General features: G+C 73.1%; 60 protein-coding genes and 4 tRNA genes (1 of these 64 only partly in view). 20 read left to right on the forward strand and 44 right to left on the reverse strand.

What is annotated here, in order from left to right; genetic code table 11:
- Positions 1-854: 854 nt before the first annotated feature.
- The 5 genes from ettA to NOCJ54_RS0114220 all read right to left on the reverse strand — a co-directional run bounded on the left by ettA (position 855) and on the right by NOCJ54_RS0114220 (position 7,601).
- The gene (ettA, locus tag NOCJ54_RS0114200; protein ID WP_028656023.1) at positions 855-2,537 is read right to left on the reverse strand and encodes an energy-dependent translational throttle protein EttA; all 1,683 of its coding nucleotides are present in this window, start codon (positions 2,535-2,537) and stop codon (positions 855-857) included.
- A gap of 9 nt (positions 2,538-2,546) precedes the next feature.
- Complete coding sequence (locus tag NOCJ54_RS25910; RefSeq protein ID WP_051485864.1) at positions 2,547-2,963, reverse strand: single-stranded DNA-binding protein; 417 nt, start codon at positions 2,961-2,963, stop codon at positions 2,547-2,549.
- 176 nt (positions 2,964-3,139) lie between these two features.
- Positions 3,140-4,735, reverse strand: coding sequence for a GTPase (locus tag NOCJ54_RS0114210; protein ID WP_051485865.1), 1,596 nt, complete (start codon positions 4,733-4,735; stop codon positions 3,140-3,142).
- Positions 4,732-6,483 (reverse strand): ABC transporter, encoded by a 1,752-nt coding sequence (locus NOCJ54_RS25915; RefSeq protein WP_232221793.1) that lies wholly within the window; start codon positions 6,481-6,483, stop codon positions 4,732-4,734. The genes NOCJ54_RS0114210 and NOCJ54_RS25915 overlap by 4 nt, the downstream gene beginning before the upstream one ends.
- Entirely contained in the window at positions 6,480-7,601 is a 1,122-nt protein-coding gene (locus NOCJ54_RS0114220; protein ID WP_145725147.1) for a PrsW family intramembrane metalloprotease, read from the reverse strand. Before NOCJ54_RS0114220 ends, NOCJ54_RS25915 begins: the two co-directional genes overlap by 4 nt.
- Before the next feature lie 73 nt (positions 7,602-7,674).
- Here NOCJ54_RS0114220 and NOCJ54_RS0114225 point away from each other — a divergent pair, with 73 nt between their 5' ends.
- Together NOCJ54_RS0114225 and NOCJ54_RS0114230 are read left to right on the forward strand one after the other, a co-directional pair.
- Entirely contained in the window at positions 7,675-9,114 is a 1,440-nt protein-coding gene (locus tag NOCJ54_RS0114225; RefSeq protein ID WP_028656026.1) for an aminopeptidase P family protein, read from the forward strand.
- A gap of 369 nt (positions 9,115-9,483) precedes the next feature.
- Positions 9,484-10,830: an NAD-dependent malic enzyme gene (locus NOCJ54_RS0114230; RefSeq protein ID WP_051485866.1), complete on the forward strand. Its 1,347-nt coding sequence runs from the start codon at positions 9,484-9,486 to the stop codon at positions 10,828-10,830.
- Positions 10,831-10,860: 30 nt separating this feature from the next.
- On the opposite strand, the gene NOCJ54_RS29505 is transcribed toward NOCJ54_RS0114230, so the two are convergent.
- A complete protein-coding gene (locus NOCJ54_RS29505) occupies positions 10,861-10,998 on the reverse strand; it encodes a hypothetical protein (protein WP_157514910.1) in 138 nt (45 codons plus the stop codon).
- Complete coding sequence (locus tag NOCJ54_RS0114240; RefSeq protein ID WP_198020229.1) at positions 10,995-11,495, reverse strand: DUF4396 domain-containing protein; 501 nt, start codon at positions 11,493-11,495, stop codon at positions 10,995-10,997. Before NOCJ54_RS0114240 ends, NOCJ54_RS29505 begins: the two co-directional genes overlap by 4 nt.
- A 77-nt stretch (positions 11,496-11,572) precedes the next feature.
- Between NOCJ54_RS0114240 and NOCJ54_RS0114245 the strand changes: the two genes are divergently transcribed.
- Positions 11,573-11,646 (forward strand) — tRNA-Arg (locus NOCJ54_RS0114245).
- A 65-nt stretch (positions 11,647-11,711) separates the two neighbouring features.
- Here NOCJ54_RS0114245 and NOCJ54_RS0114250 read toward each other — a convergent pair.
- On the reverse strand, positions 11,712-12,560 hold the full coding sequence (locus tag NOCJ54_RS0114250) for a hypothetical protein (protein ID WP_028656029.1): 849 nt from the start codon (positions 12,558-12,560) through the stop codon (positions 11,712-11,714).
- A 69-nt stretch (positions 12,561-12,629) separates the two neighbouring features.
- Here NOCJ54_RS0114250 and NOCJ54_RS25920 point away from each other — a divergent pair, with 69 nt between their 5' ends.
- Positions 12,630-13,289, forward strand: a complete 660-nt coding sequence (locus tag NOCJ54_RS25920; protein ID WP_051485867.1) for a hypothetical protein — start codon at positions 12,630-12,632, stop codon at positions 13,287-13,289.
- 233 nt (positions 13,290-13,522) lie between these two features.
- Here the strand turns inward: NOCJ54_RS25920 and NOCJ54_RS0114260 are convergent, their stop codons facing one another.
- From NOCJ54_RS0114260 to NOCJ54_RS0114280, 5 genes are all read right to left on the reverse strand, one after another.
- Entirely contained in the window at positions 13,523-14,614 is a 1,092-nt protein-coding gene (locus tag NOCJ54_RS0114260) for a hypothetical protein (RefSeq protein ID WP_028656030.1), read from the reverse strand.
- 259 nt (positions 14,615-14,873) lie between these two features.
- Positions 14,874-16,037: an acyl-CoA dehydrogenase family protein gene (locus NOCJ54_RS0114265; RefSeq protein WP_028656031.1), complete on the reverse strand. Its 1,164-nt coding sequence runs from the start codon at positions 16,035-16,037 to the stop codon at positions 14,874-14,876.
- Positions 16,038-16,039: 2 nt separating this feature from the next.
- On the reverse strand, positions 16,040-17,107 hold the full coding sequence (locus NOCJ54_RS0114270; protein WP_084255225.1) for an adenosine deaminase: 1,068 nt from the start codon (positions 17,105-17,107) through the stop codon (positions 16,040-16,042).
- A gap of 4 nt (positions 17,108-17,111) precedes the next feature.
- The gene (locus tag NOCJ54_RS25925; protein WP_036518084.1) at positions 17,112-17,858 is read right to left on the reverse strand and encodes a DsbA family protein; all 747 of its coding nucleotides are present in this window, start codon (positions 17,856-17,858) and stop codon (positions 17,112-17,114) included.
- Entirely contained in the window at positions 17,858-18,355 is a 498-nt protein-coding gene (locus NOCJ54_RS0114280; RefSeq protein WP_028656033.1) for a MauE/DoxX family redox-associated membrane protein, read from the reverse strand. The genes NOCJ54_RS25925 and NOCJ54_RS0114280 overlap by 1 nt, the downstream gene beginning before the upstream one ends.
- 84 nt (positions 18,356-18,439) lie before the next feature.
- Between NOCJ54_RS0114280 and orn the strand changes: the two genes are divergently transcribed.
- Both orn and NOCJ54_RS0114290 read left to right on the forward strand, forming a co-directional pair.
- Positions 18,440-19,123 carry an oligoribonuclease gene (gene orn, locus NOCJ54_RS25930; protein WP_036518087.1) on the forward strand — a complete coding sequence of 228 codons (684 nt, stop codon included), beginning with the start codon at positions 18,440-18,442 and terminating at the stop codon, positions 19,121-19,123.
- Positions 19,124-19,171: 48 nt separating this feature from the next.
- A tRNA-His gene (locus tag NOCJ54_RS0114290) sits at positions 19,172-19,247 on the forward strand.
- On the opposite strand, the gene NOCJ54_RS29025 is transcribed toward NOCJ54_RS0114290, so the two are convergent.
- On the reverse strand, positions 19,240-19,470 hold the full coding sequence (locus NOCJ54_RS29025; protein ID WP_028656034.1) for a hypothetical protein: 231 nt from the start codon (positions 19,468-19,470) through the stop codon (positions 19,240-19,242). The two genes, NOCJ54_RS0114290 and NOCJ54_RS29025, sit on opposite strands and share 8 nt — an antisense overlap.
- A gap of 102 nt (positions 19,471-19,572) precedes the next feature.
- Between NOCJ54_RS29025 and NOCJ54_RS0114300 the strand changes: the two genes are divergently transcribed.
- Together NOCJ54_RS0114300 and NOCJ54_RS0114305 are read left to right on the forward strand one after the other, a co-directional pair.
- Positions 19,573-19,776, forward strand: coding sequence for a hypothetical protein (locus NOCJ54_RS0114300; protein WP_028656035.1), 204 nt, complete (start codon positions 19,573-19,575; stop codon positions 19,774-19,776).
- Positions 19,777-19,833: 57 nt separating this feature from the next.
- On the forward strand, positions 19,834-20,709 hold the full coding sequence (locus NOCJ54_RS0114305; RefSeq protein ID WP_028656036.1) for a bifunctional helix-turn-helix transcriptional regulator/GNAT family N-acetyltransferase: 876 nt from the start codon (positions 19,834-19,836) through the stop codon (positions 20,707-20,709).
- On the opposite strand, the gene NOCJ54_RS0114310 is transcribed toward NOCJ54_RS0114305, so the two are convergent.
- Positions 20,664-22,601, reverse strand: a complete 1,938-nt coding sequence (locus NOCJ54_RS0114310) for a penicillin acylase family protein (protein ID WP_028656037.1) — start codon at positions 22,599-22,601, stop codon at positions 20,664-20,666. The two genes, NOCJ54_RS0114305 and NOCJ54_RS0114310, sit on opposite strands and share 46 nt — an antisense overlap.
- Positions 22,602-22,643: 42 nt before the next feature.
- Complete coding sequence (locus NOCJ54_RS0114315) at positions 22,644-23,597, reverse strand: pirin family protein (protein ID WP_028656038.1); 954 nt, start codon at positions 23,595-23,597, stop codon at positions 22,644-22,646.
- 80 nt (positions 23,598-23,677) lie between these two features.
- Here NOCJ54_RS0114315 and NOCJ54_RS0114320 point away from each other — a divergent pair, with 80 nt between their 5' ends.
- The 3 genes from NOCJ54_RS0114320 to NOCJ54_RS29980 all read left to right on the forward strand — a co-directional run bounded on the left by NOCJ54_RS0114320 (position 23,678) and on the right by NOCJ54_RS29980 (position 26,283).
- Positions 23,678-25,246 (forward strand): phytoene desaturase family protein, encoded by a 1,569-nt coding sequence (locus tag NOCJ54_RS0114320; protein WP_028656039.1) that lies wholly within the window; start codon positions 23,678-23,680, stop codon positions 25,244-25,246.
- Between the two features lie 62 nt (positions 25,247-25,308).
- Positions 25,309-25,381 (forward strand) — tRNA-Lys (locus NOCJ54_RS0114325).
- Positions 25,382-25,524: 143 nt separating this feature from the next.
- Positions 25,525-26,283: a GAF and ANTAR domain-containing protein gene (locus tag NOCJ54_RS29980; RefSeq protein ID WP_051485868.1), complete on the forward strand. Its 759-nt coding sequence runs from the start codon at positions 25,525-25,527 to the stop codon at positions 26,281-26,283.
- On the opposite strand, the gene NOCJ54_RS29515 is transcribed toward NOCJ54_RS29980, so the two are convergent.
- The 12 genes from NOCJ54_RS29515 to NOCJ54_RS29990 form a co-directional block, all read right to left on the reverse strand.
- Complete coding sequence (locus tag NOCJ54_RS29515; RefSeq protein ID WP_157514912.1) at positions 26,280-26,444, reverse strand: hypothetical protein; 165 nt, start codon at positions 26,442-26,444, stop codon at positions 26,280-26,282. The two genes, NOCJ54_RS29980 and NOCJ54_RS29515, sit on opposite strands and share 4 nt — an antisense overlap.
- A gap of 305 nt (positions 26,445-26,749) precedes the next feature.
- Positions 26,750-27,148 (reverse strand): DoxX family protein, encoded by a 399-nt coding sequence (locus NOCJ54_RS0114340; protein ID WP_028656040.1) that lies wholly within the window; start codon positions 27,146-27,148, stop codon positions 26,750-26,752.
- Positions 27,149-27,315: 167 nt separating this feature from the next.
- Positions 27,316-28,323: a WYL domain-containing protein gene (locus NOCJ54_RS0114345; RefSeq protein ID WP_028656041.1), complete on the reverse strand. Its 1,008-nt coding sequence runs from the start codon at positions 28,321-28,323 to the stop codon at positions 27,316-27,318.
- Positions 28,320-29,225: a WYL domain-containing protein gene (locus NOCJ54_RS0114350; protein WP_157514913.1), complete on the reverse strand. Its 906-nt coding sequence runs from the start codon at positions 29,223-29,225 to the stop codon at positions 28,320-28,322. The genes NOCJ54_RS0114345 and NOCJ54_RS0114350 overlap by 4 nt, the downstream gene beginning before the upstream one ends.
- Before the next feature lie 79 nt (positions 29,226-29,304).
- On the reverse strand, positions 29,305-30,081 hold the full coding sequence (locus NOCJ54_RS0114355) for a crotonase/enoyl-CoA hydratase family protein (protein WP_028656043.1): 777 nt from the start codon (positions 30,079-30,081) through the stop codon (positions 29,305-29,307).
- Positions 30,082-30,104: 23 nt separating this feature from the next.
- The gene (locus NOCJ54_RS0114360) at positions 30,105-32,531 is read right to left on the reverse strand and encodes a penicillin acylase family protein (RefSeq protein WP_028656044.1); all 2,427 of its coding nucleotides are present in this window, start codon (positions 32,529-32,531) and stop codon (positions 30,105-30,107) included.
- 100 nt (positions 32,532-32,631) lie between these two features.
- Entirely contained in the window at positions 32,632-32,955 is a 324-nt protein-coding gene (locus NOCJ54_RS0114365; RefSeq protein WP_028656045.1) for a GroES family chaperonin, read from the reverse strand.
- A gap of 1 nt (position 32,956) precedes the next feature.
- On the reverse strand, positions 32,957-33,211 hold the full coding sequence (locus NOCJ54_RS0114370; RefSeq protein WP_028656046.1) for a DUF3618 domain-containing protein: 255 nt from the start codon (positions 33,209-33,211) through the stop codon (positions 32,957-32,959).
- The gene (locus tag NOCJ54_RS0114375; protein ID WP_028656047.1) at positions 33,208-33,978 is read right to left on the reverse strand and encodes an energy-coupling factor ABC transporter ATP-binding protein; all 771 of its coding nucleotides are present in this window, start codon (positions 33,976-33,978) and stop codon (positions 33,208-33,210) included. Before NOCJ54_RS0114375 ends, NOCJ54_RS0114370 begins: the two co-directional genes overlap by 4 nt.
- Positions 33,975-34,673 carry a cobalt ECF transporter T component CbiQ gene (gene cbiQ, locus NOCJ54_RS25940; RefSeq protein ID WP_036518090.1) on the reverse strand — a complete coding sequence of 233 codons (699 nt, stop codon included), beginning with the start codon at positions 34,671-34,673 and terminating at the stop codon, positions 33,975-33,977. Before cbiQ ends, NOCJ54_RS0114375 begins: the two co-directional genes overlap by 4 nt.
- 1 nt (position 34,674) lies before the next feature.
- Entirely contained in the window at positions 34,675-35,052 is a 378-nt protein-coding gene (locus tag NOCJ54_RS29985; RefSeq protein ID WP_186449832.1) for a PDGLE domain-containing protein, read from the reverse strand.
- Positions 35,049-35,735 (reverse strand): energy-coupling factor ABC transporter permease, encoded by a 687-nt coding sequence (locus NOCJ54_RS29990; protein WP_036518093.1) that lies wholly within the window; start codon positions 35,733-35,735, stop codon positions 35,049-35,051. Before NOCJ54_RS29990 ends, NOCJ54_RS29985 begins: the two co-directional genes overlap by 4 nt.
- Positions 35,736-35,840: 105 nt before the next feature.
- Between NOCJ54_RS29990 and bcp the strand changes: the two genes are divergently transcribed.
- The 3 genes from bcp (at position 35,841) to NOCJ54_RS0114405 (ending at position 37,704) form a co-directional block, all read left to right on the forward strand.
- Positions 35,841-36,326 (forward strand): thioredoxin-dependent thiol peroxidase, encoded by a 486-nt coding sequence (gene bcp / locus NOCJ54_RS0114395; protein ID WP_028656049.1) that lies wholly within the window; start codon positions 35,841-35,843, stop codon positions 36,324-36,326.
- A gap of 25 nt (positions 36,327-36,351) precedes the next feature.
- Positions 36,352-37,572 (forward strand): hypothetical protein, encoded by a 1,221-nt coding sequence (locus NOCJ54_RS0114400; RefSeq protein ID WP_028656050.1) that lies wholly within the window; start codon positions 36,352-36,354, stop codon positions 37,570-37,572.
- Positions 37,573-37,622: 50 nt separating this feature from the next.
- Positions 37,623-37,704, forward strand: a tRNA-Leu gene (locus NOCJ54_RS0114405).
- A gap of 20 nt (positions 37,705-37,724) precedes the next feature.
- Here NOCJ54_RS0114405 and rdgB read toward each other — a convergent pair.
- The 4 genes from rdgB to NOCJ54_RS0114425 are packed head-to-tail and all read right to left on the reverse strand — an operon-like array spanning position 37,725 to position 40,841.
- Positions 37,725-38,327 (reverse strand): RdgB/HAM1 family non-canonical purine NTP pyrophosphatase, encoded by a 603-nt coding sequence (rdgB, locus tag NOCJ54_RS0114410; protein ID WP_028656051.1) that lies wholly within the window; start codon positions 38,325-38,327, stop codon positions 37,725-37,727.
- The gene (rph, locus tag NOCJ54_RS0114415; RefSeq protein WP_028656052.1) at positions 38,324-39,031 is read right to left on the reverse strand and encodes a ribonuclease PH; all 708 of its coding nucleotides are present in this window, start codon (positions 39,029-39,031) and stop codon (positions 38,324-38,326) included. The genes rdgB and rph overlap by 4 nt, the downstream gene beginning before the upstream one ends.
- A gap of 50 nt (positions 39,032-39,081) precedes the next feature.
- Positions 39,082-39,909 carry an ABC transporter permease subunit gene (locus tag NOCJ54_RS0114420; RefSeq protein ID WP_028656053.1) on the reverse strand — a complete coding sequence of 276 codons (828 nt, stop codon included), beginning with the start codon at positions 39,907-39,909 and terminating at the stop codon, positions 39,082-39,084.
- Complete coding sequence (locus NOCJ54_RS0114425; RefSeq protein ID WP_036518094.1) at positions 39,906-40,841, reverse strand: ABC transporter ATP-binding protein; 936 nt, start codon at positions 40,839-40,841, stop codon at positions 39,906-39,908. Before NOCJ54_RS0114425 ends, NOCJ54_RS0114420 begins: the two co-directional genes overlap by 4 nt.
- 131 nt (positions 40,842-40,972) lie before the next feature.
- Between NOCJ54_RS0114425 and NOCJ54_RS0114430 the strand changes: the two genes are divergently transcribed.
- Both NOCJ54_RS0114430 and NOCJ54_RS0114435 read left to right on the forward strand, forming a co-directional pair.
- Positions 40,973-42,169 (forward strand): sensor histidine kinase, encoded by a 1,197-nt coding sequence (locus tag NOCJ54_RS0114430; RefSeq protein ID WP_028656055.1) that lies wholly within the window; start codon positions 40,973-40,975, stop codon positions 42,167-42,169.
- On the forward strand, positions 42,166-42,852 hold the full coding sequence (locus tag NOCJ54_RS0114435) for a response regulator transcription factor (protein WP_261376647.1): 687 nt from the start codon (positions 42,166-42,168) through the stop codon (positions 42,850-42,852). Before NOCJ54_RS0114430 ends, NOCJ54_RS0114435 begins: the two co-directional genes overlap by 4 nt.
- Before the next feature lie 7 nt (positions 42,853-42,859).
- Here NOCJ54_RS0114435 and NOCJ54_RS0114440 read toward each other — a convergent pair whose 3' ends face one another.
- Both NOCJ54_RS0114440 and murI read right to left on the reverse strand, forming a co-directional pair.
- Positions 42,860-43,681, reverse strand: a complete 822-nt coding sequence (locus NOCJ54_RS0114440; RefSeq protein ID WP_232221794.1) for an MBL fold metallo-hydrolase — start codon at positions 43,679-43,681, stop codon at positions 42,860-42,862.
- Positions 43,678-44,499, reverse strand: a complete 822-nt coding sequence (gene murI / locus NOCJ54_RS0114445; protein WP_028656058.1) for a glutamate racemase — start codon at positions 44,497-44,499, stop codon at positions 43,678-43,680. The genes NOCJ54_RS0114440 and murI overlap by 4 nt, the downstream gene beginning before the upstream one ends.
- 88 nt (positions 44,500-44,587) lie before the next feature.
- Here murI and NOCJ54_RS29520 point away from each other — a divergent pair, with 88 nt between their 5' ends.
- Positions 44,588-45,658, forward strand: a complete 1,071-nt coding sequence (locus NOCJ54_RS29520) for an alkaline phosphatase family protein (RefSeq protein ID WP_028656059.1) — start codon at positions 44,588-44,590, stop codon at positions 45,656-45,658.
- Positions 45,659-45,682: 24 nt separating this feature from the next.
- Here NOCJ54_RS29520 and NOCJ54_RS28375 read toward each other — a convergent pair whose 3' ends face one another.
- The 8 genes from NOCJ54_RS28375 to NOCJ54_RS0114490 form a co-directional block, all read right to left on the reverse strand.
- Positions 45,683-46,534, reverse strand: a complete 852-nt coding sequence (locus tag NOCJ54_RS28375; RefSeq protein ID WP_051485869.1) for a DUF3152 domain-containing protein — start codon at positions 46,532-46,534, stop codon at positions 45,683-45,685.
- A 33-nt stretch (positions 46,535-46,567) separates the two neighbouring features.
- Entirely contained in the window at positions 46,568-47,536 is a 969-nt protein-coding gene (locus NOCJ54_RS0114460; protein ID WP_028656060.1) for a PLP-dependent cysteine synthase family protein, read from the reverse strand.
- Between the two features lie 13 nt (positions 47,537-47,549).
- Positions 47,550-47,840, reverse strand: a complete 291-nt coding sequence (locus NOCJ54_RS0114465; RefSeq protein ID WP_028656061.1) for a MoaD/ThiS family protein — start codon at positions 47,838-47,840, stop codon at positions 47,550-47,552.
- 1 nt (position 47,841) lies between these two features.
- Positions 47,842-48,288 (reverse strand): Mov34/MPN/PAD-1 family protein, encoded by a 447-nt coding sequence (locus NOCJ54_RS0114470; RefSeq protein ID WP_028656062.1) that lies wholly within the window; start codon positions 48,286-48,288, stop codon positions 47,842-47,844.
- Between the two features lie 93 nt (positions 48,289-48,381).
- Entirely contained in the window at positions 48,382-49,335 is a 954-nt protein-coding gene (locus NOCJ54_RS0114475; protein ID WP_028656063.1) for an acyl-CoA desaturase, read from the reverse strand.
- A 127-nt stretch (positions 49,336-49,462) separates the two neighbouring features.
- A complete protein-coding gene (locus NOCJ54_RS0114480) occupies positions 49,463-50,056 on the reverse strand; it encodes a DUF2017 domain-containing protein (protein WP_028656064.1) in 594 nt (197 codons plus the stop codon).
- Complete coding sequence (gene clpS, locus NOCJ54_RS0114485) at positions 50,053-50,367, reverse strand: ATP-dependent Clp protease adapter ClpS (protein WP_028656065.1); 315 nt, start codon at positions 50,365-50,367, stop codon at positions 50,053-50,055. The genes NOCJ54_RS0114480 and clpS overlap by 4 nt, the downstream gene beginning before the upstream one ends.
- Before the next feature lie 57 nt (positions 50,368-50,424).
- Entirely contained in the window at positions 50,425-50,958 is a 534-nt protein-coding gene (locus NOCJ54_RS0114490; RefSeq protein ID WP_028656066.1) for a DUF1697 domain-containing protein, read from the reverse strand.
- A gap of 66 nt (positions 50,959-51,024) precedes the next feature.
- Here NOCJ54_RS0114490 and NOCJ54_RS25955 point away from each other — a divergent pair, with 66 nt between their 5' ends.
- On the forward strand, positions 51,025-51,456 hold the full coding sequence (locus NOCJ54_RS25955) for a MarR family winged helix-turn-helix transcriptional regulator (RefSeq protein WP_051485870.1): 432 nt from the start codon (positions 51,025-51,027) through the stop codon (positions 51,454-51,456).
- Complete coding sequence (locus NOCJ54_RS0114500; protein ID WP_028656067.1) at positions 51,453-52,712, forward strand: MFS transporter; 1,260 nt, start codon at positions 51,453-51,455, stop codon at positions 52,710-52,712. Before NOCJ54_RS25955 ends, NOCJ54_RS0114500 begins: the two co-directional genes overlap by 4 nt.
- A 41-nt stretch (positions 52,713-52,753) precedes the next feature.
- On the opposite strand, the gene NOCJ54_RS0114505 is transcribed toward NOCJ54_RS0114500, so the two are convergent.
- A complete protein-coding gene (locus tag NOCJ54_RS0114505; RefSeq protein WP_051485871.1) occupies positions 52,754-53,227 on the reverse strand; it encodes a PaaI family thioesterase in 474 nt (157 codons plus the stop codon).
- 56 nt (positions 53,228-53,283) lie between these two features.
- On the opposite strand from NOCJ54_RS0114505, the gene NOCJ54_RS0114510 reads away from it, so the two are divergent.
- On the forward strand, positions 53,284-53,802 hold the full coding sequence (locus tag NOCJ54_RS0114510; protein WP_232221795.1) for a winged helix-turn-helix transcriptional regulator: 519 nt from the start codon (positions 53,284-53,286) through the stop codon (positions 53,800-53,802).
- Here the strand turns inward: NOCJ54_RS0114510 and NOCJ54_RS0114515 are convergent.
- A protein-coding gene (locus NOCJ54_RS0114515) for an iron ABC transporter permease (protein WP_028656070.1) crosses the window boundary here: on the reverse strand, positions 53,799-54,210 show its final stretch. The gene runs 1,706 nt beyond the window's last position; the window shows 412 of its 2,118 coding nt (coding positions 1,707-2,118); its start codon lies beyond the right edge, outside the window; the stop codon is at positions 53,799-53,801. The two genes, NOCJ54_RS0114510 and NOCJ54_RS0114515, sit on opposite strands and share 4 nt — an antisense overlap.

The raw sequence follows: 54,210 nt of genomic DNA on the forward strand, positions 1-54,210 counted from the left end.
TCCCCCGCGCAAGCCGGAATCACACACAGACGCCGACGGCACCCCGATTCGCCTCCACGAGGGACCGTCGTCCGGCACCCCAGACACCCGACGGCCTGACCGGGTCTCGTGGGGTGTCGGTGCTGGGGTCGGTCTCGTAGGGGCCGCCGGGCGCCTGCGGCGCCTCCCGCCGGCCCCCTCGCGAAGGCTCCGAGCGGGGACCCCACCGCCGGCGTCACAACTCCCCTGCGCAAGCGGGGATCACGCACCGACGCCGACGGCACCCCGATTCGCCTCCGCGAGGGACCGTCGTCCGGCACCCCAGGCACCCGGCGGTCTGACCCGGGTCTCGTGGGGTGTCGGTGCTGGGGTCGGTCTCGTAGGGGCCGCCGGGCGTCTTCGGCGCCTCCCGCCGGCCCCCTCGCGGAGGCTCCGAGCGGGGACCCCGCCGCCGGTGGTTGAGCCTCGAAACCGCCGGCCCCGGTGCACCGGACTGTGCCCGCCACGGCCCGCCATCAAGGCCCGGAGGTTTCGAGGCTCCTCGCTAGCGCTCGTCGCACCTCAACCACCGGGATTCAGGCGAAGCGAACCCAAGTCTGGCCGCCAAGCGGACCCCACCACCTACCGGAGGCAACCGCGGCGCGGCAGCGTGGCGCCCGCGCCGAAGGCGCGTCGAGGGCAAGTGCGGGCCGAGCTTGCGAGTGCCCGCGCGCAGCCCTCGACAGGCGACACGCTCGCGCCATCAGACAGCGTGGCGCCCGCACCGAAGGCGCGTCGAGGGCAAGTGCGGGCCGAGCGCAGCGAGTGCCTGCGCGCGGCCCTCGACAGGCGACACGCTCGCGCAATCAAGCACGAGCGTGGCGCTCGCGCCGTGATCAGTCGCGGGTCAGGCGGCGGTGGGTGACGCGGTGGGGGCGGGCGGCGTCGACACCGAGGCGCTCGATCTTGTTCTCCTCGTAGGAGGCGAAGTTGCCCTCGAACCAGAACCAGGCGCCCTCGTTCTCCTCGGTGCCCTCCCACGCGAGGATGTGGGTGGCGATGCGGTCGAGGAACCACCGGTCGTGCGAGGTGACCACGGCACAGCCCGGGAAGTCGAGCAGGGCGTCCTCGAGGGAGGACAGGGTCTCGACGTCGAGGTCGTTGGTGGGCTCGTCGAGGAGCAGCAGGTTGCCGCCCTGCTTGAGGGTGAGCGCGAGGTTGAGGCGGTTGCGCTCACCGCCGGAGAGGACGCCGGCCTTCTTCTGCTGGTCGGGGCCCTTGAAGCCGAACGACGCGACGTAGGCGCGGCTGTTCATCTCGAAGTTGGCGACCTTGATGAAGTCCAGGCCGTCGGAAACGACCTCCCAGACGTTCTTGTTGGGGTCGATGCCGCCGCGGCTCTGGTCGACGTAGGAGATCTTCACGGTCTGGCCGACGGTGAGCTTGCCGGAGTCGGGCTGCTCGCCGCCGGTGATCATCCGGAAGAGGGTCGTCTTGCCGACACCGTTGGGGCCGACGACGCCGACGATGCCGGCACGCGGGAGGGTGAAGGTGATGTCGTTCCACAGGGTGCGGCCGTCGAACGCCTTGGTGAGGTGCTCGGCCTCGAGGACGACGTCACCCAGGCGCGGGCCCGGCGGGATGTTGATGTCGGCCGCGTCGATCTTGCGGGCCTTGTCGGCCTCGGCCGCGAGCTCCTCGTAGCGCTGGAGGCGGGCCTTGGACTTGGTCTGCCGCGCCTTGGCGTTGGAACGGACCCACTCCAGCTCCTTCTCGAGCATCTTGGCGCGCTTGGCGTCCTTGGCGCCCTCGACCTTGAGGCGCTCCTTCTTGGTCTCGAGGTACGTCGAGTAGTTGCCCTCGTAGCCGTGGATCGAGCCGCGGTCGACCTCGGCGATCCACTCGGCGACGTTGTCGAGGAAGTACCGGTCGTGGGTGACCGCGAGGACGGCGCCGGGGTAGCTCTTGAGGTGGCCCTCGAGCCACTGCACCGACTCGGCGTCGAGGTGGTTGGTGGGCTCGTCGAGGAGCAGCAGGTCGGGCTGCTGGAGCAGCAGCTTGCACAGCGCGACGCGGCGGCGCTCACCACCGGAGAGGTTGTCGACGAGCAGGTCCGACGGCGGGCAGCGCAGCGCGTCCATCGCCTGCTCGAGGCGGCTGTCGAGGTCCCAGGCGTTGAGGTTGTCGAGCTCGGTCTGCAGCTCGCCGGTCTCGGCCATGAGGGCGTCCTGGTCGGCGTCGGGGTCGCCCATCTCCATGTAGGCGTCCTCGAGGCGCTTCATCTTCGCCTTGATGCCGGCGACGGCCTCCTCGACGTTCTCGAGGACGGTCTTGCCCTCGGTGAGCGGCGGCTCCTGCTGGAGCATGCCGACCGTCGCGTCGGGGTCGCGGACGATGTCGCCGTTGTTGGGCTGGTCGAGCCCGGCCATCAGCTTGAGCAGCGACGACTTGCCCATGCCGTTCGGGCCGACGACGCCGATCTTGGCGCCGTGGAGGAACGACAGCGTCACGTTGTCGAGGACGACCTTGTCGCCGTGGGCCTTGCGAACGTTGCGCAGGGAGAGGACGTATTCAGCCACGCCCCAAGGCTACGCAGCCGCCGTGGCATCTCCCATTCCGGGGTCTCCGGCCGCGCCGGTGCCGCCGCCGGCCTTGGTGAAGGTCGACGTGCCACGGGTGAGGTCGTGGCCGACGACGGTCGCGTCGATCTCCATCGCGAGCACCTCGACGCCGTTCTTGTTGACGTAGGTGCGGTGGTTGAGCCGACCCTGGACGACCACGGCGTCACCCTGCTTGAGGGACGCGCCGGCGTGGGTGGCGAGGCGGCGCCAGGCGCTCACGCCGTACCACTGCGTGGGTCCGTCGACCCAGGTGTCGCTCTGCCGCTGGTAGTGCCGCGGCGTGCAGCCGACCCGGAAGTTGATCACCGGGACGCCGCCGACCTCGCGCACCATCGGCACGTTGGCGACCCAGCCCTGCACCGTCACGATCGTCTCGTTGGCCATGGGGAGCTCCTGCCTCTCGCGCCGGCCGCCCCGTGCGGCCGGTCGGAGCCACTCCACCCCGCCGGTACGACGACCACGACCCCAGCGCCCGCTCCCTGTGGACGCCGCGGGGCCGGTCAGCGGGCTGTGGACGGCAGCGGGACGTGCGTGTTCCGGGTGGGGCTCCCGGGACCGGGTCAGGCGCGGGCGGCGCTGATCCCGCGGCGGAAGGTGGCGTAGGCCGAGAGCTCCTCCGCGAGCGGGGCGACGACGTCCTCGTGGACGACCTGGTGAACCACCGAGCGCAGCTCCTCGTCGGCGTCCTCGGCACGCCGGCGGGCCAGCCCGCCGACCACGGCGCGGCCGACGACGGCGAGCAGCAGGCCGAGCACGAGCCCCCCGATGCCGATGACCGCGGGGAGCGGGAGGCCGGCGACCTCGGTCAGGTCGGCGCTCTCACCGCTGATGGCGGCGTAGGCCCACCAGCCGAGCCCGCCGACGGCGGCGAGGAGCAGCAGCCCGTGCAGGACGCGGACCAGGACCAGCCAGAACGGGAGGCGCGTCGGGAGGTCGACCCGGCCGAGCTCGCGGTCGAGGCGGTCGCTGACCTCGGCGAGGCGGCCGGTGGCGGCCTTGCGCACGTGGGGCGCCCAGCCGGCGCCGACGCCCTCGCTGGCCTCGTCGGCGACGCCACGCACGGCGGTGTCGACGCTGGACCGGTCGACGGGCGCCACCTCGGGCTCGTGGCGCGGCTGGTCGCCGTCGGCCTTGCGGCCGAGCAGCAGGAAGGGCGGCCAGGCGACGGCGCGGCGGGCACGCTCGCCCACGGTGCGCTCGATGCTGTCGACGACCGCGGAGACACCCGCGGCGTCGGCGACGGAGTCCTCGAGCTCGTCGTAGCGCTTCGCCGGGAGCTCGCGGGCGGGGGTGTCGCCGGCGGCGGCCTCGAGCCGGGCGGCCGCGGCGGCGATGTCGGCCTCGACGCGGGCGGTGGTGCTGCGCTTGTCCTGGACGCGGCGCCGGATCTCGGCGCGGAGCTCGTCCATGCCGATGCCCTGCTTGGCGGAGATCGCGAGCACCTGCACGTCGGGCAGACCGTCCTCGGCGAGGAGGCGGCGCACGTCGTCGACCATGGCCTGGCGGCGCTCGACCGGGACGGTGTCGATGTGGTTGAGCGCGACGAGCATCACCCCCTGGTGGGAGGTCAGCTTCTTGAAGTAGCGGTCGTGGACCGCCGCGTCGGCGTACTTCTGGGGGTCGAGGATCCAGACCATCAGGTCGGCGACGGCCACCAGCCGGTCGACCTCGAGGTGGTGGGAGACCTCGGTCGAGTCGTGGTCGGGCAGGTCGAGCAGCACGACGCCGTCGAGGGCGCTGTCGGTGTGCCGGGTGTCGAGCATGGAGTCGCGCATCGTCTGGTGGCGCGGCGGGATGCCGATCCAGTCGAGGAGCTCGTCGGCGCCCTCGCTCCCCCACACGACCGCGGTCGCCCAGGAGGTGGTGGGGCGGCGGACGCCGACGGAGGACAGCTCGAGGCCGGTCAGCGCGTTGTAGGTCGACGACTTGCCGGAGCCGGTGGCGCCGGCGATCGCGACCACCGTGTGCCGGGCGGACAGCCGCAGGCGGCCGGTCGCCCGGTCGGCGGCGGAGGCGACCTCGTCGAGCAGCTCGTCGGGGACGTGGCCGCGCGCGGCCACCACGGCGTCGCCGAGGCCCTGCAGCCGCTCACCGACGGGCGTGCCCCGCGTCGCGAGGTCGCCCAGCGTCGTGTCCGTGTCGAGACCGTTCGTCACAGGTGTCCACCCGTTCCCTTCTTGGCGGCTGCGAACCGCAGGTCGTCCACCCGCCGCGCTGCCTGGCGCAGCTGGTCGGCGGCGTCGGGCTTGAGCTCCCACTGCGCCGCCGGCGCGAGGTAGCGGGCCCGCTCGGCACCCATCAGGGTCGCGAGCCGGCGCGCGAGCGTGCCCCGGGCCTGCTCCACGAGGCGGTCGGTGATCCCGGCGCCGAGCGTGGTGTCGAGCAGGGCACGGCCCTGCCGCACCGACTCCGCGCCCGGTCCGCTGGCCCCCTCGCCGGCGAGCGCCACGACGGCCAGGGTGACCCCCAGCCCGCGCACGCCGAGGGCGAGGAAGCGGGCACTGTGCCGGGCGTCGCCGGCCTCGTGGCGCACCAGCTCCTGGAGCTCGTCGAGCCAGCCGCGGACCTCCTGGGTCGCGCGGTTGCGCAGCGCGCGGCCGGCGCGGGTCAGGTCGTCCTGGGTCGAGGCGAGCAGCGCAGCGCCGTACTCCTCGGCGTGCCACTGCTCGGCCGCCTCCTCGGCGGCGCGCTCGGCGTGGTCGACGACGAGGGCCTCGACGGCCATCTCGATCGCGACCGCGACCCGCTCGGCCTGCTGCGGCTTGCCCTTGATGGCGTTCACGAGGCGCTCGCGGACGAAGCCGACCTTCGCCTCGAGGGAGCGCACGAGCTCGCCGCTGCCGACGAACTCCTGCCAGCGCGCGAGCAGGTCGCCGCGCAGCAGCGTGCCGTCGGCCGCCGCGGCGAGCAGGCCGGTCTGCGCGCCGTCGTAGACCTTGTCGGCGGCCGCGAGCAGGTCGCTGACTGCAGTGACCTGCAGCTGGACGGCGTCGGCGATCGGGAACGCCTTGCGGGTCACCGTGCGCACGGCACCGGCGACGGTCTGGTTGACCACGTCGCGGCGCGCGGCGACGTCGGAGGCGAGGGCCTCCAGCCAGCCACGGATCTCGACGGCGTACGACGTGGGCAGGAGTCCCTCGTCGCTGACCTCACCCTGCGCCACGGCGAACAGCGGGCTGTCCTTCAGGCCGCGGGCAGCCATCATCCGGGCGAGGTGGACGGACACGGTCGCGACGTCGTCGGCCGGGGTGCGGCTGAGGACGAGGGCGACGGCGGTGTTGCGGTCGACGGCGAGCTTGAGGTGGTCCCACGGCACCTGGTCGGAGTAGCGGGCAGCCGAGGTGACGAACAGCCACAGGTCGGCGGCGGCGAGCAGCTGGCCGGCGAGCTCGCGGTTGCGCTCGTCGACCGAGTCGACGTCGGGGGCGTCGAGGATCGCCAGCCCACGGGGCACGGAGGTGCTCGGCACCAGCTGGATCGCGAACTGGTCGGCGGTCGGCTCGCTGACCCGGGCCAGCTCCGGCAGCAGCCGGTCGGCGCCGAACCAGCGGACGTCCTCGGGGTGATGGACCAGGACCGGCGACCGCGTCGTGGGGCGCAGCAGGCCGGGGGTGGTCACCTTGTGGCCCACGAGGGTGTTGACCAGCGTCGACTTGCCGGCGCCGGTCGACCCGCCGACCACGACGAGCATCGGCGCCTCGATCTCGGTCAGCCGCGGGATGACGTAGTCCTCGAGCTGCTCGATCACGTGGTCGCGGCCGATTCGCAGGGCGCTCACGCCGGGCAGGTCGAGCGGCAGCGGGGCCGCCTTGAGGGCGCCGTGCAGCCGCACCACCTCGGTGAGCATGCGGCCGTCGAGGCCGGCACCGGGGAGGTCGCCGCCGCGGGGGGCCTGGTGAGTCATCGCTGGGGTACCACCTGTCCGGGGAACGCGATCCGGGGCCGGGCCGCCTGGATGCGACCGAGGAAGTCCTGTCCACGAGCCTGCCAGTCCCGTGGTGCCGTGCCACGCAGCAGGCGGTGGTGCAGGAAGCCGAGCTCGATGGCTGCCTGCTGGTAGTCGCGCATCGCGCGCTCCGCCTCCGGCCCGCCGGCGGCCCGGGCGTGGCGGCGGGCCTCGCGGCGTCCGCGGAGGTTCACGACCCAGCCGATGTCGGTGGCCGGGAGCAGTCCGCGGTCGGCGGCGTCGGTCAGCGCCATCCGCAGCACGTGGGCCTCGGTCTCGCGGGCCCACCACGCGAGGGCGACCATGCCGACGAAGGCCGGGAGCATGATGACGGCGTACACGACGACGAAGCCGCCGAAGCCGTGCACCGCCGAGCCGTTCCACAGCCCGTGCGCGAGGACGGCGGCGAGGTAGCCGGCGACCGGGGCGCTCCAGCGCACCGTCCGGCTGCGGGAGGCCACGGCGACGCCGATGCCGACACCGATGAACGCGGTGAAGAGCGGGTGTGCGAACGGGCTGAACAGGCAGCGCAGCACGAACGTGCCGGTGACCGCCTCGAAGCCGCCGGGGCCGAGGCCGTCGGTGCCGTTCCACGCCGCCGCGAGGTAGAGGATGTTCTCGGTGAAGGCGAAGCCGATGCCGACCATGCCGGCGTAGACGATGCCGTCGAGGATCCCGTCCACCTCCGCCCGGCGCCACCACAGGAGCAGGAGGAGGAACAGCCCCTTGCTGGCCTCCTCGACCACCGGCGCGGCGAGCGCGAGGGACGCGGTCTCGGTGATGCCCACGACGAGGCCGCCGACACCCTGGACGAGCAGGGCGGCCATGGTCGCCACGAACGCGCCCCAGGCGAGGCCGGCGGCGAGCAGGCTCCGCGGCTCGGGCTCGTAGCGGTCGAGCCAGAGGTACGCCGCGAGCACGGGTCCGACCGGCACCGCGGCGAGGGCCGTGGCGAGCAGCGTCGTGCCCGGCGCGCCGGACAGCGCGAGCACCAGCAGGGTGAGCAGGGCCCCGACAGCGACCGCCACGGTCACGACGACCGTGAAGGCAACACTGTTGCGGGGGCCCATTGTCATGGGCTGAAGCCTATCGGGAGGCATCCGTCAACCCCTGATCGTGGATCGTCCCCCGCGGCGTACAGTGAGGAAGGTGACAGAGGACACCCCCGACAGCACGACGTCCGCGGCCGAGGAGCAGCTCAGGACCGAGCAGCACGACCCGGCCGTCCCCGAGGCCTACGCGACCTTCATGCGCACCGGCTGGGACGACCGGCCGACCGAGGTCGAGCGCCACCCGCTCGCCGACCTCGCCGTCGACCGTCGGCGCCGCCTGGCCGAGGCCTTCCCGGGTGAGCGGCTGGTGCTGCCCGCGGGCGGCTACAAGGTCCGCGCGTACGACACCGACTACCGCTTCCGCCCCGACACCGCCCACACCTGGCTGTGCGGCAACCAGACCTCCGACGCCGTCCTGGTCGTCGAGCCCGACGGCTCCTCCGCCCTCTACGCGCGTCCGCGCGCGGGCCGCGAGAGCGACGAGTTCTTCCGCGACCGGCAGTACGGCGCGCTGTGGGCCGGCAAGCGCCCGTCGGCCGACGAGCTGTCGGCTGCCCTCGGCATCGAGGTCCGCCACGTCGACGAGCTCCCGGACGCGCTCGGCAGCGGCACCAAGACCCGCGTGCACCGCGGCGTCTCCCCCGTGGTCGACGGCCTCGTCACGCCCGACGACGGCCGCGACGCCGAGCTGGCCCGGGTGCTCTCCGAGCTGCGGCTGATCAAGGACGAGTGGGAGGTCGGCGAGCTGCAGGCCGCGGTCGACGCGACCACCCTCGGCTTCGAGGACTGCGTGCGCGAGTGGGACCGCGTCATCGAGCACGGCGAGCGCTGGCTCGAGGGCACCTTCTTCCGCCGCGCGCGGACGATGGGCAACGACCTCGGCTACGACTCGATCGTCGCCAACGGCCCGCACGCCACGACCCTGCACTGGATCGAGAACTCGGGCCCGGTCGTGCCCGGTCAGATGGTGCTGTGCGACATGGGCGTCGAGGGTGCGAACCTCTACACCGCCGACGTCACCCGCACCCTGCCGGTCGACGGCCGGTTCACGTCGCTGCAGCGCGACCTCTACTCGCTCGTGCTCCAGGCCCAGGAGGCCGCGATCGCGGCGCTGCGCCCCGGGGTGAAGTTCCTCGCCGGCCACGACGCGGCGATGGTCGTGCTGGCGCACGGCCTGGCCGACCTCGGCCTGCTTCCGGTGTCGGCCGAGGAGGCGCTCGCCCCCGACTCGAAGGTCTACGCCCGCTGGACCCTGCACGGCGTGAGCCACATGCTCGGCATGGACGTGCACGACTGCGGCCACGCCGCCCCCAAGGCCTACCGCGACGCCACCCTCGCCGAGGGCATGGTGCTCACCGTCGAGCCCGGCCTCTACTTCCAGGCCGACGACCTGCTGGTCCCCGAGGAGCTGCGCGGCATCGGCATCCGGATCGAGGACGACGTGGTGGTCACCGCCGACGGCGTGCACAACCTGTCCTCGGCCCTCCCCCGCACCTCCGACGACGTCGAGGAGTGGATGGCCCGCCTGCGCGGGTAGCCGGCCCCTCGGTCCGCCGGACCGTGCCCACCACCGCCCGGCGGGCAGGCCCGGAGGTTTCGAGGCTCGGCCGCGGGCGGCCTCGCACCTCAACCACCGGGAGTTCGCGCTCCCACCACCTGCGGTCGGCTTGCCGCCGGGCGGGGGCTGGACCTACGCAAGGCAACCGCGGCGCGGCAGCGTGGCGCCCGCGCCGAAGGCGCGTCGAGGGCAAGTGCGGGCCGAGCTTGCGAGTGCCTGCGCGCAGCCCTCGACAGGCGACACGCTCGCGCCATCAGACACCCCGGCGACTTCCGAGTAACCCCCGGTCGGGCGTTGACTGGGTCCGTGCCTCGGAAAACTGCCACTGCCTCGTCGTACTCCATCACCATGCGCCTGCGCACCTCCGTCGACCACGGGGTCGTCGGAGAGGTCGCCACGGCGATCGCTGCCGCTGGCGGGATGGTCACCGCCATCGACGTGGCGGAGTCCAGCAGCAACCGGCTGACCGTCGACGTCACCTGCTCGGCGGCCGACGCCGAGCACGCGGCGGAGCTGCAGGAGGCGGTCGCCGGCGTCGACGGCGTGGAGGTGCACAAGGTCTCCGACCGGACCTTCCTCATCCACCTCGGCGGCAAGATCGAGGTCGGCTCGAAGGTGCCGCTGAAGACGCGCGACGACATGTCGCTGGCCTACACCCCCGGCGTGGGCCGGGTGTCGATGGCGATCGCCGAGAACCCGGAGGACGTGCGCCGGCTGACCATCAAGGGCAACGCCGTCGCCGTCGTCACCGACGGCAGCGCGGTCCTCGGCCTGGGCAACATCGGGCCCGGCGCAGCCCTGCCGGTGATGGAGGGCAAGGCGGCGCTGTTCAAGAGGTTCGGCGAGATCGACGCCTGGCCGATCTGCCTCGACACCCAGGACACCGACGAGATCGTGCGCGCGGTCGAGCTGATCGCCCCCGGCTTCGGCGGCATCAACCTCGAGGACATCGCAGCGCCGCGCTGCTTCGAGATCGAGGCCCGGCTGCGCGAGCGGCTCGACATCCCGGTCTTCCACGACGACCAGCACGGTACGGCGATCGTGGTGCTCGCCGCGCTCACCAACGCGCTGCGCGTGGTGAAGAAGGAGCTCGGCGAGGCGCGTGTGGTCGTCTCGGGCGCCGGTGCCGCCGGCACCGCGATCGTGAAGCTGCTGCTCGCCGCGGGCGTGCGCGACGTGGTCGTCGTCGACCGCACCGGCGCCCTCGTCGCGGGCGACGCCGACCTGTCGGTCGCGCACGAGGAGCTGGCCTCCCTGACCAACAGGGAGTCCCGCAGCGGCGGCCTGCAGGAGGTGCTCGTGGGGGCCGACGTCTTCATCGGCGTCAGCGCGCCCGGCATCCTCAAGCCGGAGTGGATCGAGACGATGGCCGAGGACCCGGTGGTCTTCGCCCTGGCCAACCCGGACCCGGAGGTCGACCCGGCGCAGGCGGCGAGGTACGCCGCCGTGGTCGCCTCGGGCCGCTCGGACTTCCCGAACCAGATCAACAACGTGCTGGCGTTCCCCGGCGTCTTCCGCGGCCTGCTCGACGCCCGCGCCCACGAGGTCACCGTGGACATGTGCCTGCGCGCGGCCGACGCGATCGCGCACGTGGTCCACGACGACGAGCTCAACGCGAGCTTCATCATGCCGTCGGTGTTCCACCCCGAGGTGCACCACGCGGTCGCCGCGGCGATCGCGCACAAGCCGGAGTGACCCGCGGTCGAGCCGTGTGCGTGCTCGCGCCTACCGGACGGTGACGACAGCAGGCCGGTCCAGGCCGTGGGCCGGCCCGTCGTCGTCCTCCAGGCTGGCGGCGGTGGAGACGACGAGGCCGCCGAGCAGGAAGCCGGCGACGCCGGCGGCGAGGGTGGTGGTGCTCATCGGTGCTCCGATCCGTGGGCCTGGTCGTGCCGGTCGTGCTGGTCGTGCTGGTCGTGCTGGTCGTGGTGGGCGTGGTGCAGGGCGTGCCCGCGGCCGCGGTCGATGAGGAAGCGGTTGACCGGGAACGCGGCGACGAACGCGGCGGCGAGCGCGACGATCATCGCCAGCCAGAAGACGGGGTCGACCAGGCCGGAGTCCATCGCGCCCGGGACGGCCGCCATGACCGCGTTGTCGACGACCTCCATGACGACGATGGAGATCGTGTCAGCGGCGAGCACCAGGCGCAGCGCGCGGCCCGGGGACATGCCGGCACCGACGAGCGGCAGCGACGAGAGCAGGTAGCCGAAGGCGAAGGCGAGGCCGACCGCGAGCGCGATGGTCTGGCCGGTGGACAGGCCGAGCGCCGTCCCGATCATCAGGCCGGCGACCTCACCGATCGCACAACCGGTCAGGCAGTGCAGGGTCGCGCTGACAGCGATGGCGTTGCGAGGGTCCATGATCGGCCAACACATACCCCCTCGGGGTTTGTTCCGGCTCGTCCGGCGCGCGGCGCGGGCGCTAGGCTCGCCCGCAGGCCTCCGTAGCTCAACTGGATAGAGCAGGGAGCTTCTACCTCTCAGGTTGCGGGTTCGACTCCTGCCGGGGGCGCCGTCCGACCGGGCGGGCGAGGGCGACGCACTGCCCTCCCCGCGCGGTCACCGGACGCCGGGCCGTCAGGCCCCGGGAACGACGAGGGCCGCTCGGATGTCCGGCACGGTGCGACCGTGGGCGAAGCGCAGCGCCTCGACCGCCCACCCGTCCTGGACCTGGACGGTCACCGCGCCGGTCATCACCCAGCGACCTGCCTGCAGCGCCAGGCCCGGAAGTGGGACCGGCTCGTGCTCGGGGTACGGCGCCAGCCCCTGCCCGACCCGGCCCCGGGCGCCGAGGGCGGCGACCAGCCATCCCTCCACGACCTTCACCGGACGCGCGGACAAGGTGGCCCCGGCACGTCCGGGCGCGAAGACCTGGGCCATCGTGTCGGCGCGGACCACCCGCCACCGCTCCCCACCGCACTCGAACCAGCACGCCCGGTCGGCGTGCAGGTCGACGACGGCGCCGAACGCCGCCAGCGCAGCGACGCACTCCGGCCCGAGCAGCCGCTCCGGGAGCTCGCGCTCGCGGCGCCGCAGCTCCTCCTCGTGGCGCGCGGCGGCGATCGGTGTGTACTCCTCGACGAGGTCGCGCCGCCGGGCCCGGGCCCCCGCGGCGAGCCGGTCGAACAGCCAGCTCGGGTCGACCTGCAGGAAGTAGGAGAAGTGGACGTCCAGCTCCCCGGGCCCGACCGGGCGGTCGGGGACCAGCAGCCGCACACCGTGGTCGGTCGACCACACCCCGGCCACCTCGCCGTCGACGCGGACCACCCACGACCAGCCCGGCGCCCGGACCTCGGGGCGGACGGCCGCCAGCACGACGCCCAGCGGCTGCCCGGCCGGCAGGTCGACGACCCGTGCGTGCGACACGACGTCGTCCCCGGCCGCGACGCTGTCGCGATCCACCCGCACCCGCACCTGCTCGTCCACGCCGCGAGCCTAGGACGCCGGCCGGAGGCGGGACCTCATGCCACGACGAGGGAGGGGTACCGCACGGTGATGCCCCACCCCGTGATCACGACCGCTGCCGACCTCGCCGGCCGGGCCCTCTCGGCCGCCACCTCCGGGATCGCCGCCCTGCGCCCGGCGGAGAAACCGCTCCACCCCGAGGGCCGGACCTGGGCCGGCCTGATCAGCCGCACCGGCTCCCCCGAGCCGGTCGGCGTCCCCTGGATCGACACCGCGGGCGAGGACGAGGTGCTGGTGCGCACCTCCCGGGCGATCGGCCTGCCCGGTCCGGTCCCGGACATCCTCGGCCTCGCCGTGCGCCTGCCCCTGGGCAACGACCGGTACGCCGACCTGCTGCTCGCCAACACCGGCTGGTCGCCCGTGGCGCGCCACCTGCTCGTCCCGGCCTTCCGCAAGGGCCAGCCGCTGACCACCCTGCTGCCGTACCGGACCGAGGCCGGGCCGGTGGTGCTCGGCGCCCGTGGCACCGAGGAGCACCGCTACGAGCTGTCCTGGGCGCCGGTCGGCGGGGCCTGGCGCCACCTCGGGGTGCTCACCCTCCAGCTGCCCCTGCCCGACGACGCCGAGGCGTCCTTCGACCCGATCGTGAACACGATGCCGGGACTCGAGCAGTACCCCTGGGTGGAGCAGCTCCGCGAGCGCTCCTACGCCACCGCCCGGCGCCTGCGCGGGGAGCGGACCGCCCGCTGACGCCGGTCTCGGAAGCTGGCCCCCACGACCACCTTCCGGCCCACTGCCTGGCTTGTGTGCCGTCGTGTCCCCCGACGGCGGTCGGCGCCGAACCGGGCGGTCCCCCACGCACAGTCTCGCCTGTCCGGAGGCGTCGTCGGCGCCCCTCCGGCAACCCCGAACAACTCCGAACACGCAGGTCAGCGCGGGGACGCCGGGGCCTACCCCCTTCCGGATGCCTCCGGACGAGGGGGTCAGGCCAGCAGGCCGTCGGCCCGCACGGGTGGTCGGTCCTCCGCCCGCCGGCGCACCGCGTCGAGGGCGGCCAGGGCGACGAAGCCGCTGATCAGCTTGTCGGCCAGGGAGGTCAGCAGGTTGGCCGAGGTCACCGCCAGCAGCAGGCTGTGGCTGAGGTCGAAGAAGGTCGCCGTGATCGTGTCGGCGCCGTGCCCGGTCGAGCCGCCGTAGAGCACGTGCAGGATCGGGACGGCCACCGCCGAGCAGGCGAGGGCCACGACCATGCTGAGCAGCAGGAAGCGTCCGATGGTGCGCCCCATGTCGAAGCGCCGCAGCCCGTAGCCCCAGATGAGCGCGCCGGTGACGTTGACCAGCGCGAACGGGATCGAGTCGGCGCCGCTGATCGGGACTCCCGCCACGTTCGTGGTCGCGCCGACCAGGGCGCCCCACCACGGCCCGAGGACCACCGCGGCGACCGCGGTGCCGATCATGTCGAGGTAGAGCGGCAGGTTCAGCAGGTCGACCAGCGAGCGGCCGAGCAGGTTCGCCAGCACGCAGCCGACGCCGACCAGCAGCCCGCGACGCGCGGTCAGCGGCGGGGGCAGCGGCACAGCCGGGACACGGGCCGCGGCCTCCGGCGCCGAGCGGGCAGGCGACGGGCCCTCCCCCGCAGCCGGGCCCTCCCCCGCAGCCGGGCCCTCCCCCGCAGCCGGGCCCTCCCCCGCAGCCGGGCCCTCCCCCGCGGCCGGGGCGTCGGCCACCGGGGCCCCGGTCCCGGGGCGCGTGGCGGGCAGTGCTGCGGTCGCGGCCGCGAGGGCGGCGCGGCACTCGGCGTCCCAGCGGGCGACCTCGTCCTCGTCGACACCCAGGGCCCGCACGATGTCGACCACCAGCTCGACGTCGATGCGTCGGCGACCGGTGCGGAAGGCGTCGTAGACGGTCGTCCGGCCGGGGCGCCCTGCGGCTCCCCGCGCCTCGCGGACCCGGGCGACGCCCAGCGCGATCTCGGCGTACGACGGGCTGCCGGCTGCCACGCGCAGGGCGCGCAGGTCGTCGGCGAGGTCGTCCAGGGAGCGTGCGCCTGCGGCCTCCTCGGCTGCCTCGGCCATCCCTGCCTCCTCACCAGTGCGTCCCACGCCTCGTCCTCCACGGTCACCATCGTCGTCGCCGGCCCGGACCTGACCCGTCGACGACCGGTGACCCATGATCCCCGGCTTTACCGACACAAATGTCGGAGGGTCGTGGCGGCGAGACGGTCGGGTACCGGGAGGGCGGTCGGGACGGCGCGCCTCCGCCCGGAGGGCGGCCCGGCGTCGTACAAAGGTCGTGGCCCCGCGGGAGGTATGAGCCTCGCGGGGCTGACGCCTCTCAGCGGAAGGCCGACTCGCCCGTCAGGGCACGTCCGATGACCAGCTGGTGGACCTCGCTCGTGCCCTCGTAGGTGAGCACCGACTCGAGGTTGTTGGCGTGCCTCATGACCGGGTGCTCCAGGGTGATCCCGGCAGCGCCGAGGATGGTGCGGCACTGCCGCGCGATCCCGAGCGCCTCGCGCACGTTGTTCAGCTTGCCGAGGCTGACCTGGTCGGGCTGCAGCTGCCCGGCGTCCTTGAGCCGGCCCAGGTGCAGCGCGAGCAGCATCCCCTTGCCGAGCTCGAGGGCCATGTCGGCGAGCTTCGCCTGGGTCAGCTGGTACGACGCCAGCGGCTTGTCGAAGATCGCCCGCTCGCGGGCGTAGGAGATCGTCGCGTCGAGGCAGTCGCGGGCGGCGCCGAGCGCGCCGAAGACGATCCCGAAGCGCGCTTCGTCGAGGCAGGACAGCGGGCCGCGCAGGCCGCGCACGTCGGGGAAGGCCGCGGAGGCGGGCAGGCGCACCCCGTCAAGGACCAGCTCGCTGGTGACCGAGGCGCGCAGGGACAGCTTGCGCCGGATCTCCGGCGCGGAGAAGCCAGGGGCGTCCGTCGGCACCACGAAGCCGCAGATGCCCTCCTCGGTCCGGGCCCAGACCACGGCGACGTCGGCAACGGAGCCGTTGGTGATCCACATCTTGGCGCCGTGCAGCACCCAGTCGGCGCCGTCGCGCACGGCGCGGGTCCGCATCCCGCCCGGGTCGGAGCCGAAGTCGGGCTCGGTGAGGCCGAAGCAGCCGATCGCCTCGCCGGTGGCCATCCGGGGCAGCCACTCCTCGCGCTGCTCCTCCGAGCCCCAGCGGCGGATCGCGAACATCGCCAGCGAGCCCTGCACGGAGACCAGCGAGCGCAGGCCTGAGTCGGCCGCCTCGAGCTCGAGGCAGGCCAGTCCGTAGGCGGTGGCGCTGGTGCCGGCGCAGCCGTAGCCCTCCAGGTGCATGCCGAGCAGGCCGAGCCGGCCCAGCTCGACGGCGAGCTCGCGAGCCGGGATCCGGGCGTCGTCGTACCACTCGGCGAGGTGGGGCCGGGCCCTGTCGTCGACGAAGGCACGGACGGTGTCGCGGATCGCGCGCTCCTCGTCGCTCAGCAGGCCGTCGATCCCGAACAGCTCGAGCGGCGCCTGCATGCTCAGCGCCCCTCGGCGACGTAGGCGTCGATCTCGCCGACCAGGCGCGCCTTGACGTCCTCCGGTGCGAAGGAGGCGCCGACGGCAGCGCGGGAGAGGTCGGCGAGGCCGGCCTCGTCGAGGCCGAGCAGGTCGGCGGCGATCTCGTACTCCCGGTTGAGGGTGGTGCCGAACATCGGCGGGTCGTCGGAGTTGATGGTGACCACGACCCCCGCCTCCACGAACGCCGGCAGCGGGTGCTCGTCCAGCGCGGCCACCGCCCGGGTCGCCACGTTGGACGACGGGCACACCTCGAGCGGGATCCGGTTCTCGGCGAGGTGGGCGAGCAGCGCCGGGTCCTCCGCGGCGGACGTGCCGTGCCCGATCCGCTCCGCGCCCAGGTGGCGCAGCGAGGTCCAGATGGTCTCCGGGCCGGTGGTCTCCCCCGCGTGCGGGACCGAGTGCAGCCCGGCCGCCAGCGCCTGGGCGAAGTGCGGCACGAACTGCTCGCGCGGCACCCCGATCTCCGGCCCGCCGAGGCCGAAGGCGACCAGTCCGTCGGGCGCGTGCTCGAGGGCGAACCGCAGGGTCGCGTCGGCCGCCGGCACACCGGCCTCCCCCGGGACGTCGTAGATCCAGCGCAGCACCAGCCCGAAGTCACGCTCGGCGGCGACCCGCGCGTCCTCGATCGCCTCCGTGTACGCCTCGATCGGCATGCCCCGGTCCGGGTCGTCCGGCCAGACCGAGGTGTACGGCGTGCAGGTGAGCTCCGCGTAGCGCACGGACTGGCCCTCGGCGAGCTCGCGACCGATCTCGTAGGTCAGGTAGCGCACGTCCTCCGGCGTCCGGACCAGGTCGACCACGGCGAGGTAGACCTCGATGAAGTGGGCGAAGTCGCGGAACGCGAAGAACTCGCGGAGCCGCTCCGGGTCCGAGGGCACCGTGCCGGGGTGGCGCGCGGCCAGCTCGGACACGATGCGCGGCGAGGCCGACCCGACGTGGTGGACGTGCAGCTCGGCCTTGGGCAGGCCGGCGACGAACCGACCCAGCGACGGGCTCGGCGAGGGGCTCAGCGAGGGGCTCGGCGGCACGACGTCACTCAAGCGCGTCGATGAGGTTCTCCGCAAGGTCGTCGACGGTGCGCCCGTCGTCGAAGACCTTGCCGTCGAGCAGGATGGTCGGGGTGCTCGAGACACCGACGCGGCGCGCCTCCTCGGTGGCCTCGGTGACCCAGTCGCGGTTGGCGACGCTGCGGATCGCGTCACCGACGGCGGCCTCGTCGGCACCGGCCTCGACGGCGTACTCGACGAGGTCGTCGTTGTCGACCGCGTCGGGGTTGCTCTCGGACGGCTGGTTGGCGAAGAGCAGGTCGTGGAACTTCTTCGCCGCCTCCGGGCCGGCCTCCTCGAGCACGATCGAGAAGGCGCTGGTCGCGCGGATCGGGTAGTCACCGATCTGGCTGAGCAGGTCGAACGGGCGGTACTCCACGCGGACCTTGCCGTCGGCGGCGAGCCGGGCGAGGTCGTCGCGGGTCTCCTCCTCGAGGTCACCACAGAACGGGCAGAGGAAGTCCTCGTAGATGATCACCTCGTGCGGCGCGTCCTCCGGGCCGATCGAGACGCCGTACGCCGCGGCGGTGGCCACGGCCTCCTCGAGCGCCTTCTGGTCCTTGTCCCGCTTCCACACCGAGTAGCCGACCGAGCCGCCGACGATCAGCACGATCGCGAGCACGACGCCACCGACGGTCAGCATCCGGCGCCGCGCCTCCCGCTTGGCCTGGGCGGCCCGCTCGGCGGCCGCCTTCTGCGCCCGCGCGTTCGCCTTCGACGACTTCGACGACATCAGTCCACTTCTCCTTCAGCAGCGCCGCTGGCGGCGCGGTTCTCGAACAGTACGGAATCCAGGGCGAGCCGCGTGCGTGGCAGCCACACGACGAGAAGGGACGCGGCCAGCAGCGCGACGTCCCGGGCGATCTCCCACGGGTAGGCCGAGGAGGCACCGGGGTCGGCCCCGCCACCGCCGAAGCACCCGCAGTCGATCTCGATCCCGCGCGCCCACACCGACGCGATGCCGATGATGAACGCGACGAACAGCAGCGCCGACAGCACGCCGGCGCCACGGGTGAGCACGCCGAGGACCAGCGCCAGGCCGATGGCGACCTCGATGCCGGGCAGGGCGAGGCCGACCACCTCGGCGACCGAGGACGGCAGCAGCTGGTAGGCACGGACCGCGTTGACGCTCGCGTCGGGCTCGGTGATCTTGAGGCCGCCCGCGACGAGCCAGACCCCTCCCGTCACCAGCCGGGCGAGCAGGCCCACCCAGGCCAGTGTTCCGTTCACGGCGCCGAGGCTAACCGGCTCCGCTGAGCGGCTCCTGAGAGCACCCCGCCCCGGTGACGGCCGTCAGGCGTAGGGTGCAGCATCGTGAACGAACGACTGGTCTGGATCGACTGCGAGATGACGGGGCTCGACCTCCGCAACGACGCCCTCATCGAGATCGCAGCCCTGGTGACCGACTTCGACCTCAACGTGCTCGGCGAGGGTGTCGACGTCATCATCAAGCCGCCCGCCGAGGCGCTGGACCAGATGATCGAGTTCGTGCGGACCATGCACGAGACCTCCGGCCTGATCACCGAGCTGGAGAACGGCGTCACCCTGCGCGAGGCCGAGGAACAGGTCATGGCCTACCTGCGCGAGCACTGCGCCCCGGACAGCCGGCCCGCGCTCGCGGGCAACTCGGTCGCCACCGATCGCGGCTTCGTCGCCCGTGACATGCCCGAGCTCGACGGCTTCCTGCACTACCGGATCGTCGACGTCTCCTCGATCAAGGAGCTGTCGAAGCGCTGGTTCCCGCGGGCCTACTTCAACGCCCCGACCAAGCGCGGCAACCACCGGGCCCTGGCCGACATCCAGGAGAGCATCGAGGAGCTGCGCTACTACCGCGACACCGTCTTCGTGGCGCCGCCCGGCCCGGACACCGACACCGCACGCGAGGTCGCGACGCGCCACGGCGGCGCACTCACCGGCCTCGGGCTGGCCCCGGCCGAGGACGCAGCCGAGGATCCGGCCACCGGCGGCGACGCCGCTGGTACGGGTACCGATTCCTGATTCCGGGCGGCTTGCGTCTACACTCATCTCCGGCCCTCGGGCCACATGGTGGGTATAGCTCAGCTGGTAGAGCGCTGCGTTGTGGTCGCAGATGTCGCGGGTTCAAGTCCCGTTACTCACCCCAGCAACGGACCGGCCGGACTCCCTCGAGTCCGGCCGGTTCGCTTTTCCTGCTTCTCCGCTGCCTGGCGGCGCTCGAGCGGGTCGTTGCCGGTGCCGCCGCGGTAGAGCCCGGCGCCGTGGTCCCGCTCGAGCGGCGAGGGGCCCGAACGCCGCCGTCCACCGAGGACGAGCCCGGCCAGCACGAGAGCCAGGAAGACGATGACGAGGGCGGTGAACCAGGTCATGGCGCCACCTGCTTCCCTGGTCGACGGGAGCGAAGTCTCTCAGCGCCTCCGGTCGGGCCCCGCCCCCTGAGTGCAGCAGCGACGCGGGGGTAACGCTCGGCGATGAGCACCGTGAGCATCCCCCGCAAGGCGGCCGCCGTGGCCGCGACCCTGCTCGCCCTGGGCCTGACCGCCTGCGGCGGTGGCGGCGAGAACAACGACGACATCATCAACGACCCGGTCGACGACAGTTCGACGACGCCGCCCGAGGAGGGCGACAACGCCGGCGAGGAGGACACCGGGGGCAGCAACGACGACACGAAGTGAGTCGGTGTCGCAATCGCTCCCTTGCCACTCGGAGTAATCTCTGACTAGAGTCAGAGAATGGCCGTGACCGAGGTCCTCCGCCGGTTCAACCGCACCTACACCCAGCGCATCGGCGTGCTCGAGGAGTCCTTCCTCGGGACCGGCCGGCCGCTGGCAGTCTCCCGGCTGCTCTTCGAGATCGGCAGCGCGGGGGCCGTGGGGGTCCGCGAGCTGCGCGAGCTGCTCGACCTCGACTCCGGGCACCTGTCCCGGATGCTGCGCCGGCTCGAGGACGACGGCCTGGTGGCCACGACGGTCGACGGCGCCGACCGGCGCCGCCGGCTGGTCTCGTTGACGACCGCGGGCCAACAGGCTTACGACGACCTCGAGCGTCGCTCCGATGAGCGGGCCAGCTCCCTGGTGGCCCCGCTGACACCCCGCCAGCAGGAGCGGCTGGCCGACGCGCTGGCCACGGCCGACCTGCTCGTGCGGGCCGCCACGGTCCGGTTGCGGCAGGTCGGTGACGACGACCCGGTCGCCCGGGAGGCCACCCGGCGGTACGTCGCGGAGCTCGACGACCGCTTCCCCGCCGGTTTCGACCCCGGCCCGTTGGCGCCGGAGCCGGACGCGACCTGGGTGGTGGCGACCTCGGACGGCCGGCCGGTGGCCCACGGTGGCCTCCGCCCGGTCCCCGGCCGGGACGACACCGCCGAGATCAAGCGGATGTGGGTCGACGCCGGCTGGCGCGGCGCAGGCCTGGGCACGCGGATGCTGCGACACCTCGAGAGCCTCGCGCGCGAGCAGGGCTACCGACGCGTCGTGCTGGACACCAACGGCACGCTGACCGAGGCGATCGAGATGTACGAACGGGCTGGCTACGCGCGGATCGACCGCTACAACGACAACCCCTACGCCGAGGCGTTCTTCGAGAAGGAGCTGTCCTCGGCCAGCTGATCCCAGTCGGTGACGATCGGCACGAGGTGCCCGTCGAGCCACGGTCGCAGCTGGTCGTCGTGGTGCGGGCCGGGCCGGCCGGAGGCGCCGGTCGGCACCACCCAGCCCCCGGCCTGCCGGTCGGCGAGGTCCCACACGTAGCGCGCCACCGCTCCCCGGGTGGCGGCGTCGCTGATCGCCGGCCACGAACCCATCGTGCGCACCGCGTCCTGGTCCCCGGAGACCGGTAGGAACGGGATGCCGGCGTCGAAGCCCACCTCGGCCAGCGCGTGCACGGGCCGGGCCACGTGGGTGTCGCCCCAGGTCGCCGGCACCTCCTTCCCCGCGAGGTCGCCGAGGGCGGCCCGGGCGAGCGCGGGCAGGTCGATCCCGAGCGGCCGCTCGTCGGCCAGCGCCGCCGCGGCGAGGGTCGGCAGCGCCAGCCCGACCCGCACGACCGGGTCCATCGACCAGGCCAGCAACGGGCCGTGGTCGTGCTCGGGTCCCGGATCGGCGAGGCCGGCCAGCGCAGGCTCGGCCACGAGGCGTCGTACCAGCGCGGACCGCCAGGCGGCGAAGCGTGCGGCCCCGGCGGAGCCGGCCGCCATCACCCCGTCGAAGTCGTCGAAGGCGCCCGGCACGAGCCGGGCGAGCAGCGGGGCGGTGGGCAGGAACGCGTCGTCGTGGATGGCGGCGAAGTCGGCGGTCGTGAGCCCGCGCCGGTCACCCAGGAGCTCGCGGATCCGGCGGGCGCGGTACGGCGGCGCGAACGACCGCCCGACCATGCTGCTCTCGGGGCCGCGGCGCTCGTTGGCCGTGACCACGACCCCGTCCGGCCCGGCGTCGTGCCGGTGGGGGTCGGGCAACCAGCCGGTCCACCCGCCGTCGGCGTCGCGCACGGGCACGCGTCCGGCGAGCCGGTAGCGCACCGTGCCGGCCCGGTCGGCGATGACGACGTTGTTGACCGGCTCGACCCAGCGGTCGAGCGCGCGGTCGACGTCGTCGACGCTGCGGGCGCGCAGCAGCGGCAGGAGGGCGTCGAAGCCCAGCTCCCCCAGCAGGTACGACGACGTGCGGACCGCCAGGCCCGGCCGGAGCGGTAGCAGGTCGGCCGGGAGGTCGGCCGCGTCCAGGCCGGGGTCGACCTCGACGACGTCCTGGGAGTCGGCGCAGGCGTTGGTGATCGCCCAGGCGACGTCGCCGGCGTGGGCGAAGTGCTGCACGCCGGGCGCGCCGACGAAGCAGAAGCCGAGCACGTCGAAGCGGTCCTCGGGACGGTCCGGGTCGTCGCAGGCCAGGCGGACCTGCTGGTAGACGCCGGGCTGCTCGAGGTTGCGGTGCGGGTCACCGCCGACGAGCGGGAGGCCGGAGGCGGTGCGCCGGCCGCCGACGGCCCAGGCGTTGCTGCCGGCGGCCTGCGGCCCCTCGTGCCGCAACAGGTGGGCGTCGTCGCCCAGCACCTGCGTCACAAGCCGGTCCCACAGCTGCGAGCCGATTGCGCCGAAGAGCAGGTGCTGGGCGAGGAAGGTGGCCAGCGGCGTCCACGGCTCCCACTCCCCCGGCGCGTGGCCGAGGTGGGCGAGCTCGGGGACCGAGCCCGGGTCGGTGCGGGAGAGCTCGGCGTTCACGCCCTCGACGTACGCGCCGACGAACGCCTGCGTCTCCGCGCTGCACGCGGCGAGCGCCCGGCGTGCGGTCTCCTCGACGCGCATCGCGCGGGCGAGGTCGTCCCACGCGGCAGCGGCGTCCGTGCCGAGGACGGCCGCGGTGCCGGACGTGGCTCGCAGCCGCAGCCACTCGACCTGCCAGGCCCGGTCGAGGACGCTGACCCGGCCCTGGCCGCGGGCCAGGTCGGTCACCGACGAGGCGCGCAGGTGCGGGACGCCGTACGGGTCACGGAACAGCCGGGCCATGGGCCCGACCCTAACGAGGGGCCGGGCCCGGTGACCTGCGGCTCAGTGGCCGATCGGCAGGCCGAAGCGGCCCTTCTGGAAGTCCTCGTAGGCGGCGAGGACCTCGGCCTTGGTGTTCATCACGAACGGACCGGCCCACGCGATCGGCTCGCGGATCGGCTGGCCGCCGACGACGATGACGTCGAGCTTCGGCGAGCGGCCCTCCTGGGCACCGTCGGCGGTGACGGTCAGGTAGTCGCCGGCGCCGAGGACGGCGGTCTGGCCGGTGCGCACCGGTGCGGCGTCGGTCGCGCCGACCGTGCCGGAGCCGTTGAGCACGTAGACCAGGGCGTTGTAGTCGACCTGCCAGGGCAGGTCGAGGCGAGCGCCGGGCTCGATGGTGGCGTGCACCAGCGACATCGGCGTGTAGGTCGCGCCCGGGCCGGCGTGCCCGTCGACCGTGCCGGCGATGACCCGGACCAGGGCGCCGGCGTCGTCGCTGGTGAGCAGCGCGACCTCGCCCGAGCGGATGTCCTGGTACCGCGGGTCGTTCATCTTGTCCGTGCGCGGCAGGTTCACCCACAGCTGGATGCCGTGGAAGAGCCCACCCGACTGCACCAGCCACTCGGGCGGGGTCTCGATGTGCAGCAGCCCGCTGCCCGCGGTCATCCACTGGGTGTCACCGTTGGTGATGGTGCCGCCACCACCGTGGCTGTCCTGGTGCTCGAAGACGCCGTCGATGATGTAGGTGACGGTCTCGAAGCCGCGGTGCGGGTGCCACGGGGTGCCCTTGGGCTCGCCCGGTGCGTACTCCACCTCGCCCATCTGGTCCATCATGATGAACGGGTCGAGGCGCTGCATCTCGATGCCGGCGAACGCGCGCCGCACCGGGAATCCCTCGCCCTCGTAGCCCTGCGGAGCGGTGGTCACCTGCCACACCGGACGCGGCTGGTCCCCCAGCCCCGGCGCCTTCACGCGCGGCAGGACGGTCAGGTCGTCAACGGTGATCGCGGGCATCGGCCCACCTCCCAGGTCGTTCGGCTTAGTTGCCATGTCAACCATAACTCCGGTGGAGGTATTCCGCATAGGGTCGAGGCATGACGCGCTACGACGCCATGGTCGTCGGGGGCGGCCACAACGGCCTCACCGCCGCCGCCTACCTCGCCCGGGCGGGGCTGTCCGTCCTCGTGCTCGAGCGGCTCGACCACGTCGGCGGCGCCGCGGTCTCCGCGCAGGCGTTCCCCGGCGTCCCGGCCCGGCTCTCGCGCTACTCCTACCTGGTCTCCCTGCTGCCGCAGCAGGTCGCGGACGACCTCGGGCTCGACCTGCGCCTGGTCAGCCGCCCCACGGCGTCGTACACGCCGACGGTGCGGGACGGCCGCCCGACCGGGCTGCTCGTCGAGCGCGACGAGGGCGAGGCCACCCGGCGCTCGTTCCGCGAGCTGACCGGCTCCGACGAGGAGTACGACGCCTGGCGCACCTTCTACGACGGCGTGTCCCGCCTCGCCGCGGCCGTCGCGCCGACCCTGACCCGGCCACTGGCCACCGACGCCGAGGTCCGCGCGGCGGTCGACGCGGACATCTGGCACGACGTGGTCGAGCGGCCGATCGGCGAGGCGATCGAGCGCCGCTTCCGCGACGACCTGGTCCGCGGCGTGGTCGCGACCGACGCCCTCATCGGCACCTTCGCCTCGCTGCACGGCCCGGGACTGGCCCAGAACCGCTGCTTCCTCTATCACCTGATCGGCAACGGCGCGGGCGAGTGGCGGGTGCCCGTCGGCGGCATGGGCGCGGTCACCGACGCGCTCGCCCGGGCCGCCGTCGAGGCCGGGGCCGAGGTCGTCACGGGCGCCGGCGTGAGCCGGATCGTCCCGGGCAGCGGCCCGGGCGCCGGCGCGGAGGTGCACTGGCACGACGGCGAGCGCGAGCACGTGGTCGAGGCCGGCCACGTGCTGGCGAACGTCGCGCCCTGGGTGCTACGGATCCTGCTCGGGGAGGGCGAGGACCCGGCGACCAAGCCGGAAGGCTCGCAGCTCAAGGTCAACCTCCTGCTCTCGCGCTTGCCCCGGCTGCGCTCCGGCGTCGACCCGGCGGTCGCGTTCGCCGGCACGCTCCACCTGGCCGAGTCCGCCACCGAGCTCGAGGCCGCGTGGGCCGCCGCGGAGCGCGGCGAGCTGCCCGACCCCCTGCCCGGCGAGGTCTACTGCCACTCCCTCACCGACCCCTCGATCCTCGGCGACGTGCCGCCCGGCACCCACACGCTGACCTACTTCGGCCTGCACACCCCCGCCCGGCTGTTCGCGGCCGACCCCGCGGCGGCAAAGGCGGAGGCGCTGCGCCGTGCCCTCGCCTCGCTGGACGCCGTGCTGGAGGAGCCGGTCGAGGACGTGGTGCTGCGCGGCCCCGACGGGCAGCCCTGCATCGAGGCGAAGGTCCCGCAGGACGTCGAGGCCGACCTGGCGATGCCGGGCGGGCACATCTTCCACGGCGACCTCGACTGGCCCTGGGCGCCGGCACGGGCCCGCCTCGAGACCCCGGCCGAGCGGTGGGGCGTGCAGACGTCGTACGACGCCGTGGTGGTGTGCGGCTCGGGCGCCCGTCGCGGCGGCGCGGTCAGCGGGCTGGGCGGGCACAACGCGGCCCACGCCGTGCTCGAGCAGGCGTGAGGCATCCCGATTTCGCCCGGGGGCACCGGCGCTGGTAATGTCTCGCCTCGCGTCAAGCGCTAGCACCCCTAGCTCAATTGGCAGAGCAGCTGACTCTTAATCAGCGGGTTCTCGGTTCGAGTCCGAGGGGGTGTACCGCAGCAGGAGGCCCGGTCCCAGGACCGGGCCTCCTGGCTTTTTCGCGCGCTCCCCGCCGGCACCCGCGGATCCGGTGGCCCGGGCCACGCGCATCGACCCGACGCGCCGGGGTACTGCTCGGTCGATCACCAGGAGGTCCCGTGACGCCCGAGAGCAAGCACATCGCCGCCGCCCTCACCGAGGCCGCCCGCTCCATCGACGGCCAGCAGTCGCTCGAGCACACCCTCGACGCGATCGTCCGCGCCGCGCAGGAGACGGTCCCCGGGTTCGAGCACGTCGGCATCTCCGTCACCAACGGCGGCACCATCGAGACCCGCGCCGGCACCGGCCGCCTGGTCTGGGAGGTCGACGAGCTGCAGTACTCCCTGGGCCAGGGCCCCTGCTACGACGCCATCCGCCACGGCGGCGTGATGGTGATGGAGGACGTGCACAGCGAGGACCGCTGGCCGAAGTACGTCGCCGAGGTCGAGCGCCTCGGCCTGCGGGCCCAGATGGGCCTGCAGCTCTACAACGAGGTCGGCGCCCTGGGCGGGCTGAACTTCTACGCGAAGGAGCCCGGCATCGACCCCGACGCGATCCAGCTCGCCGAGCTGTTCGCCGCGCACGCCGCGATCGCGCTCGGCCGCTCGCGCTACGAGCACCAGCTCAAGGAGTCGGTCGCCTCCCGCCAGGCCATCGGCACCGCGGTCGGCATCGTGATGGAGCGCTACCAGCTCACCGAGGACCGCGCCTTCCAGTTCCTCGTGCGCGCCTCGTCGACCAGCAACATCCGCCTGCGTGCGATCGCGCAGGAGATCGTCGCGGCTGCCGAGGAGCAGGCCGACCCCAAGGCGATCCCCACCCGCCGGGTGCAGGAGGAGCGCGCCCAGGCGCAGGCCGTGCAGGAGCAGGGCGCCTAGGGCGCCGGCTGCACCCGGTCGGCCGGGACCCACGAGGTCGCCACGCGCCCCTCGCGCTCGAAGGTGACCAGCAGGGACTCGCCGTCAGCGGCCGCCTTGAGGCACAGGCCGCTCAGGAGCGCTCCGTCGAGCTCGACGAGCACAGGGCTGTTGGGTTGCACAGGGGACCTCCCGGCCGTGGGGTCGCCGACCCCGAGGCACGGCCCCCGTCCTGAGCCGCTCCCCCCACTGTAGGTCATCCCCCCTCCACCACCACGATGCGCGACGCCCCGCCCCGCCGCCCCGCGAGGTGTGAGGCTTCGCGGCACGAGGTGTGAGGCTTTGCGCCGCGAGGTGTGGGTTATGGCTGCGCGAGGTGTGGGTTGTGGCTGCGCGACGTGCGGATGGTGGCTGCCCGAGGTGCGGGTTGTGGCTGCGCGACGTGCGCCTCGTGGCTGCCCGAGGTGCGCCTCGTGGCGCCCGTGCCTCAGGATGTACGGCGCCCGCGGCCGAGCACCCCGCCGCCGAACAGGGCGAGCAGGACCAGCACGGGCTGGAAGAACAGCCGCACGAACCGCTTCTGGTCGGTGTCGAGGCCGAAGGCGTCCGTCCCCTCGACGTACTGCGCGATGTTGCCGGGGAAGATCGCGATGAAGAACGCCGCGAGCAGTGCGCCGACGAGCCCCCGTTTCCGCGGCAGCGCCAGGAAGGCTGCGCCGAGGCCGACCTCGACGACGCCCGAGCCGAGCACGACCACGTCGTCGATCGGGAACCAGTCGGGCACCTGAGCCTGGAACTCTTCCCGGGCCACCGTCAGGTGGGTCGCCCCGGCTCCCACCATCGCCGCGCCGAGCGCGATCCGCACGAGGTTCTGCGCCAGCGTCATGTCGGGGAGCCTAGAGGGACGGTGGTGACCACGACACGCACCTCGCACCGCCACGAGGCGCACGTCGTGCCGCCAGAACCGACACCTCGCGCAGCCACAACCCGCACCTCGCGGCGCGAACCCTCACACCTCGCGGGGCAAAGCGTCACACCTCGCGGGGCGAAGTGTCACACCTCGGCGTCGGGGGCGGGGGTGGTGGAGTGGTGGACCATGAGCTCCTCGGCGAGGACGACGCCGGCGGAGTCGAGGTCGGCGGGGGCGAGCACGGTGGCGAGGGGGCCGGCGGCGAGCAGGAGGCGGCCGACGCGGCGCTCGACCGGGGGCAGCAGGTCGAGGTCGACGACCACGTCCTGCTCGTCGTCCTCCACGAGGGTGACCTGCTCGGCGTAGAAGTCGGCGACCCAGCGGGCGCTCTGTGGAAGCAGCACCCGCACCCGGGTGGTGGCGCGCTGCTCGGCCAGCCGCTCCGCGACGTCCTCGGGCGGGGTGAAGGTGCGCTCGAGGACCTCCGCGGAGCGGATGTTGGACAGCAGGAAGGTGCGCAGCCGGCCCTCGTCGTCGACCGGACCCGCGTCGACCTCCCAGCCGCGCCGGGTCTGCACGAGCTGGTAGGGCTCGATCTCCCGGTCGGTGACGCCGGGGTGCCAGGCGCGGGAGTAGTTGATCCGCACCGCGCGCCGGTCGTCGAGCGCCCCGCGCAGCGTGGGCAGCAGCCGGTTCCAGCTCTGTACGGCGGGAGGCGCGTCGGCCGCGGCGGAGGGGCCGAACATGGTCTCGGTCAGCACGTCGATCGCGCCGGAGAGCTCCTCGTTGTCGGGCTCGGTCTCCAGCAGCGCCAGGGCGGCGGTGTAGGCGAGGCCGAGCTCGCCGGCGTCGACGTACTCGACGCCGATGTCGGCCGGCACCTCGGCGACGATGCGGACGACGCCGGCGGTGCCGGGGTCCTCGGTGCCGCCGTCGGGGCCGAGGAACTCCAGCACCTCGGGTCGGGTCAGCAGCCAGCGGCCGCCGATGTCGGCGGTGTAGAAGGCGAGCAGCTCCTCGCGCAGCGCCTCGACGGTGACGTCGAAGTCCGCGGCGAGGGTCTCCAGCGAGAGCCCGTCGGGGTGGCGCTGGAGCCGCTCGAAGATCGCAGGCAGCCGGGCGAAGCGCTCGACGTACTTGGGCGTGCTCATGCCGCTCCCCCTCCCCCGCGCGCCTGGTCCAGCGCGGCGATCACCTCGGCCCGCACCTCGTCGGGTCCCTCGATCCGGACCCGGTCGCCGAGCTCGTTGAGGCGCGTGCGGAGCGCGGCGCGGTGGGTGACCCGGTAGGTGATCAGCACCTGCGCGTCCCCGGCGTCCTCGACCCGGACCGGCTCGCCGAGCCAGCGGCGCACGTCGGGCTCGTAGTGGGCGGGCGCGCGCAGGGTGACGTCCACGGGCGGGTCGATCTCCCACGACATCGGGTGCAGCCCGGTGTGGCGCACCGACGGGATCGGCTGCGCGCTGCCCACCGGTCCGGCGTCGGCGTCGGACATCCGGGACACCACGAACGCCTTCGCGACCGGCTCGTCGAGGTCGGCGTCCTCGACGCCGCGCAGGTACCACGTGCTGTTCTGGTTGCGCACCGACTCGGGGTGCACGGTGCGGCGGGTGCCCTTGTAGGTGAAGGTGAGCAGCTGGTGGTCGCGCACGGCGTCCACCACGAGCGGCAGCGCGTCGGGCGTCGCGGCGCGGACGGCGGCCGGCACGGGCAGCTCGTCCCCGGCGGACCCGGCGGGCAGGCCGAGGCGGCGGGCGAGGTCCTCGCGCCGGGCGAGCAGCACGGCACGGCGCAGCTGGGCCTGCTGGCCCGGCGTCAACCGCACGCGCAGCCGGTTGTCGACGGTGGTCATCCGGTAGACCGCCTGCTCGCCGTGCGCGGCGATGTTCTCGATCTGCCAGCCCTGGCGCTCGAGGTGGCTCAGCTCCCGCTTGAGCTGGGTGCCCGCGTCCTTGCCGTGCTCGAACCCGGCGACCTTGATCAGCGTGTCGCCGGGCACGCCCTGCTGGGGGTGAGCCTGCAGGTAGGCCGCGATCCGCACCAGCCGTTCCATCGGACCCCGCTGGTCGCGTCCCGGTCCCTTCGCCACTCGTCCCCCTCGTTGCGCTGTGCGGATGTCTGCTCGCGGATGCCTACTCGAACCGGCCGTGCCGGCCCGCCCCCGCGGCGAACCGCGAGGCACCGTCGAGGGTATCCGCGGAGAGCGAGACCAGACCGTGTTTCCATTCGAGTGCCAGCGCGTCGTCGAGGTCCAGCCCGTGCTGCCCGTACGACGACAGCCGGTCCTGCCGCAGGCACGTCTGCGGGAACGCGGCCAGCCGGGCGGCGAGCTCGAGCGCCTCGTCGAGGGCCTTGCCGGGGGCGGAAACCCGGTTGGCCAGGCCCATCCGCAGCGCCTCGTCGGCGCCGACCTCGCGGCCGGTGAGGATCAGGTCGAGGGCGTGGGAGTGGCCGACGAGCCGCGGCAGGCGGACCGTGCCGCCGTCGATGAGCGGCACGCCCCAGCGGCGGCAGAAGACGCCGAACGCGGCGGCCGGATCGGCCACCCGCAGGTCGCACCAGAGCGCGAGCTCGAGGCCGCCGGCGACGGCGTACCCCTCGACGGCCGCGACGACCGGCTTGGACAGCAGCATCCGGGTCGGCCCCATCCCGGCCGGGCCGGCGTCCGGGCCGTCACCGGGGGCGCCGACCTCGACCCGCCCCTCGGAGACCGCCTTGAGGTCGGCGCCGGCGCAGAACACCCCGCCCGCGCCGTGGAGCACGGCCACGGCGGCGGACTCGTCGGCGTCGAACTCCGTGAACGCCTCGGTGAGCAGGCGGGCGTGCTCGGCGTCGACGGCGTTGCGCACCTCGGGGCGCGACAGGGTGACCAGCGTGACCGGACCGTGCTTCTCGACCTCGACGGACATGGGTGAAGGCTAGGCCCGGCGGCTCAGCTGCCCGACAGCCGCACCGTGCGCACCAGCGCCGCCTTGATCTGCGCCGGCGTCCACGGGAAGCGCACCCACTTCTCCTGCGAGAACAGCTTGGTCTGGTCCCACGACCACGGCGACGCGGGGTCCTCGTACTGGCTGTAGGTGAGGATCGTGCGGGCGTCGACGGTGCCGTCGGCGAGGTAGCTGATCGCCTGGATGTGCGAGGAGCCGTAGCTGATCGCCTTGTAGCGGTCGCTGTTGGCCTGCGGGTGCTCGGTGTCGACGGCGTTGGCGTTGCCCGCGAGGTCGCCGTCGCCGCCGGTGATCGGCAGCGGCGGGGCGCCCCGGTCGCCGGCGACCTGCAGGCTGCCCCACGGCGCGTCGAAGGCGACGCCGGCGTCGCGCACGGCGTCGATGGCCGCCTGCATCGCCTTCACGACCGCGGTGCCGGTCTTGAGCCCGCGCGGGGTGTTGAGCGGGTCCCTGGCGTTGAAGGGCACCGACCACAGGTTCGTGCCGGTCGGGGCGCGCTTCACGAACTCCTCGAAGATGTGCGTGCCGACCGAGGTGGCGTCGGAGCGGCCGTCCCACTTCCTGAGCACGGCGCAGGCCTGCGTCTCCCCGGTCCTGGCGCAGACCTCGTCGAGCCTGCCGCCCTCGCGCATGACCTCCGCGGCCCGCACCCGGTTCGCGTACTCGTGCCCGCGCAGCGTCGAAGGGGTCTCCCGGCCGACGGCGAGGCGGTCGACGACGTACTGCTGGACCATCCGCGTGCGCATCGTGCGCGGGCACTTCTCGCAGCCGATGATGCTGGCGTAGCCCTCGAGCCGCACCTTGTCGTTCGGCGTCCAGTAGGAGTCGTTGGCGTTCATCACCCAGTCGCGTCGTACGACGGCGGGCAGGTTCCTCGGCCCGAGGATCCCCGGGCGCTGCGCGTCGGCGTCGGAGCCCCACGTGCACAGCCCGTCGGCGAGCAGGCCGTTGAGCCCGGGCAGCCCGGCGACGGTCTTGAGCAGCAGGCCGACCGGGGTGAGGCAGCGGTTGACCATGGCGTTGGTGACGTGCGGGACGACGCTGTGGTCGGCGTAGAGCACCTCGCCCCGCCGGTCGGCGGCGATCGTGTTGACCCACGGCATGCCGCCCCCGGCGTCCTGGCGGACCAGCAGGTCGCGGCTGCTGCGCGCCTCGCCCATCGACAGGAAGGTGTCGATGGTGCGCAGGTGCTCGGCGTTCGCGTCACGGATCGCCCAGAAGCTGATCGGGGACCAGCCCATGAACTGCGACGGGCTGTCGATGACGTAGCCCTGCGGCGTGCGCCAGACGTCCTCGCGCACGGTGCCGAGCGAGCCGTCCTTGCGCTTGACGGTGACGTCGACGAAGCGGCGCTCGGCCTTGCGCAGCAGTCCGCTGGCCGACAGGTAGAGCGGGCCGGGGCCGACCGTGAGGTACTCGTAGGGCGTGAAGCGGTACGCCGTGGAGACGGTGTGGCTCCAGGCGACGTCCTTGTTCCAGCCGATGTTGACCGCGGGCGAGCCGATCAGCGAGGCGCCGGCGACGTCGTACTTCCCGGGGATGGTCAGGTGCTGCTGGGTGAACTTGTAGCGGCCGACCCACGGGAAGTGCGGGTTGCCCAGGAGCATGCCGCGGCGGGTCGAGCTCTTGTCGCCGCCGATCGCGGTGGCGTTGGACCCGAACTTGCTGTCCTGGCCCAGCGACCGGCGCAGCGCCTCACCGTCGACCTTCTTCGCGTACGCCGCGACGTCCTCCTTCTTCGTGGGGAGCGGCAGGTCGATGCCGAGGTCCGGCAGGCCCGGGTCCTGCAGGGTCGGCGGGTCGGCCTCGACGATCTCCTTCACGAAGTTGCCGGACGAGGCGATCATGTTGGCCATGTAGACGCCGTACCAGAGGTCGGTCTCGGTGGCGTCGGGCTTGATCCACGCCTCGTTGCGACAGGCGGGGTCGGTGATCCGGTTGTCGCGCAGCCAGCGGTTGATGCCGGCGGTGTAGCCCTTGACCATCGCGCGGGCCCGCGCGCTCGGCCCGGCCGGCGAGCGGAGCAGCCCCTCGACGACCTTGCGGTCGTGGAGGTCGGTCACGAAGGTGTCGACCTGCAGGTTGCTGGCGTCGAGCGAGACGCCGTCGCGGTAGCGGCCGTCGGGGCCGAGGTGCTTCGAGCGCTCGCCGCGGGCGGTGAGCACGGTGTCGGCGAGGGTGCAGATCGACGAGGCCGCGGCGGCGTACCCGCTGCCGTAGCCGAGCGAGCCCCAGTCGGCCGCGGTGACGTGCGGGATGCCGTGCTTCGTGATCTTGACCGTGGCCTGGTAGGGCCCGGCGGCGAGCGCGCCGTCGGCCGGGTCGGGCCCGGCGTCGGCGGGCCCCGCGAGGGCCAGGGCGGGCACGGCCAGGGCCGTGGCGAGCAGCGTCAGGAGCCGGGGCGAGCGCACACGGGACCAACGGTCCCGGCCCGGTGTGCGTTACGTCACGCCAGGCACTTCTGCCGAGGCCTCTCGGGGAACGGGTCGGCCGCGGGAGGTCCCGGGAGCCTCAGAGGTAGAGGCCGGCCGACTCGTCGCCGAGCCGGTCGGCGGCGACGGCGTGGATGTCGCGCTCGCGCATCACGACGTAGACCTCACCGGCCACCTCGACCTCGGCCTTGTCCTCGGGGTCGTAGAGCACGCGGTCGCCGGTCACGACGGCCCGGCAATGCGGTCCGACCGCCACTACCCGCGACCAGGCCAGCCGGCGCGCACCCATCGCCGCCGTGGCGGGGATGACGATGCCGCCGGACGAGCGGCGCTCGCCGGCCTCGGTGTCGGTCTCGCACAAGATGCGGTCGTGCAGCATCTTGATGGGGGTCTTGTCGGACACCTCAGCGCGTGCGGGTGATCGTGCGGATGGTGGCGATCAGGGCGATCACGCCGACCACGCCACCGACGGTCTTGAGGATGTTGTCGGTGCGCGGCTCCCCCGTCTCCACGTCGACGTAGTAGGCCTTCACCTGGGCCACCTCGCGCCCGATGATCGTCTTGGGGTGCGAGCGGTAGAGGAGCTGGTCGATCGTGCCGGCGAGGCGCTCGCGCGCCTCCTCGATCTCACGCTCGATGTCAGAGGGAGTGTCACTCACCCGGGCAGGCTATCAACCGGGATGGAACGCGGGTCGAAGCCCCACGGCAGCTCCAGCCTGTGGGCACGCATCAGCTCGTCGTCGGTGAGCACGTCGTAGGTGCGCCCGTCCGCCACCACCCGCCCCCCGCTGAGCACCACCGAGCGGGGGCAGAGCTCGAGGGCGTACGGCAGGTCGTGGGTCACCATCAGCACCGTGACGTCGAGGCTGCGCAGGATGTCGGCGAGCTCGCGGCGCGAGGCGGGGTCGAGGTTGGAGCTCGGCTCGTCGAGGACGAGGATCTCCGGCTCCATCGCGAGCACGGTCGCGACCGCGACCCGGCGCCGCTGGCCGAAGGAGAGGTGGTGCGGCGGCCGGTCGGCGAATTCCGCCATGCCGACCTGTTCCAGCGCGTCCATCACCCGCTTGTCCAGCGCAGCGCCGCGCAGGCCGAGGTTGGCGGGCCCGAACGCCACGTCGGCCCGCACCGAGCCCATGAAGAGCTGGTCGTCGGGGTCCTGGAAGACGATGCCGACCCGGCGCCGGATCTCGGCGAGGTTCTTCTTCGTCACCGGCAGGCCGCTCACCCTGACCGAGCCCGCACCGTGGCCGGACTCGGCCGACAGGATCCCGTTGAGGTGCAGCACGAGGGTGGTCTTGCCCGCGCCGTTGGGCCCCAGGAGCGCGACCCGCTCGCCCGGGTGGACGTGCAGGTCCACGCCGAACAGCGCCTGGTGCCCGTCGGGGTAGGCGAAGGCGACGCCCTGGAGGTCCAGCACGGGGGTCATCGGGCGCCCTCCACGTCGGGCAGGCGGCCGTCGTACCCGCGCGAGAGCATGGCCAGGTGCACCCGCTCCCCCCGCTCGTAGGAACGGACGAAGAGCGCGCCGAGGGTGCGCGCGAGGGCCGGCCAGTGCCGCGGCGAGCGGGGGTCGGCACCGCGTGAGCGCATCGCGGTCAGCATCCGGCCGAGGTCGGCGGTGACCACGTCGAGGTAGCGCACCATGAACGCCATGATCTGCACCAGCAGCTCGGGCATCCGCAGCCGCTGCAGGCCGCGCAGCACCGCGTCCGGCTCGGTGGTCGCGGCGAGGGTGAGGGAGGCGAGCACGCCGAGCGTGCCCTTCGCGGCCAGGCCCCACGCGGCGAGCAGGCCGGGCTCGGAGACACTGAGCTCCCACCCGCCGGGCAGGGCGACGGCGACCTGCGGTCCCTCGGCGATGAACGGGATGAGCGCGGCGAACAGCAGGAAGGGCACCTCGATGACCATCCGGGGCAGCAGGTAGCCCAGCGGCACCCGCGAGGCCGCGACGACACCGAGCAGGATCGCGAGGTGCACCGCGTAGGCGGCGTACCAGTCGCGCGGGGTGGCGACGACGACGAGGACGAAGGCCAGCAGCGCGAGGATCTTCAGGTGCGCCGGGGCACGGTGCACCACGGAGTGGCCGTGGAAGTGCAGCCGGTGGCCGTGTCCCGCGCCCACGTCAGTGGTGGGCCGGCTCGGGCTGGCTGTCGCCCCGGGCGTCGTCCTGCGGGCCGGGCTGGTCCGCGGGTGTACGACGGCGCAGCAGCCAGAACAGGCCGCCGCCCACGAGGAGGGTCAGCCCCACGCCGGCCACGCCGGCGATGCCGCCGCTGAGCCGCTCGTCCTCGACCCCCTTCGTGCCGTAGTCCGCGAACGGGCTGCCGGTGTCGACCGGGTCCTCGGCGGTGTCGATGAAGCCGGTCTTCTCGGCGACGTACTCCAGGCCGTCGGGGTGGCTGCTGGCGTAGTAGCTGCCGACTCCGGCGACCAGCAGGGTGACCAGGAGGGCGACCGCCCAGAACCTGCGGCGGCCGCTGGTGCGGCTCGTGCTGCTCATGCTGCTGCCTCCGAGGTGACGAGGGGGCGGCGCGCGGCGAGGCCGCGGGCACCGTGGACGAGGTCGGGGCGGGACGCGACGACGGCACTGACGACGAGGCCGGTCACGACCGCCTCGCCGATGCCGATCACGGTGTGCCAGCCGAGCATGGCGGTCAGCACCTTGCCGGTGGCCACGTCGGCGGTGCCGCCGATCGCGAAGAGGAGGGTGAACACCGCGGCGGCTGCCGGCACCGAGACCAGCGCACCGCCGGCAGCGGCGATCGGGACCGATGCGACCGAGCGCGGCAGCACCGCGCGCAGGAGCACGAAGGCGCCGTACCCGACGACGACGCTGATGAGCGCCAGGAGCGTGATGTTCGTGCCGAGCGCGGTCAGCCCGCCGTCGGCCATGAACAGGCCCTGGACCAGCAGCACGACGCTGATGCACAGCGCTCCGGTCCACGGGCCGACGAGCACGGCGGCCAGCGCCCCGCCGAGCAGGTGGCCGCTGGTGCCGGCGCCGACCGGGAAGTTGATCATCTGCCCGGCGAAGACGAAGGCGGCGACGAGGCCGGCCATCGGGGCGGTGCGGTCGTCGAGCTCGGCGCGGGCGCGGCGCAGCGCGATGCCGACACCTGCCGCCGCGACCACCCCCGTGGCGACCGACGTGGGCGCGTCGAGGAATCCGTCAGGGACGTGCATCTCGCTGCTCCGTTCGGGCGGGTGTAGTTGGATGGTCACGAACAACGACCACCTTATTGCATGTCATTTGCAACAGCACCTGCGCCTCAGGAGTGATCGCACCCCATGACCGACCCGGCCCGCCTCTCCCCCGGCGACACCGCGCCCGCGTTCGAGCTCACCTCCGACACCGGCGAGGCCGTCTCCCTGTCCTCGCTGCTCGAGGGCGGGGACAAGGTGATCGTGTACTTCTACCCCGCTGCGATGACGCCGGGCTGCACCAAGCAGGCGTGCGACTTCACCGACTCCCTCGACTCGCTGCAGGCGGCCGGCTACACCGTCGTCGGCATCTCCAGGGACGCGCCGGCGAAGCTGGCGAAGTTCCGCGAGCGCGACGGGCTCACGATCACCCTGCTCTCCGACCCCGAGCTCGCCACGCACAAGGCCTACGGAGCCTTTGGGGAGAAGAAGCTCTACGGCAAGATTGTCGAGGGCGTCATCCGGTCGACCTTCGTCGTCGGCGCCGACGGCACGCTCGAGCTCGCGCAGTACAACGTCAAGGCGACCGGTCACGTCGCCAAGCTCAGGAGGGACCTGGGCCTGACCGCCTAGGGACCGACCACTCCGAAGGACAGTGATGAAGCTCCACCAGTCGCTCGCCGACCTCGCCCGCGACCACGGACACGACCTGTTCCGTGACGCGACCGCCTTCCGCGGCTCCCTCGACGACTACCTCGACGAGGGCCAGGCCTCCAGCGGCACCATCAACCTGCTGACCGACGCCGTCCGGCTCGGCGCGCTCGACGGCATGGTCACCATGCTCGACAGCGGCGCCAACCCCGCCGACGCCGTCGAGTCGGCCGGGCAGCGCCTGGCCCGCGACCGCGGCAGTGCCGACGTGCGCGGCTGCCAGTGGGCCGTCGCCGTCCTCGGCTACGCCCTGGGCAAGGTGCCCGAGCACCTGGTCACCGGCCTCGACCCCGACGCAGGTACGACGGCGCCGCCCCCGCCGGTCCCGCCGGTGCAGTCGCCGGGCCACTCCCCGGTGGCCTCCCCCGGCCAGCCGCCGGCCCCGTCGCCGGTCACCTCCCCGGTCGCCCACCCCCAGCAGCCGGTCGTCTCGCCGCCGCACCAGCCGGTGGCGGTCGCCGGAGGCTACGGCGGCGGGCCGCAGCAGCCCTACGGCGGCGGCTGGTCCCAGCCGACTCCACCGAAGAAGGGCAAGACCGGCCTCGTCATCGGCGCGGTCGCCCTGGTGCTCGTCCTGGTGATCGGCGGCATCATCGCCGCGGTCGCGCTCAGTGGCGACGACGACCCGGAGCGGAAGGCGACCGACGACCCGACGCCGACCGACACGCAGTCCACGCCCGGCTCGGACGTCCCTGACATCGGTGGTGACCGCTTCGAGGGCCTCGGCTACGAGGTCCAGGTGCCGAAGGGCTGGACCGACGGCACCGAGGAGTTCAAGTCGCAGAACTCCAACACCTCCACCCTCGACAAGGTGCTGCTCTGGGGCGACACCTTCAACACCGCGCGCGGCAACGTGATCATCGAGACCCAGTCGTCGTACGGCTACACCGACCCCAACGACCTCAAGGACAACTGGAAGACCGCACTGGTCTCCGGTGACAGCTCCGCCGAGATCAACGACGCCGCCAACATCTCCATCGACGGCCAGACCGCGCTCACCGTCGACATCGCCCGCACCAACGACAGCAACGTCGACGTCGTGCAGCGCTCGCACCTGGTCATCAGCGGTGACAAGGGCTACTCGATCACCGTGTCGCTCAAGGCGGGCGACGACGACGTGCTCGAGGAGTTCGACAAGATCCTCAGCACCTGGCAGTGGCAGGGCTGACGGCCCGGGTCTCCCCGGGCGTCGGCGGGTCCTAGACTCCCTTGCGCCCAGCCGGAGTGGTGGAACTGGCAGACACGCAGGATTTAGGTTCCTGTGCCTTCGGGTGTGCGGGTTCGAGTCCCGCCTCCGGCACCGATGGGCCGATGGGCCCGTCAGGCCAGGAAGTCGGCGACGAGCGGCGCGAGCTCGCGCAGCGCACGGCCGCGGTGCGAGATCGCGTCCTTGTCCTCGCGGCTGAGCTCGGCCGTGGTGCGGCCGGGGTGCTCGTCGGCGACGAAGAGCACGTCGTAGCCGAAGCCGCCGGTGCCGCGGACCTCGCGGATCACCCGGCCCTCCATGCGGCCCTCGACGACCAGCTCGCGGCCGTCGGCACGGACCAGCGCGACGGCGCAGGCGAAGTGGGCCGTGCGCCGCTCGTCCGGCACGTCGGCGAGCTGCGCCAGCAACAGCTGGTTGTTCCGCTCGTCGCTCTTCGGCGGGCCGGACCAGCGCGCCGAGAGCACCCCCGGCATGCCGTTGAGGGCGTCGACGCACAGCCCGGAGTCGTCGGCGATCGTCGGCAGGCCGGTGGCGGCGACGCCCGCACGGGCCTTGAGCAGCGCGTTGCCCTCGAAGGTCGGCTGGTCCTCGACCGGCTCCTCGAAGGGCGTGACGTCGTCGAGCCCGACGACCTCGACGCCCTGGAGGTGCTCGGCGAGGATCCGCTGCATCTCCTCCAGCTTCCTGGCGTTGCGGGAGGCGACGAGGACCTTCACGAGCCCAGGACCTCCTGCTGCATCCGGGTGAGGTCGGCGCAGCCCTTCTCGGCCAGCGCGAGCAGGGCGTCGAGCTCGCCGCGGTCGAAGGCGGCGCCCTCGGCGGTGCCCTGCACCTCGACGAACTTGCCGTCGCCGGTCATCACGACGTTCATGTCGGTCTCGGCACGGACGTCCTCGACGTAGGGCAGGTCGAGGCGCGGCACACCGTCGATGATGCCGACGCTGACGGCGGCCACCGAGCCGGTGAGCGCGCCGGGCACGCCGAGCTTGGCACAGGCGTCGGCCAGCGCGACGTACGCGCCGGTGATGGCGGCGGTGCGGGTGCCACCGTCGGCCTGGAGCACGTCGCAGTCGATCTGGATGGTGTTCTCGCCGAGCACCTTGTTGTCGATGACCGCGCGCAGCGAGCGGCCGATGAGGCGGCTGATCTCGTGGGTGCGACCGCCGATGCGGCCCTTGACGGACTCACGGTCGGAGCGGGTGTTCGTCGCGGCGGGGAGCATCGCGTACTCCGCCGTCACCCAGCCCAGGCCCGAGCCCTTGCGCCAGCGCGGGACACCCTCGGAGGCGGAGGCGGCGCACAGCACGCGGGTGCGGCCGAACTCCACCAGCACCGAGCCGGCGGGGTGGTCGAGCCAGTTGCGGGTGAACGTGATGGGGCGCAGCTCGTCGTCGGCGCGGCCGTCCTCGCGGGTGCTCATGGGAGAAACCTACCGAGCACCCCGACGGCCGCGCCGACGGCGGTCGCCGCCTACTTCACCTCGGCGCGCAGGATGCGCCACATGCCGAGGGTGACCGGGATGCCGACCCACAGCACGAGCGTCCAGACGCCCTGGACGTAGTTGACGAGGCCGACGTCGACCGGCTCGCCGATGATGTCGTAGCCGTCGGTGGTCAGCGGCGTGATCGCGGTGTTGATGTCGATCCACGGCAGGACGTCCTTCGCCCAGTCGAAGATCGCGTAGAGCGTCGACCACACCATCAGCGGCATGAGCAGCGCGACGACGTAGAAGACGCTGATCGCGCCGGGGGTGTTCAGCATCAGGCAGGCCAGCGCGAACCCCATCGCGAAGAACGCGAGCTGGCTGATCACGATCCACACCAGCGTGCTCAGGTCGAGGTTCCACGCCAGCGGGTTGTCCGTGACGAGGGCGCACAGCACGTTGGTCACCGCGCCGACGACGAACGCGACGACGATCGTGGCGACGGCGAGCGCGGAGACCGCGACCAGCTTGGCGAGGATCACCCGGCCGCGGTGCGGCTCGAGGGTGAAGCTCGCGAGCGCCGTGCGCTGGCTCCACTCGCTGGTGACGGTGAGGATGGCGAAGACCGGGAGCAGCAGCGAGACCGGGATGGTGAAGACCTGCGAGAGGTCGTTGCCGTCGACCCGGCCGTCGTTGAGCCCGACGACGAGGACGACCAGCGCCATCACCAGCAGCAGGAGGCCGGCGGTGATGCCCATCAGCCACAGGCCGCCACGGGTGTCGACCATCTTGCGCCACTCCACCTTCACCAGGCGGGAGAAGGGCGTGGGGCCGCTCTTGGACAGGTCGAGGGTCACGGGTGCGGTGGTGCTCATGCCGGGGTACCTCCGGTCGGGACGGCGACGCCCGGCACCGCGTCGCGCGCGGTCTCCGAGGTCAGCTCCAGGAACAGGTCCTCCAGCCCGGCGCCGCCGGACCGGAGGTCGGTGAGGACGACGCCCGCCGTGAGGGCGGCGCGACCGACCTCCTCGGTCGTCGCGTGGGCCTTCAACCCCTCGCCGGCCGGCTCGACGGCGTGGCCCGCCCCGGTCAGGGCGGTCGCGAGCGCCGCGTTGTCCAGGGAGGTGACGAGGGTGACCGCGGCGTTGCCCGCCCGCTCGAGCAGGGTCTTGCGGTCGCCCTGCGCGACGATCCGGCCGTGGCCGATGAGGATCATCTCGTCGGCGATCTGCTCGACCTCGTGCAGGAGGTGGCTGGACAGCAGGACGGTGCCGCCGCGGTCGGCGTACCCCTTGAGCAGGCCGCGCATCCACCGGATGCCGGCGGGGTCGAGGCCGTTGGCCGGCTCGTCGAGGATCAGCACCGACGGGTCGCCCAGCAGGGCGTGGGCGATGCCGAGGCGCTGCTTCATGCCGAGCGAGTAGTTGCGCAGCCGGCGGCGCGCCTCGGCGTCGGTGAGCCCGACCAGCTCGAGCATCTCGTCGACGCGCGTGCGCGGCAGGCCCATCGTCTGGGCGCCGATGGTGAGGATCTCCCGACCGGTGCGACCGGCGTGCTGGGCACCCGCGTCGAGCAGGGCGCCGACGTGCCGGCCCGGGTTGGGGATGTCGTGGTAGCGCAGTCCGCCGATGGTGGCCTGTCCGCGGGTGGGCGGGGTGAGGCCGACCATCACACGCATCGTGGTCGACTTGCCCGCGCCGTTGGGCCCGAGGAAGCCGGTCACGCGGCCCGGCTGTGCGACGAAGCTGACGTCGTCGACAGCGGTGAACGCGCCGTAGGAGACGGTGAGTCGATCTACGGTGATCATGGTCCAAGCCTGCCGGACCCACCTCCGGCGCACATCGGCCGGGCGGCTGGAACACACCCCTACCTCGGTAGGGGGCTGTTGCTCCCCACGGCGCTCCCGCGCCGGGCGCGGGACACCCTAGTCTCGACGGCGTGGAGTGCCCCGACGTCTACCAGCCGCCCCTGCGGTGGTGGAGCCACCTGTGGCGCTACCTGGTCGCGGTCACCATCGGTCTCGTGGTCTGGGTCCCGGTGGTCGAGGCCCAGGCCGAGGAGCGGCCGTTGCTGTTCTGGGGCGACCTCGCGTTCGGCGTCCTCGCCCTCGCGGTCGTGTGGTGGCGCCGGCGCTGGCCGCTGGCGGTCGCCCTCGCCACCACCGCGATGCTCCCGCTCAGCTCCCTCGCGGCCGGGGCGTCGACGCTCGCGGCGGTCTCCCTCGCGACCCGGCGACGGTGGTGGCAGGTCGCGGTCGTCGCGGTCGCCACGCTCGCCGGGGACTGGCTCTACTACCAGCTCCAGCCGGTGACCAGCTCCGACCCGGGGTGGCTGGTCGCGTCGGTCAGCGTGGCGGCCGTCGCGGCGACGATGGCGTGGGGCATGTTCATCGGCTCGCGCCGCGAGCTGCTGTGGACGCTGCGGCAGCGCGCCGAGACCGCCGAGGCCGAGCGCGACCTGCGCGCCAGCCAGGCCCGGACCAACGAGCGCGCCCGCATCGCCCGGGAGATGCACGACGTGCTCGCCCACCGGATCTCGCAGATCTCCATGCACGCCGGCGCACTGACCTTCCGCGAGGACCTGTCGGCCGACGAGATGCGCAGCAGCCTCACCGTCATCCAGACCAAGGCCCACGAGGCGCTGAGCGACCTCCGCGAGGTGCTCGGCGTGCTCCGCGACGAGGAGGCCGACGTCCCCGCGACGGTCCCCCAGCCGACGTACGCCGACATCGGGGAGCTCGTCGCCGAGGCCCGCGCGGCCGGCGCCACCATCGAGTACGACGACGGGCTGGTCGCCCACGAGCCCCCACCGGCCGCGGTCGGGCGCACGGCCTACCGCATCGTGCAGGAGGGCATCACCAACGCGACCAAGCACGCCCCGGCCGCCACCCTGCACGTCCACGTCGGCGGCTCCCCCGACACCGGCGTCGACATCGTGCTGCGCAACGCCCTGGGCTTCGGCCCGACCCGCACCCCCGGTGCCGGGCTCGGCCTGGTCGGCCTCACCGAGCGCGCGGAGCTGCGCGGCGGCTGGCTCGCGCACGGCGTCGAGGGCACCTCGCCGGGGAACGGCAGGCCGGCGTCGTTCGTGCTCCGGGCGTGGCTACCGTGGTCCGCCGAGGAGGCCGTGCGGTGAGTGACACGAGTGGGCAGGGCGACCGGTCCGGGGGCGTGACCCGGGTGCTGGTCGTCGACGACGACCCGCTGGTGCGCTCCGCGCTCGCCCTCATGCTGGGCGGGCAGGCGGACATCGCGGTCGTGGGCGAGGCGCCCGACGGCAAGGCCGGCGTGCGGCTCGCCCGGGAGATGGCGCCCGACGTCGTGCTGATGGACATCCGGATGCCGGTGCTCGACGGCCTCGCCGCGACTCGCGTCCTGCACGGCGAGCCGGACCCGCCGCGGGTGATCGTGCTGACCACCTTCGACGCCGACGACTACGTGGTCGGCGCGCTCGCGGCTGGCGCCGACGGCTTCCTGCTCAAGGACACCCCACCCAGCGAGATCGTCGCCGCGATCCGCAAGGTCGCCGACGGCGACCCGATACTCTCCCCCTCGGTGACCCGCACGCTCATCGAGCGGGTGCGCACCGACACCGGCGACGACCGGGCCGCCGACGCCCGGCGTCGGCTCGACCGGCTCACCGAGCGCGAGCTCGACGTGGCCCTGGCCGTCGGCCGCGGGCTGTCCAACGCCGAGATCGCCGCCGAGCTGCACCTGTCGGTGCCGACGGTCAAGGGCCACGTGTCGCGGCTCTTCGACAAGCTGGAGACGACGAACCGCGTGCAGATCGCGCTGACCATCGAGGCCGCCCGCCGCTGACGCGGGCTCAGAGGTCGAAGACGGCGCCCTGCACGGCGAGCTCGGTCGGCCCGTCGTACGCCTTGCCCGCCTCGGCGAGCATGGTCTGCGCGTCGTGCCACGGCGGCACGTGGGTGACCACGAGCCGCTTCGACCCGGCCCGCGTCGCGACCTCGCCGGCCTCCTGGCCGGTCAGGTGGAGGTGGGGCGGGTTGTCGTCGCAGCTGCGGAAGGACGCCTCGCACAGGAACAGGTCGGCGTCCGCGGCGATCGCGTCGAGCGCGGCCGTGGGGCCGGTGTCGCCGCTGTAGCCGAGCACCTTGCCGAACGCGCTGACGCGCAGGCCGTACGCCGGCACCGGGTGGTCGACCTCGAACGGCTCGATCGTGAACGGTCCGACCTCGACCGGCTCCTTGTAGACCCGGAAGGAGAACTCCTCGCGCATCCCCGGCTTGCGGGGCAGGTCGTAGGCCTTCGCGAGCCGCTTCGCGGTGCCCTTCGGGCCCCACACGGGGATCCGCGGCTGGGTGCCGGACGGGTGGTACTTGCGCAGCACGTAGTAGCTGGTCATGTCGACACAGTGGTCGGCGTGCAGGTGGCTGAGGAACACCGCGTCCACCTGCAGCGGGTCGACGTAGCGCTGCAGCGCGCCGAGCGCGCCGTTGCCCATGTCGAGCACCAGGCTCCACGTGCGCAGCGCGTCGGTGGCCTGCACGAGGTAGCAGCTGGCCGGCGACTCGGGACCCGGGTAGGAGCCCGAGCACCCCACGACCGTCAGCCGCACGGAGCGGTCCGCCGGGGCGTCCGGGACCCGGAGCCGCGTCGTCTCCGGAGCCACGTCTTCACTCATGCAAGTCCCCCTGCGAACTGTCCGGCCGCCACCAGCTCGGGGCCGAGGAACCGGCGCCCGATCGTCGCGAACTCCGCCGGGGAGCCCGTGGTGGAGAAGGTGTACGTCGGCTCGCCGGCCGGCCGCATCAGGCCGGTGTCGGCGAGCATCCGGTAGACGTCCTTGGCGCACTCCTCGGCGCTGCTCACCAGGGTCACCTCGTCGCCCATGACGTAGGAGATGACGCCGGTCAGCAGCGGGTAGTGGGTGCAGCCGAGGATCAGGGTGTCGATGCCGAGCTCGCTCAGCGGGTCGAGGTACTCGTGCGCGACGGCGATGAGCTCCTCGCCGCCCGTCACGCCGGCCTCGACGAAGTCCACGAAGCGCGGGCAGGCACGCGTGGTCAGGGAGATCTGGGGCGCCGCGGCGAAGGCGTCGTCGTAGGCCATCGACTCGGCGGTGGACCGCGTGCAGATCACGCCGATCCGGTTGTTGCGGCTGGCGGCGACCGCGCGCCGGGTGGCCGGGTAGATCACCTCGACCACCGGGACGTCGTACCGCTCGCGGGCGTCGCGCAGCATCGCGGCGGAGGCGGAGTTGCACGCGATGACGAGGGCCTTGACACCCTGCTCGACGAGGTGGTCGAGGCACTCGAGGGCGTACTCGCGCACCTCCCCGATCGGCTTGGGGCCGTACGGCTGGCGGGCGGTGTCGCCGACGTAGGTGATCGACTCGTGCGGCAGCTGGTCGATGACCGACCGTGCGACGGTGAGCCCGCCGAACCCGGAGTCGAAGATCCCGATAGGGGCATCGACGTCGAGGTGGTCGTGGTTCCGCACCCGGCCAGACTACGGCGTCGGCCCCTCCCGGGTCGGCATTGCGGGACCGAGATCACGTCATGACGACGCTCACGCCTATGCTCGTGCGATGACCTCTGGTGACCGGCTCGGGCGCCTCCCGGGGACCGCCGCGGCGCTCGCCCTCGCCCTGCTGCTGCCCTTCCTGGCGAGCTGTTCCGGCGCGCAGGAGCAGCCGGCGTCGCGCCAGCTGGTGCCGACCTCGCAGCAGGTGCCGCGCGCCTCGGCGATCAACGGCAAGCGCGTCGTCGCCATCTCCCTCGACGGCCTCAACCCCCGCGCGATCACCCGGCTCGGCCGCAGCCGGCTGCCGCACCTCTACCGGATGATCCGGGAGGGCGCCTACACCCTCAACGCCCGGGCCCAGGTCGAGCAGACGGTCACCCTGCCCAACCACACGAGCATGGTCACCGGCCGCCGGATCCGCGCAGCCGCGGACGGCCACGGCGTCACGTGGAACACCCACCGCCCGGGGACGACGGTGCACGGGGCCGCCGGCCACGACGTGTCCTCGGTGTTCCGGACCGTCCACCGCGGCGGCGGTCGCACGGCGCTGTTCTCGACCAAGCAGAAGTTCACCCTCTTCGGCCGGTCGTGGTCGCAGGCCGTGCACCGCACGGTGATCCGCGACGCCGACGACGTCGCCCTCACGAGGCTCTTCCGCCGCGACATCGTGGCCACGAAGCGGTCCTTCGCCTTCCTGCACCTGGGCCTGGCCGACAAGACCGGCCACGCGCGCGGCTGGATGACCCGGCCCTACCTCGACGCCGTGGTGCGCCTCGACCGGCTCGTCGGCCAGGTGCTGTCGACGGTCCGCAGCACGCCGCGCCTGGCACGCTCGACGGTCGTCGTCCTCACCGCCGACCACGGCGGCGTCCCGGGCACGAACGGCCACGGCGCCGCGACCAGCTTCGAGAACTACCGCGTCCCGTTCATCGTCTGGGGCGCCGGCGTCGACCACGGCGACCTCTACGACCTCAACCCGACGCTGCGCAACCCCGGCCGCGGCCGCCCCGGCGTGAGCGGGGCGCAGCCGGTCCGCAACGGCGACCTGGCCAACCTCGCGACGAAGGTGCTCGGCCTCGGCCCGGTCGCGGGCAGCCTCTGGAACCGGTCGCAGCACCTGACCTGGCACCGCTGATCGGGCCGGCACCCGGTCCCCCGGTCAGCGGCGCAGCTCGCGCAGCGTCGGCCACGGGTTGAAGCGGCAGCCCTGGGTGCCCTTCGACTGCTGCATCATCACCGGCGCGAGGGCGCCGCGGCGCGGGCAGGAGGCATGGCCCTTGCCGAGCCAGTGCCCGGTCTCGTGGTTGACGACCATGTGCCGGTAGGAGCGCAGCGAACGGCCGGCGCGGTTCCAGGCCGGGGAGGCGTGCTTCCAGCGGGTCGCGTTGATGATGACGTTGCGCCCGACCCGGCACGACCACTCCGCGCTGCACCCGGAGGAGAAGCCGGGGACACGGGACGCCGCCGAGATCCACAGCGTGAAGCCGCCGCCGGAGCGGACCGGGACGAAGCGCACTCCCCGGCCCCGCCAGCCGCGCGGGTCGTCGAAGGTCTCCTGGGCCTGCCGACGGAAGGTGGCGACGTCGGTGCGCACGGCGCCCTTGACCCGCACCGAGTAGCGGACGACGCGGCGCACGTCGACCCGGTGGCGCACGACCCCGGTCCGGGCGGTCGCGATCGCCGTCTTCCGCTCGGGGTGGCGCAGGACGACCTTCACACCGAGCCGGTGGCCCACGTCGGCGGGCCGGACCTGGTAGCGGCGGCCGGTGGCACCGGTGATCGGTCGGTCGTCGCGCAGCCACTGGTAGCGCACCGTCGCCGGCGCCGGGCGCCACCGCCCGGGCTCGGCGCGCAGGGTCTGCCCGAAGCGGCGCACGCCGGTGACCTGCGGCGCCTCCACCTGGGTGAAGGCCGGCAGGTCACCCGAGCCGGGCGTCGCCTCGTCGGCGGCCGCCGGGGTGGCGACGGCGAGCACGCAGCACAGCGCGAGGACGGTTCCGCGGAGTCGCATCGCTCCACAATACGTCGCCCGTGGGGGCCGGGCTCAAGCCCAGAGCTGGCCCTCGAGGCGGTCCTCCGCCTCGTCGATCGTGCCCTCGTAGGCACCGGTCGAGAGGTACTTCCAGCCGCCGTCGGCGACCACGAACGCGATGTCGGCGGCCTCGCCCGCCTTCGCCGCCTTGGCCGCCTGGCCGAGCGCGGCATGCAGGATCGCGCCGGTGGAGATGCCGGCGAAGATGCCCTCCATCTCCAGCAGCTCCCGCACCCGGCGCACGGCGTCACGCGGTCCGACCGAGAACCGGCTGTCGATCAGCTCGGCGTCGTACAGCTCGGGGACGAAGCCCTCGTCGAGGTTGCGCAGGCCGTAGACGAGCTCGCCGTAGCGCGGCTCGGCGGCGACGATGCGCACGTCGGGCTTCGCCCGGCGGAAGAAGCGGGAGACGCCCATCAGCGTGCCGGTCGTGCCGAGGCCGGCGACGAAGTGCGTGACGTTCGGCAGGTCGGCGAGGATCTCGGGTCCGGTGCCCTCCTCGTGCGCGAGGGCGTTGGCCGCGTTGCCGTACTGGTAGAGCATCACCCAGTCGGGGTGCTCGGCCGCCATCTGCTTGGCGACGCGCACGGCCTCGTTGGAGCCGCCGGCGGCGGGCGAGGAGAAGATCTCCGCCCCCCACATCCGCAGCAGCTGGCGCCGCTCCTCAGAGGTGTTCTCGGGCATCACGAAGACGGTGCGGTAGCCCTTGAGCTTGGCCGCCATCGCGATCGAGATGCCGGTGTTGCCGGACGTCGGCTCGAGGATCGTGCAGCCGGGACGCAGCGTGCCGTCCTTCTCCGCCTCCTCGATCATCCGGAGCGCGGGCCGGTCCTTGATCGAACCGGTCGGGTTGCGGTCCTCGAGCTTGGCCCAGATCCGCACCTCCGGCGCACCCGGGGTGTTGAACGGGGCCGAGAGTCGCGGCAGCCCCACCAGCGGCGTGTTGCCGACGGAGGTCAGGAGGCTGTCGTAGCGGACCATGGCCGACGGGCGCTCAGGCAGCGCCGCCGGCGACGGCCGGCAGGATGACGACCTGGTCGCCGTCGGAGAGCTCGGCGTCGAGGCTGCCGATGAAGCGGACGTCCTCGTCGTTGATGTAGACGTTCACGAAGCGGCGCAGCTCGAGGCCGGCGCCCTTGTCCTCGACCAGCCGGTCCTTGATGCCCGGGTGGTTGGACTCGAGGGAGTCGATGAGCGCGCTCAGGGTCGAGCCCTCGGCGTCGACAGCCTTCTCACCACCGGTGTAGGTGCGCAGGATGGTCGGGATCCGGACCTCGATGGCCATGTCAGCTGCTCTCCTCTGCAGGGGTGACGGTGTCGACGATGGTGACCTCTTCCTCGGTCACGACTCCGTCGATGATTCTGTAGGACCTGAACTCCACCGGACCGGGGTTATTCCCGTGCTCCCGCGTGCTGACGAGCACGTAGTGGGCACCGGGCTCGCTGGCCAGGTTGATGTCGGTGACGCTGGGGTACGCCTCCGTCGCGGTGTGCGAGTGGTAGATCACCACCGGCTCCTCGTCGCGATCGTCCATCTCCTTGTAGAGCTGGAACAGGTCGCTGGAGTCGTACTCGTAGAACGTCGGGCTGCCCGCCGCGTTCACCATCTCGACGTGGCGCACCGGCTGGTCGCTCCCGATCGGGCCCACGACCATGCCGCACGCCTCCACCGGGTGCTCCCGCTTGGCATGCTCCACGAGGGCGTCGTACGTCGCCTGGTCGATCCGCAACACGCGCTCCAGCGTATTGCGTCTGCCCCGCTCCCCCGGCATCGGGCCGGTAGTCGGATGGCTGGGCCGCCCCGCACCGGGGCGTCGACCGGCCCGTCAGCCCGTCGGGCTGACCGACTTCGCGCGGATCCGCTCCAGGCTGGGCCAGCGGACGTCGTGGACCCAGCCGAGCTTCTCCATGACCCAGATGACCCGGGCGGAGGTGTCGAGCTGGAACCGCTTGACGCCGTGGCGGGCGGAGGTGGGGTCGGCGTGGTGGAGGTTGTGCCAGGACTCGCCGCCGGACGGGATGGCCAGCCACCAGACGTTGCCGGAGAAGTCGCGGGAGGTGAAGGGGCGCTCGCCGAGGGTGTGGCAGATCGAGTTGATCGACCAGGTGACGTGGTGGATCAGCCCGATCCGGACGATGGTGCCCCAGAAGAACGCGGTGAGCGCGCCCTGCCACGACCAGGTCAGCAGGAAGCCGAGGAGGGGCGGCAGGAAGAGCGAGGTGAGGACCCACAGCCAGAAGAGGCGGGAGATCCGGACCAGGTCGCGGTCCTTGGCGAGGTCGGGGGCGTACTTGTCGATCGGGGTCTGCTCGGGGTCGAACAGCCAGCCGATGTGCGCCCAGAGGAAGCCCTTGGTGAGGCCGCGCAGGCTGTTGCCGTAGCGCCACGGCGAGTGCGGGTCGCCGTCGCGGTCGGAGAACTTGTGGTGCTTGCGGTGGTCGGCGACCCAGCGGATGACCGGGCCCTCGACGGCCATCGAGCCGAGGACGGCGAGGGTGATCTTCACCGGCCGGTTCGGCTTGAAGGACTTGTGCGTGAAGAGCCGGTGGTAGCCGACGGTGATGCCGTGCAGGGTTAGGCCGTACATCACGAACGTGATGAGCACGTCGCTCCAGCCCAGCCAGCCGCCCCACGCGACGGGGATGGCGGCGAGGAACGCGACGAACGGAACGGCGATGAAGAGCCCGAGGGCGAAGCGCTCGGGCCACGACTGCGTGTCACCGCTCATGGTGGCGCGGACGGTGGTGTCGGTCCCGGCTCGGTCGTCGAGTGCGGTCATCGGGGGTGCTCCAGGGCTTCGGCGGGCCTCATCACGGAAAGACTAGGCCCGTTGCTGCAGGGTCTGACCACCCGGTACCGCCGTACGGGATGCGTAGTCCCCCACCGGACGCCGACCTCTGGCCGGATCAGCCGACTGAGCGGACCAGCGTCTCCTGGATGAAGCCGAGCCACTCGTAGATGTGGTGCGCCTGTGCCCGCGAGTCCTCGTCGGGCAGGGAGTACCAGAGCTCCTCGTCGTCCTCCTCGACCCCGAGCCGGGTGCCGAGCGCGAGCCGGAGGTCGGTGAGCGAGCGCAGCCAGACCAGCGCCGTCTCGTCGTCGAGCTCGACGTCGATCGCGAGCTCCTCGTCGAGGGGCTCGGCGGGCAGGCCGGCCTCCTCGAGGGTGTCGATGACGGTCGCCGCGGCGCGGGCCTTGCCGTCGCGCAGGCCGCCCTCGGTGAACCGCCGGAACTCCGCGGCAGCCTCGGCGTCCTCGCGGTAGGCGCTGGGGAACAGCCGGCGCAGGACCGGGTCCTCGGGCTCGGTGGTGGGGCCGGAGAAGTCGAGGAGCGCCTCCAGCGGGTCGCGCTCGGTGGCGGCGACCGCCGACTCGTTGTGCAGCAGCTCGACGAGCTGGGCGGCCAGGGAGCGCAGCAGGTCCGCCTCGAAGACCGAGAAGGTCGCGATGGCGCGCTTGCTGCGCCGGTGCCGGACGAAGCCGGTGGTCGGGGAGGTCACGCGTCGGTGGCCTTCGACAGGGTGGCCCACAGGCCGTACTCGTGCATCGCCTGCACGTCGCGCTCCATCTCCTCGCGGCTGCCGCTGCTGACGATCGACCGCCCCTCCTCGTGGACCTCCATCATCAGCTTCTCCGCCTTCTTCCTGCCGTAGCCGAAGTGCTTCTGGAAGACGAAGGTGACGTAGGACATCAGGTTCACGGGGTCGTTCCACACCACCGTCACCCAGGGGGTGTCGGCGAGCGTGATGTCGTCCGGGGTGAGGTCCTGCTGGACTCCCGGATCGACCTTCTCCGGGCTCGCGGTCGTCACGGCTCCATGGTGGCACAGCGCCTCGGGGCGTCCCCGGGCACCACGGTCAGCCCACGGTCAGCACCACTTGTCGGCGAGCGTGGTGACCACGTTGAGGTTGCGGTTGGTCGCCACGACGTCGAGGGACTTCTCGATCTTGTACGGGTCGACGGCGCCGGCCTCGTAGCCGGGGCCGAGCAGGACGTGCGCCGCGCGGCCGCGGACGACGACCTGGTTGACGTCGGTGCTGCGCTCGTGGACCGCGGTGACCCGGTCCGGGTCCGGCTCGTCGGCGAGCAGGTAGACGTAGTGCCGCTCGAGGTCGGGGCGGGTGAGCTCGCGCGCGTCGTCGGCGATGGCGCGCAGCTCGGCGGTCGTGAACACGATGGTGGGCACGGCGAAGCCGGCCCGCTCCTCGTAGGCCTTCTCCAGCACCGCAGCGACCTTCTGCGGCGACCGGTTGCCGATGGTGAGGCGGACGTTGCCGGTGTTGATGTGGGTCAGCACGTCGGTGCCGCCGGCGGCCTCGGTCGCGGCGACGATGTCGGCCTTGGGGAACTTGCGGTTGGGCCCGAGGTTGATGGCCCGCAGGAACGCGACGTACGTGGGCATCCCTGCATTGTGTCGTGCCTCACGGACACCTGACATACATAGGTTTCCAATGTAGTTTGGTTCCTCGTGCCCTCCACCCCCACGCCGCTGCACGGCGAGCTCACGATCCAGGCCGCACGCCTGGTCCGGCTGGTCCGCCGCGAGCACGCCTCCGCCGCCGGCCTGCGCGTGCTGTCCACCCTCGACGAGCTCGGACCCCAGTCGGTGACCGCGCTGGCGCAGGCCGACCACTGCTCGCAGCCGACGATGACCGGCCAGGTGCGCCACCTCGCCGGCCTGGGCTGGGTGACCAAGGAGCCCAACCCGGCGGACGCGCGGAGCAGCCTGGTGGCCCTCACCCCGGCAGGGCGCGCCGAGCTCGACCGGGTGCGTCGGCTCAACGCCGAGCTGGTCGCCGAGCGGCTGGCACACCACCCCGACCTGACCACCGACGACCTCGCCACCGCCGTGACGGTGCTGAAGGCCGTCCTCGACCTCCCTCGGGAAGGAACTTCGTGACCACCACCGAGCCCACCGCACGCGCCGCAGGCCAGGAGGGATCGTTCCTCCGCCAGCCGCGCGCCGTCTGGGCCGTCACCTTCGCCTGCGTCATCGCGTTCATGGGCATCGGCCTCGTCGACCCCATCCTCAAGGAGATCGCAGCACAGCTGGACGCGACCCCGAGCCAGGTGTCGCTGCTGTTCACCAGCTACATGGCAGTGATGGGCGTGGCGATGCTCGTGACCGGGGTCGTCTCGACCCGCATCGGCGCGAAGCGCACGCTGCTGGTCGGCCTCGTGCTGATCATCGTCTTCGCCGGCCTCGCCGGCGCGTCGGGGTCGGTCGGGGCCGTGATCGGCTTCCGCGCCGGCTGGGGCCTGGGCAACGCCCTGTTCATCGCCACGGCCCTCTCGACGATCGTGAGCGCGTCGACGGGCTCGCTGGCCCGGGCCATCATCCTGTTCGAGGCAGCACTCGGCCTCGGCATCGCGTCCGGCCCCCTGGTGGGCGGACTGCTCGGCGAGCAGTCGTGGCGGGGCCCGTTCTTCGGCGTCTCGGTGCTGATGAGCGTCGCGCTGGTCGCGACGACGTTCTTCCTGCCGGCGACACCGCCGGCCGGTCGTCGTACGACGCTGGCCGACCCCTTCCGCGCACTGCGCCACCCGGCGCTCGCCGTCATCGCCGTCGTCGCCGTCTGCTACAACCTCGGCTTCTTCTCCCTGCTGGCGGCCGGCCCGTTCGCACTCCCGGACGCCGGGATCATGGAGATCGGCTGGGTCTTCTTCGGCTGGGGCCTGATGCTCGCCTTCACCTCGGTCGGGGCCGCCCCGTGGCTGCAGCGCCGCCTCGGCACGGTCCCCGCGCTCGTCGCCGCACTGGTGCTCTTCGCCCTCGACCTGGCCTTCATCGCGGTGGCAGCCGACACTGCCAGCCTGGTGGTCGTCGGGATCGTCGTGGCCGGCGCCTTCCTCGGCGTGGTCAACACCCTGGTCACCGAGGCCGTGATGGGCGCAGCGCCGGTCGAGCGCCCGGTCGCGTCGTCGGCCTACTCGTTCGTCCGCTTCACCGGCGGCGCCGTGGGCCCGTACGTCGCCCTCAAGCTCGCCGAGCACCAGGGGGCTGCCGCGCCGTTCTGGTTCGGGACGGTCGCCGTCGCGGTGGGCGTCGTGGCGATGCTCCTCGGGGCGCGCACGGTGACGCGGGCCCTGCACGGCGCGCCCGCTCCGCACTCCCCCGCGGAGGCCGAGGCGGAGGCGCTCGGCGACCTGGCCTGAGCCGCCGGGGAGGCGCGCGCCGCGACAGCCCGTGAGCCGGGTCAGCCCATGATCAGGCAGGAGCTCGACGCGTAGGCGACGAGGCGGTCCTGGCCGTCGTACAGCTTCGCCTCGGCGAGCGCGGTGCGTCGCCCGCGCTGGATGACGGTGCCGACGGCGCGCAGCCGGCCGGAGTCGACGGTCACGGCCTTGAGGAACTTCACGGTCAGGTCGAGCGAGGTGTAGGCCTCCCCCACGGCGAGCGTCGAGTGCACGGCGCAGCCGCAGGCCGAGTCGAGCAGGGTCGCGTGGACGCCGCCGTGCACGCTGCCGATCGGGTTGTAGTGACGGGGCTCCGGGTCGAGCTCGAAGACCGCCGTGCCGCGCTCGGGGACGTCGAAGCCGGCGAAGCCCAGCGTGTCCGCGATCGGCGCGGGCGGCAGGTGGCCGTCGCGCATCGCCCGGAGCTGCTCGAAGCCGTCGAGCCCGGCCGGGTCCATCTGGGTCTTGATCACGGACTCAGTCATGGTGTCCATGACACCACCCGATGCTGGGTCTGTCAACGAGACCCAGATCCTCCTATGCTGGCGGGGTGAGCACCGCGAGCACCGTGAGCGAGCCGGCCGCCCTCGCCTGGTCGGTCGAGAACTGCACGCTGGGCCGGGCGATGGCGATCCTCGGCGAGCGCTGGACCGTGGTCGTGCTGCGCGAGGTCTTCCTCGGCGTGCGTCGCTTCGACGACATCCGGCGCCACTCCGGGATCCCCCGCCAGGTGCTGTCGGCCCGGCTCGCGACGCTCGTCGAGCACGGCCTGCTCCAGCGGGTGCCCTACCGCGCGGAGGGTGCGCGGACACGGCACGAGTACCGGCTCACCGCGATGGGCCTGGAGCTCCAGCCGATCCTGCTGGCGATCACCCAGTGGGGCGACCGCCACCTCGCCGACCCCGACGGACCGCCGATCACCTTCGTGCACCGCGACGGCTGCGACGCCCCGGTGCACGTCGAGGTCCACTGCGCCGCCGGCCACCGCATCGACGAGCCACGCGAGGTCGGCAGCCGCCCCGGCCCGGGCGCGCGACCGGCGACCGGCAGGAGCGGCGACCCGGCCTAGGCGCGCGAGCGCGCCAGCAGGTAGACGAAGTACGGCGCGCCGATCAGCGCGACGACCAGCCCGGCCGGGACCTGGGCGGGTGCGATCACGGTGCGGCCGATGACATCGGCGACGCCGAGCAGCACGGCGCCGACGAGCACCGCGACCGGGACCGACCGCGCGTGCCGGCCGCCGACGAGAGCGCGGGCCATGTGCGGCGCCACCAGGCCGACGAATCCGACGACACCCACGGCGGACACGCTCATCGCTGCCAGCAGCGCCGCCGTCAGCAGGACGACGAGGCGGACCGCCTCGAGCCGCACGCCGACCAGGCGGGGCGTGTCCTCGTCGAGGGCGAGCAGGTCGAGCTCGCGGCGCACCAGCCAGGCCAGCGGGAGCGCCAGGGCGAGCATGACCGCGACGGGCAGC

This window comes from Nocardioides sp. J54 (assembly GCF_000519005.1).
In the GTDB taxonomy this organism is placed as follows: Bacteria; Actinomycetota; Actinomycetes; order Propionibacteriales; family Nocardioidaceae; genus Nocardioides.

Coding starts and splice junctions, on each gene's coding strand:
- NOCJ54_RS0114375 (WP_028656047.1), bottom strand. CDS start 33,978: ATGACCCCCGTGCTGGACCTCCAGGGCGTCGCCTTCGCCTACCCCGAC.
- NOCJ54_RS0114310 (WP_028656037.1), bottom strand. CDS start 22,601: ATGGCCCGGCTGTTCCGTGACCCGTACGGCGTCCCGCACCTGCGCGCC.
- rph (WP_028656052.1), bottom strand. CDS start 39,031: ATGAGCACCCGCGAGGACGGCCGCGCCGACGACGAGCTGCGCCCCATC.
- NOCJ54_RS0114265 (WP_028656031.1), bottom strand. CDS start 16,037: ATGCAGGCGCCGCTCGAGCTGTTCGGGATCGACGGCCTGCTGAGCGAC.
- NOCJ54_RS0114340 (WP_028656040.1), bottom strand. CDS start 27,148: ATGACGCTGGCGCAGAACCTCGTGCGGATCGCGCTCGGCGCGGCGATG.
- NOCJ54_RS0114460 (WP_028656060.1), bottom strand. CDS start 47,536: ATGGTCCGCTACGACAGCCTCCTGACCTCCGTCGGCAACACGCCGCTG.
- NOCJ54_RS25915 (WP_232221793.1), bottom strand. CDS start 6,483: ATGACTCACCAGGCCCCCCGCGGCGGCGACCTCCCCGGTGCCGGCCTC.
- NOCJ54_RS25920 (WP_051485867.1), top strand. CDS start 12,630: ATGCCCCACCCCGTGATCACGACCGCTGCCGACCTCGCCGGCCGGGCC.
- NOCJ54_RS0114440 (WP_232221794.1), bottom strand. CDS start 43,681: ATGAGTGAAGACGTGGCTCCGGAGACGACGCGGCTCCGGGTCCCGGAC.
- bcp (WP_028656049.1), top strand. CDS start 35,841: ATGACCGACCCGGCCCGCCTCTCCCCCGGCGACACCGCGCCCGCGTTC.
- NOCJ54_RS0114240 (WP_198020229.1), bottom strand. CDS start 11,495: ATGGACCCTCGCAACGCCATCGCTGTCAGCGCGACCCTGCACTGCCTG.
- NOCJ54_RS0114220 (WP_145725147.1), bottom strand. CDS start 7,601: ATGACAATGGGCCCCCGCAACAGTGTTGCCTTCACGGTCGTCGTGACC.
- NOCJ54_RS0114490 (WP_028656066.1), bottom strand. CDS start 50,958: ATGCCCACGTACGTCGCGTTCCTGCGGGCCATCAACCTCGGGCCCAAC.
- NOCJ54_RS0114230 (WP_051485866.1), top strand. CDS start 9,484: ATGCGCCTGCGCACCTCCGTCGACCACGGGGTCGTCGGAGAGGTCGCC.
- NOCJ54_RS0114420 (WP_028656053.1), bottom strand. CDS start 39,909: ATGAGCACCACCGCACCCGTGACCCTCGACCTGTCCAAGAGCGGCCCC.
- NOCJ54_RS28375 (WP_051485869.1), bottom strand. CDS start 46,534: ATGCGACTCCGCGGAACCGTCCTCGCGCTGTGCTGCGTGCTCGCCGTC.
- NOCJ54_RS0114425 (WP_036518094.1), bottom strand. CDS start 40,841: ATGATCACCGTAGATCGACTCACCGTCTCCTACGGCGCGTTCACCGCT.
- NOCJ54_RS29025 (WP_028656034.1), bottom strand. CDS start 19,470: ATGACCTGGTTCACCGCCCTCGTCATCGTCTTCCTGGCTCTCGTGCTG.
- NOCJ54_RS0114300 (WP_028656035.1), top strand. CDS start 19,573: ATGAGCACCGTGAGCATCCCCCGCAAGGCGGCCGCCGTGGCCGCGACC.
- NOCJ54_RS0114465 (WP_028656061.1), bottom strand. CDS start 47,840: ATGGCCATCGAGGTCCGGATCCCGACCATCCTGCGCACCTACACCGGT.
- NOCJ54_RS0114345 (WP_028656041.1), bottom strand. CDS start 28,323: ATGAGCACGCCCAAGTACGTCGAGCGCTTCGCCCGGCTGCCTGCGATC.
- NOCJ54_RS0114505 (WP_051485871.1), bottom strand. CDS start 53,227: ATGGACACCATGACTGAGTCCGTGATCAAGACCCAGATGGACCCGGCC.
- NOCJ54_RS0114320 (WP_028656039.1), top strand. CDS start 23,678: ATGACGCGCTACGACGCCATGGTCGTCGGGGGCGGCCACAACGGCCTC.
- NOCJ54_RS29505 (WP_157514910.1), bottom strand. CDS start 10,998: ATGAGCACCACCACCCTCGCCGCCGGCGTCGCCGGCTTCCTGCTCGGC.
- NOCJ54_RS0114350 (WP_157514913.1), bottom strand. CDS start 29,225: ATGGAACGGCTGGTGCGGATCGCGGCCTACCTGCAGGCTCACCCCCAG.
- NOCJ54_RS25925 (WP_036518084.1), bottom strand. CDS start 17,858: ATGTCGTCGAAGTCGTCGAAGGCGAACGCGCGGGCGCAGAAGGCGGCC.
- NOCJ54_RS0114305 (WP_028656036.1), top strand. CDS start 19,834: ATGGCCGTGACCGAGGTCCTCCGCCGGTTCAACCGCACCTACACCCAG.
- NOCJ54_RS29985 (WP_186449832.1), bottom strand. CDS start 35,052: ATGAGCAGCACGAGCCGCACCAGCGGCCGCCGCAGGTTCTGGGCGGTC.
- NOCJ54_RS0114400 (WP_028656050.1), top strand. CDS start 36,352: ATGAAGCTCCACCAGTCGCTCGCCGACCTCGCCCGCGACCACGGACAC.
- NOCJ54_RS25910 (WP_051485864.1), bottom strand. CDS start 2,963: ATGGCCAACGAGACGATCGTGACGGTGCAGGGCTGGGTCGCCAACGTG.
- NOCJ54_RS0114475 (WP_028656063.1), bottom strand. CDS start 49,335: ATGACCGCACTCGACGACCGAGCCGGGACCGACACCACCGTCCGCGCC.
- NOCJ54_RS29520 (WP_028656059.1), top strand. CDS start 44,588: ATGACCTCTGGTGACCGGCTCGGGCGCCTCCCGGGGACCGCCGCGGCG.
- NOCJ54_RS29990 (WP_036518093.1), bottom strand. CDS start 35,735: ATGCACGTCCCTGACGGATTCCTCGACGCGCCCACGTCGGTCGCCACG.
- NOCJ54_RS0114315 (WP_028656038.1), bottom strand. CDS start 23,597: ATGCCCGCGATCACCGTTGACGACCTGACCGTCCTGCCGCGCGTGAAG.
- NOCJ54_RS0114355 (WP_028656043.1), bottom strand. CDS start 30,081: ATGTCCGTCGAGGTCGAGAAGCACGGTCCGGTCACGCTGGTCACCCTG.
- NOCJ54_RS0114260 (WP_028656030.1), bottom strand. CDS start 14,614: ATGGCCGAGGCAGCCGAGGAGGCCGCAGGCGCACGCTCCCTGGACGAC.